The organism is Flavitalea plasmicola, assembly GCF_030546645.1.
GTDB lineage: Bacteria > Bacteroidota > Bacteroidia > Chitinophagales > Chitinophagaceae > Puia.
In genome coordinates this window covers 288,357-346,027 of sequence record NZ_JAUOTO010000009.1, presented here as the reverse complement: position 1 = coordinate 346,027, position 57,671 = coordinate 288,357, and the positions used below count along the sequence as shown (strand labels likewise).

The window sequence follows — 57,671 nt, the reverse complement described above, 5'->3', positions numbered from 1 at the left end:
ATGGGCATTCTTCAGCAGGTTGCTCTTGGTAGCCTCAAAGATCCCTGTGATGGCAAGGAATAAAGCCCAGGTACCCATCTGGGTCACGGTCAAACCACGGGTCAGTATGACAAAATTAACAAACCCGAAAAATGTCAGGGAAAATCGCTGGAAAATGGTGTAAAAGGCGCTACGGATCCAGTAACTGGCGAAATACTTTTTCAAGTTGGGAGATTTGAGGTCGCTCGTAAAGATATATTAAAAAAAACACCGCCGGAAGTCGACGGTGCTTTTTCTGCATATGTAATAAAATTATATACGCGCTATTATATACGCACTGCTTATTTGCATTTGATCACCTGCTGATTCAGCACGTCATCCCCCGCCCGTAGCTTGAGAATATAGCTGCCCGCAGCCAGATTACCGACGGGTACGCTCACTGAATTAACACCCACGCTCAATACCCTGTCCACGCTGACCACCTTCACCCCGCTGAGGCTCCACAGCTCAAAATAAGCCTTGCTGGCGGCCGCAGCCGTTACCCTTAGCTCTACGTTATTGGTTTGCAGCGGATTGCCCAACAATACGATCTTGAAGGGGCTGGCCTTGATACTGGCCGCCACTGTCTTGCTATAGATCGCCTGGCCATCCAGGTCCGTCTCCAGGATCCGGAAATAATGCGTGCCCGGTGTTGCCTGTGAATAAGTAAAGCTATACGATACGACTTGAGGGTTATTGGCCAATTGCCCAATTGTTTCAAAATGAACCCCGTCAGTTGACTGCTCTATTACATATCCGCTGGCCTGCTGGTTATTGGTCACCGTCCACTTCAACACGATGTCGGAGTTGGAAGGAGTCGCCGTAAAGCTCACCCAATTCACCGGCAGCGGCGTGGCGGAACTCCCGAATGTAAAGACAGCTCCATTGCTCAATGTAACACCGGTGTAATTAACGATATTCCCCGAAAAAGAAGCCGGAGTATACCGGGTGATGGTGCCTGCCGTAAAGTCACCCGTGCCGCTGGCATCCACCAGCAGCCTGAAATTATTTGGATTCCCCAGGGTTCCCTGGGTAGTAACCCCGGTATAATCGATGCTGAGGTTAACGGTACCTACATTACCGACATGCTGAGCCTTCCATTTCCGGCCCAGGATGCTCATGGATGCAGGCGCTCCTGTAGTCGACTCTGTCGTCGCGCCATTGTCATTGCCGACCGTAAGGAAATTCAGGTCGGTGGTCAACGCGCTGGGATTGCTCAGCACAACATTCGCCGCCCCGGATTGGCCCCCGCCGCTCCCGTTTCCAGTGGAAGCGCTGTTGGATTGCGTCACCAGCAGCCCGGAAGTGTTATCCCGGCCAATGCCGAATACAGCGTTATTATAGGGATTGACAGCCGAATTCCAGATCGTGGAGCCGTCCGAAGCGATCAGGTCCGTACCCAGGGGTATTCCATATTTAAGGGACAGGTAAGAAAAGATCTTGTTCCTGTTAGCCCCGGCATCCACGGAGTTGTTGTAAACGATCAGCTCCCCTAAGCTTCCTATGAAAGCTTCTGAACTGGGATAAGTCCTGATACCCAGCCTGTTGTAATCTGCCGCCAGCGCTCTGGTGGCGATGGCATTTCCAGGAGAAGTGCTGAGCACCGTAGGCGCGGTCAAATTACCCTGGTCGATGAGTTCCAGGTCATTGTCGTTCTGCGCCAGCAGGTTCATCTGGCTGATATAGGGCGCACCGATGGTATAGTTGCGCCCCATTCCCGTGACAAAGGAGGGACCGATCTCCGCCTGATCACCCCATTGCCCGTTGTAAAGCCAAAGGGAAGTGCCATTGTTGTTCCCGAATGCAAACCCATTCTGTGACCAGATCCGTTGAATGGAGGCACTGCTGTTTGAGGTCCAAACGGCGAAAACAGCATAATCATCCTTCCCGGCAGTGATGGGCGCCCCAGCCAAAGTAGGACCATCCATATACTGGTTACCAAAAAAGGAGACACCGGGTAGAAAATTGAATTGGTTCGGCACCACCAGCGGTCTGCTGACCGTAGCGTTAAAGACCTTTGCATTGTTGGAATACTGCCAGCTGTCAAGACTGTCCGAGGAAGTCAAAGTGCTGGAAGCATCTGCTTTCAGCCACAAGGTAAGACCGGTGCTGACGCCGCCGGGTGATTGGGCAAAGGTTCCGGACAAAAGAAGGGCACAGAAACCTGATAGGTAAATTTTTTTCATGTACAATCCAGTTTAAAAGGTCGCTTTAAATTGTTAATGACTGGATATTGGAGGGACGATGAAAGAGGTCTTATCAGGTATGGATTTCAGGCAGAGGGAGAGGGTAAAGATACAGTTTTATATGATTTTTGCAAGTAAAATCGCCGCTCCCGCCTCATTTTCAGCCATGGCAGCCGCCTGCTGAACTATTCCTTGACATATCAAGATTCTATACCTATTTTAGCCTTTTATAATCAATCTTTCCGCTGATACATATATGATCTGGGCACAATATATCTTCTTCATCAGCTGTTTTATCGTTTTTTATAATTATGGAGGATATGCAGTGCTGGCTTGGCTATTCACCCGCCTGCGAAGCAAAAAAGAGCCGACCAGACTACCGCCGGATTTTATCCCGTCCGTGTCATTCATCGTTGCCGCTTACAACGAAGAGTCGATCATACATGAAAAGCTGGTTAATTCATTGGAGCTGGATTATCCCCACACGGCCATCGAATACCTGTTCGTTACCGATGGGTCCAACGACATGACTCCCTCCATCGTCAGGGAATTTCCTTCCATACGCCTCCTGCACAACCAGGACCGCAGCGGCAAATCCGCCGCCGTCAACAGGGCAGTAAAGGATGCCCGCAACGAAATACTCATTTTCAGCGACGCGAATACGATCCTCAATAAGGATGCTATCCGGAATATCGCCCGCCATTATTACGACCGGAAGGTGGGTGGGGTTGCCGGAGAAAAAAAAGTAATCTCCCTGTCTGCAGGACAGCCCTCTGCCCAATCCGCTGACGCTGAAGGCTTATATTGGAAATACGAGTCCCGGCTGAAGCAAATAGATTCCGACTTCTACTCGGTCGTAGGCGCGGCAGGTGAGCTTTTCTCCCTTCGCAGGGACCTCTATGAAGTGCTTCCGGAAAATACCATTCTCGACGATTTCGTCCTCTCCCTTCGCGTGGCCGCAAAAGGCTACCGCATCATATATGAACCCCATTCCTATGCGATGGAGCTTCCCTCCTCCTCTCTGGGAGAAGAGCGGAAACGCAAGGTCCGCATTGCAGCTGGCGGTTTTCAGTCCATCATCATGCTGGCCACCCTGCTGGTCTTCTGGCGGCGCCCGGCCTTGTCGTTCTTATATATTTCTCACCGGGTATTACGCTGGACGCTCAGCCCGCTATGCCTGATCCTGGCGTTTGTCTCCAACGCTTTTTTGCTCTGGGGGCCCTTCAACGCTCTCTTTGTCGTCGCATTCTGCGCCCAGCTGCTCTTCTATGCCCTGGCCGCCGGGTATCAGCTGCCCCTGCCGGGAAAATGGAAGAAAATTTGTAAAGTGCCTTACTATTTCACCTTCATGAACGTTTCTGTTATATTGGGATTCTTCCGCTTCCTGAAAGGTTCCCAGTCCGCCGTCTGGGAAAAAGCGCAGCGCAGCACGGCTCCCACATCACCCGTAGGAAATAATGCATCATGAACAACTGGTTTGCCAAAGCCTTCAATACCTCGATACTGGAAAAGAACCGGATGGCCTGGGTGGACTACCTGCGCGGTATCGCCATCCTCCTGGTGGTCTATCGGCATGTCCTGCTGGGCCTGGAAAGCAGCCACCTCGCCATCCCCCCCTCCCTGATGACGGCCAACATGATCTTTTTCAGCTTCCGCATGCCCCTTTTCTTCATCATATCCGGTATCTTCATCAATGGCAGCATCAGCCGCAGACCCTTGAACAAGCTGATCTACACGAAATTTGAGAACCTGCTCTACCCTTACCTGGTCTGGTCCTTCATACAGATCACCGTTCAGCTGGCCATGTCCACCTACACCAACACACAGAGAAGCTTTAAAGATTACAGCTATATCCTCTATCAGCCCCGCGCCCTGGACCAGTTCTGGTACCTGCCGGCGCTCTTCAACGCTACCCTGATCTACCTGCTGGTGAAAGTGAAACTAAAAGCTCCTCAATGGTCGCAATTGCTCCTGGGCCTGGGCCTGTATTTTCTCGCGCCATCTGTCAATAGATATAGTATGCTGTCCGACTGGATGGAATTTTATATTTTCTTCGCCCTGGGAGACGCCATTTCCGATCTTTTCTTTCACCAGCGCTCTCAAAGCTTCCTCACCAAACCGCTCACCCTCCTGGCTTCCATCCCCTTCTTCGTCGCGGCCCAGATGTATTATCTCCACTTTCATGGTGACGTGAAGCCCGTTGAATTCCTCCTCATCGCGATCATAGGCTGCTTTACCATGTTCGCCCTTGCCTTCCGTCTTCAAACCTGGAATATCCTCCGTTTTCTTCGGGTCCTGGGCTTCCACTCGCTGTTTATTTACGTCATGCACGTCCTGGTGGCTGCCTTCGTAAGGGCCATCCTCATGCGATATGCAGGCGTTCACGATCCTGTCCTGCTGCTTGCCTGCGGCATTATAACAGGGGTCATTGTGCCCGTAGTCGTATACAATCTGCTGATAAAGGATAATATCCTGTGGTTCCTCTTCTACCTGAAGAGACCGGAGAAGTATAAAAAGACGCCTGCCGTAACCTAGCGGTCATACCGGCGGATCACCTCCAGCGCGGCCTGGTCGATATGCCGGGCCGTATCGCTGAGGGGCTTGCCGTAAAAAATGGTTTCATATTCATTCCTGTATACCCCATTGGCATGCGTGCGCGCCATTACCTCCGGCCTTAATGAGCTGTTGGTAAGATAGACCGCTGACCCCACCCCTAAAAAAAGATACACTACCAGCCAGGCATAGGAAAGTCCGCCCACCAGTCGCTTTGAACGTATGCGCCCAACGGCATCCGCCACCACGGCGGCCACCAACGGCGTCACAGGGACCCAAAATCGTGGATCATAGAATGGCCAGTTGAACATGACAATGGAATACAACAGCAAATAGATCTTCACGATCACGGGGACATCGTTCTTCCGGAAGAACAATAAATAAAGAAAGCCGCCGAATAGACATATGCCGGTTAACAAAAAGATCAGCTTAGCCGTCACAAGCCCTGTAAAAGGCGCCAGCTTCACGATGGATATATTGAAGCATATCTCCGACCACTCCGTAAAATGCCATTTGAATATGGTCAGTACGGTAACCCCTTCCGTGAACTGCTTGGAAAATACTTTTGTGTAATGATTGAGACCCAGCTGCCGCGAAAAAACCGCTACCCCCAGCAATGCCAGCATGATCACCCCCACCAGCACCTTGTTACGGCGTATCAATTGTATCAGCTGCTTGCGGAATTCCCATAACAATCCTACCACCAACGCTCCGGCCAGCGCGACACCCACGGTCCGCGTAATGAAGGCCAGCACCGCAGCAGCAAAAGCGGCAGGCAGGTAGCCCCATCGCTTCGTCAGGGAATATTGCTGAAAGAGATACAAACCCAGCATGGAGAAAAAGAGATATTGCATCTCCGATAAAGGATGCGTGACGAACTTGATCGTCGTCCAGTTCAGCAAGACCAGCACCACGGAGAACCAGGGATTCACGGAAGACCGGAACAGCTTCCTCACCAGGAGAAGACTGCCGCCAAGATACAGGCAATTGATCAGCACCAGCACCGTGGATTTTAAGATCCCCAGCTTGGATAATATCAGCAGCAGGCCCGTATAGCCCCATGGCATATAATCCCGCGCTGCCTCCGAATCCGGAGGACAGCCCAGCTCCACGCAATCCTTAATGGCAAAATAGCGCAGCATGTCGACATGCAGTCGCAGGTGTGTCAGGCAGTTCAGGAGATAAACCGCCACCATCCCATAGACCACAGCCTTAGATATTGAAAGATACTTTTTGCTGTCAGGAAAACCATATGCGTCGGGCATAGGGAAAGGCTATTATTTGAAAAGGTTGTACTTCAATATACAGAAGATCGCCCGGAAACCATCCCGCCATCCGATCTTCTTACCCTCTTCATATGTACGTCCGTAGTAGGAAATACCTACCTCATAGATCCGGATCTTAGGTACCCTGGCTATCTTGGCGGTCACTTCCGGCTCGAAACCAAACCGCTTCTCTTCCAGTTTTATATTTTGAATAATATCGCTACGGAAAAGCTTGTAACAAGTCTCCATATCCGTCAGGTTCAGATTCGTGAACGCATTGCTCAGCATCGTCAGGAACTTGTTGCCCAGGCTATGCCAGTAGAACAGCCGGCGGTGCGGATTGCCCCCCATGAACCGGGACCCGAACACCACGTCGGCGGAACCCCTTATAACAGGCCATATTAACTGGTTGAACTCCTGCGGATCATATTCAAGGTCAGCATCCTGGATGATAAGATATTCACCTGTAGCCTTTTGTATCCCGGTATGGATAGCTGCTCCCTTCCCTTTGTTCACCTCATGCTTGAAATACTGTATCCCGGCGCCCGGATGACTCGCTATATAGGCCAGTAAGACCTCCTCCGTATTGTCCTTGCTACAGTCATTCACCAGAATAAGCTCCTTTTCTATGTTCTCGATGAGCTTTACCTCCAATACGCGGTCGAGGATCATGTGGATGGTTTTCGCTTCATTATAGGCCGGAATGATAATAGAGAGCTTATTGAACTTTTCCATTGATAACTTATAGGGTTGTTATTGGCGATCAAAATACAACATAATGACTTGTTTTGCAATATTCAAGCAATTTTTTGGAAAAAAAATCGAAAATTTAAACTATTATTACCCCCAATATATTCATATATTTTTTGCACCTATGTCTCTTTCCCGTTTAAAAGACCGGGGGACCTTCCCCTCGCTCTACCTCCTCATCTCAACCCTTGGCTTCCTTTTCGCCCTATACTATGCCTGGTTCCACCTTTGGGAGTTTGATGAAGGCTGGACCTATCTCTCCGTCCAGCGCGAATCATTCGGGGACCTGCTGGCCTACAGACATTTTAATATCGCCAACCATCATTTGATCAATTCTTTATGGTTCAAAACCATGCAATTGGCCGGTTGCAGATCCGCTATTGGCTTTAGAGCGCTTAGCCTGCTCTCCTACCTTCCCTATGCCTGGTTCCTCTATGCAGCCGCCACTTATAAGACAGAAGCATGGTCCAACCGCTCTTACGCATGGTTCACCCTTTTCTTCATTCCTCCTTCCATCGTCTATTTTGGCGCCGGGCGTGGTTACGCCCTGGCCATTGCCTTCTTTGTCGGAGCCCTCTACTACCTCAAGGTCTGCCTGGAAGAAAGAAAAGCAGGCGCCTACTGGAAGCTCATTCTCTGCGGGGCCATCAGCAGCCTGGCCATCGTCAGCTTCTTTTACCCCTTTGCAGCCATGCTGGCTTATCTCTTCGTGATGCAGTTCCGCAGCCGCATCCGAAGCATACATACCATCCTCAGCGGCATCCCGCTGCTGGCGCTTACACTTTATATTTATCACATCGGCAAGACTATACTGCTCAACGACGTGATCATCAATGGATCGGACAGCCTCGTCGCAGGTGGCATGTACAGTACTTTCCTGGCGACCCTCACGCTCTATAATATCACGCCCTTCCCCCACCTGTACGACCTGTTGCGGCTGGAAACGGTGTCAAAGGTCACTGTCATGGCAACCTTCCTGCCAGTGGGGTTTATCCTTATCTGGAAATACCTGCGCAAATACAAGGAGCTCCTCATCCTGGTGATAGCCACGTTGCTTTTCCTGGCTTCGCACTTTTTACTGCAAGCCAAATACCCTTCCGACCGTAGCGTTCTCTACCTGCTCTATCTGATCTATATACCCGTTGTCCTCGTCATCATAAAGACCTCCAACATCTTCTTCCGTATACATTATTTCATCGCTATCTTCTGGTCCGCACTCAACCTGGTGGGCTTTATCTATATCATGAACAAGCAGGACATCTATACGGCGCTGGAACAAAAACCTGTTCGCCCGTATACAGTCTATTGCGACTGGCCCAACTTTGCCGACGGTGTATATAGTCAGCTCCGCTTTCAAGGCCGTATCCAATTTCATTATATGGCCAAAAGCTACGAGACAGATATGGACCTGGTCGACCGGAATGTAAAGGCCGCGCTCTCAGATCCCCACGCTGACTTCATCGTCCTGCAAAAGTCAGCCTGGCTGCGGAACAAAGCCCTGTTCGGATCCGGGTACGAGGTGCAACCCGTGCTTTCTTCGGGGGCAAAAGAGCTTTATCTCATACAAAGGACCAATCCATAAATTCGCTTCGGCAGAATATAACGGTTCTTTAATCGCCGACAAGTTCTGCCTCTCCGCTTTGTCGGCGACCCTAACCCTTCTGTCGCTGTACTTTCCATCTCCGATCAATTTCAGTAAACCATTGAACCAAGACTATTGCCAAACATCAACGTATCTCCCTTACCATAGGAAAGTAAGGCTCCGCCAGGGCAGGGTCGACCTCAAGATCCCGGAATGGCAAGCCACACCTTTATCCCTTCGAACTCATCACATTTGTCAAATCCCCACTAGCCCTCTCCGCGGTCAGCCGACCAGCTATAGCCTGAAGGAGCCTTACATTGGGCCATCGCATTCAGCCCCAAATGCTCAACAGTACTTCCTGTACAACAATGAGCAAATGCCCAGTGGTACCCAATGTACAGCGACGGAAGGCCTATAGCTGTCGGGAATAGCAAAAAACAAAACTGCCCACTCCATCCCGAAAGACAAAGTGGGCAGCATATACTTAATCAAACCTCACTCACAGCTCGAACCTCAAAGCTCGCAGCTCAAAGCTCAAAGCTCACAGCTCACAGCTACATCTTCACCAACTTCCTCACCACACTCCAATTCCCTATCTGCACCCTCAGGAAGTAATTCCCCCTTGGCAGATCTCCCGCCGACAAGCTCACCTGCAGATCCTGTTGTTCCTTATCAAAACCAAACATCTTCAGCACTCTTCCCGTCACATCGATGATCTGCACTTTCATAGCCCCCGTATACCCATTGGCGATATCCAGCCGCACAACATCCTGCACAGGGTTCGGATATAGATGGAAGCGCTCGGCATTGTTCACGCTAACAGAATCTCCGCCCAGTCCCAACGCCGCGCTGCTCATAGTCGCAGCCCTCGCCTGCGCAGTCGTCGTTGCACTGACAAACTGCATCCAATTGATATTCCAGATAGCGGCATTGACGCTATAGATCAGGATCGTCTGGGTGCCGGCCGGCAGCGTCACCGTGGCGGAGATCGTTTGCCAGGTCTGATAACTACCCGTATTCGGTAGATTCACGGTCGTCAACACTGTGCCATCCCCTTGCTTCAATTGGAAGGCCGCACCTGTATTCGGAGTAGCCACCCGGATATTCACCGTGTAGGTCCCTGCCGCAGCAACGGTAACGTTATAGCTTGCCCAATCACCCTGGTCGATCCAGCCTACATCCTGTCCGCCCCCGCTATCCATGGTACTTTCGGTCTGCATGCCATAAACATAATCATAGCTTTCGGTCTGTATAGTGCCCGGTATGGCCTTCGCTACCACCGCAGCGGCAGGCGTTGCAGCATATGCCCACTGTATCCAGTTGACATTCACGCCTGCTGTACCCGAGGAATATACCCTCAGCTTTTGACTGCCAGCCGGCAAAGGCGCGACCATCGTCACGGAGGTCCACGACTGCCAGCCGCCTGTATTCGGCACCGCCACAGAACCCAGCACAGTGCCGTCCGATTTCCTCAGTTGCAGCGTACCGCCTGCAGCAGCAGCCGCCACCCGGAAGGTCACGACATAATTGCTCGCTATCGCCGCATTCACTGCATAGTCCATCCAGTCTCCCACACCGATCGAGCCGACATCCTGACCACCACCGGCATCTGTGGTCGTTTCAGCCAGTACGCCACTCATCGCATCATAATTTTCCGCCTGTACGATCCCCGGCACGGGCTTGTCCCCGCTCACCAATGTGTTGGTCAATGGGCCCGTAAAGCTCGCCCAGTTGATATTCCAGTTGATAGAAGCAGTAGAGGCGATCGTCAGCGTCTGAGCACCCGCCGGGAGCGTCACCAAAGCGCTGATGGTCTTCCAGCTTTGGAACCCTCCCGTATTGTCTACATTCACTTTTGTAAGCACCGTACCTCCCTGATTCCTGATCTCGAAGGCTGCGCCCGAATAAGGCGTCGCCACCCGCATGTTCACCGTATAAGTACCGGCAGCAGCCACATTCACATTGTATGACATCCAGTCGCCAGCATCGATCCAGCCGACATTCAGTCCCCCGCCTGCATCACTCACCGTTTGCGTCTGCACACCCGCGTATGAACTGTAGCTCTCCGCTTCGATTACCCCTGGTATAGCATATACAGTACCGCTGGATGGCTGACTTACCAGCGGTCCGGTGAACTGGACCCAGTTTAAATTCCAGTTGGCAGCCTGGTTCGACGCAATCACCAATGTCTGGCTTCCCGCCGCCAGGCTCACCGTAGCCGTCACGGTCTTCCATGTCTGATAGCCGCCCGTATTGTCCACGCTCACCGTAGACAGCACAGTGCCATCCGATTTCCTGATCTGTAAGCTCGCTCCGGTGTTAGGAGTGGCTACCCGAAGGTTCACCGTATAGGTTCCGGCCGTAGCCACATTCACATTATACGACATCCAGTCGCCATTGTCGATCCATCCTACATCCAGGCCGCCTCCCGTATCGCTCGTGGTCTCTGTCTGTATTCCCGACATGCCGTCATAGCTTTCTGCCTCTATGGTTCCGGGTATCGCCGCCGCTGCCTTCGCAGGCGCCGCATTTACCACGACACTCACATCATCCGTAGCCGTCGCTCCCGCATTGTCCGTTACAGTCAGGCGGAAAACATAGGTCCCCGCCACAAGATTGCTGCACGTGGGATTCGCAATGGCGGCATTGTCATAGGTATAGGTCGTAGGACCGCTGACATAGCTCCAGGCATACTTCGCAATAGTGCCGTCCTGGTCCGTACCGCTGCCCGACAACGTCACACTATTAGTAGGCAACGTTATCACCTGGTCAGCACCCGCATTGGCAACAGGCGCCACGTTGATCGGCGCACTTATGGTGATCGTCACTTGGCTGATGGAGATAGCACCCAGCAGGCTGGTGACCTTTAAAGCAAATACATATGTTCCAGCGATCAGTCCGGTGACCGTAGTAGTCGCGGAACCGGGACTCGTTATCTTCGCCGTATTGGGCCCGCTCACCTCCGACCAGGCATAAGATAGGATACTGCCAAGGCTTAACCCGCCGTTAAGCGTAGTGCTGGTCGTGTTGGCAGCCAGCGTCTGATTGGTGCCCGCATTGGATGTTACGTTGTCGGATGTCCCGCCAACCATGGAAGTATCCCCCTGCCGCAGCATCCACTGAAAAATGGAAGAACCGATCTTGTAAGTTCCCCTGGAATTCGTGTCCGCCCCCGTAGCGATGTAGGGCCCCATCGGCGCAAAGGATTGCCAGTTATGCTGGTTGGGATCGTAATCCGTATTCCAGCAACAATGCGTTCCATTCCCTATATTATTATAGGTGAAATAAGCAGATCCCTTCACGCTGTCATTCATGGCCTTCTCCACCAATGGCGGATTGATCACCTGCGCATCCCCATAGCCGACCGTAGCAAATAATTTACCTTTATACTTCTTGGCCCAATGCCCGAAATACGGATACCCCGGACCGGGGAATACGGCCGCAGCGCCCGAAAGCAAGGTGAGGCTCGTGACAGGCTTCATACCATCCTCGGCCCCGGCGCTCGACTCATACGTGATCATCGCGGACCATGTAAAAGCACCCTGCGACAGTCCCGCTAAATGCACCGAATTCCTTTTGATGTGATACGTGTTAAGTAAATAGTTCAACACAGCCAGGTTCCACTCAGGGTACGGCTGCGTATAGCTGCAGATCATCGTGATCAGGATCGGGTAATGCGTGCCATTACCCAGCACGACACTGCCATCCCATCCATTGTTCAGCCACCAGTGTGGCCCATACGTTTGGAGCTTTGACGGATCCGTCCCCATCTCGCCTATCCCGGGCATCGTGATGATCGCAGGCCTGGAAGCCGTGTCAGCATCACCCGCCTTGAACATATTCGCCGGACGGCTGATACGGATCAAATACGTAACACTACCTAACTTGTAAGTAGTATCATACGTAACGAAATTGTGTGTCTCTGTAGTTTGTGATTTGCCGGCGAGAATAATAAATAAGCATAAGCAGGTAAAGATTGGCTTCATAAAAGGTAGATTATTGGATATATAAATAATTTTAGCAATACGGTGCCCATCTGCATAAATTCTGCTGCAGGTAAATTTGAAACTATATATGGTTAAACCAATTGGGGAAAAAAATCCACACTTTCAAACACACAAAAACAAGCTAATGCGATTAGACTGCTCACAGGAAGGCATACCTCAAAAAGAAATAATCATGCCAAAAACTACTTATGTGGATAACCACTAAATGAAGAAACCGCCCTGTGGGCGGCTTCTTCTCATATGTTTAATATTTCCTATCTATCTATCGCTTCACAACTTTCAGCACTTTCCTTTCGTTCCTGTTGGTGTAGATAACAGAGACAAAGTATACGCCCGGCGTTACCGATCCGTCCGTCTGCACCTGTATCAGGTTAGTACCCTCGATCAGACCTTCCGTCATCTTCTTGTATAAGGTCCTTCCGCCCAGGTCTGTCACCATCACCAGCACATTGTCATTAGTATGGGCCGGCACAGTCAGCGTAAAGTTCTGGTTGAACGGATTTGGATAAACACCCAGCGGCTTGCCGTCCAGGTCATCAGCCGTTGCTGCCAGCGGTGCCAGAGCATTAGCCGTCGCAGATACCACACCAGACTGCACCATCGCAGGGGCAGGAGAGATCGTAGCCGTCGACGGAGTATACCCCTTGATGATGGCCACACCTATCAGTGCAAAGGAAGCATTGGAGGAATCGTAAGCATAGGTCGTAATATCCACCCGGCCGTTCTGGTCTGGCTTGATACCGAACATTGTCACCGTTCCGCTCTTATTCACATATGAATTGAGCAGGCTCTGCTTGCCGTTGATATTATACCTCGCTGTGGCATTGTGTGTCGGAGCATCCGTACAGCTCGCAAACAGCGTGAAATCATAGGTTTTCGTTTGGTCCAGTCCCGTAAAGGTCAGACGTGCCGTATCTCCTATGAACAATCCAAAGCTTTGAGCCATGACGGCATCAGGGAATATACCTGAGTTATTGCCGGTGCTCACACCATGGTCGTTCACCGCATCCCAGGGAGTAGCCTGTATCAATCCGACATTTGTCGGGAGGCCGGCCTCATCCTTGAAGTTGTTCCACACATTACCGGTGGTCTGGTTAACCCAACGGGTCTGGTTCCAGGGAGCCGAAGCAATCGGACCGGTCGACCCGTTCATGTTGAGGAACACGGTGCTGGCATACGTATACCCCTTCACAGGATTACTGTAGGCAGAGTACTGCGTTCCATTCTTCGCCCTTACCACATAATCATAGGTCGTATTAGGCGTCAGGTTCGAATTCGTATAAGTCGTAGTGTTCGCAGCCACTGTCGCCAGCAAGCTGTAAGCTCCACCATCAGGTGCACGCCAGATCTCATATCCTGTCTCGTTGCTGGCCCTATCCTGCCACTGTAAGGTGACGGTATTGGTCGCAGAGTAATCCAGGACACGCAGGTCGCCGGGGCTGAACGGTATGGTGCTGCCCGGGTCGAATGACTCGATGACAATGGCGCTGATCAGGGCAAAGCTTGCACTCGCGTCTTTGACACAGTTGATGACCACGCTGCCGCTGCCGTCCGGAGTTACGTTATTGATCTGCACGGTCTTATTGGAATTGTATGAGCCATTCAATCCAACAGTCTGCCCGTTGATAGTGATATTCGTCAGGCAGCTTTCGCTCGTAAAATGGCTGGCGAAGAACTGGAAGTTATACCGCTTCGCTGTGTTCAGGCCCGTCACCGTGATCCGGTGATTATTGGCATCCGTCGCATAGATCGCATTGTTCGAAACAACTTCCGGATAGAGGTCAGAGCCGTTGCGGCGCTGCATACCGGTGTTGGAAACACCCGTCCATGCGTCGGTCAGCGTCAGGGTCATTCCCGTATTCGCGCCCGTCTGATCCAGCAGGTTGTTGATGAAATACCCGGCAGAGGGTATATAATTGATCAGCAGATTGTTCCATGGCGAAGGCGCCTGGTTGGCAAAGCTGGAGAGATTCACATACGTGTAAGACAGGCTCGGATCGACTACGTTGATCGTAAAGCTGGTTGACCCGATGGAATCACTGCCATCCTTGGCGATCACGGTCACACCGGAGAAGCTTCCCTGCAGCCCGGCCGTGGGCGTAATAGTGATCGTACCCGTACCATTGCCATTGTCCACAAAGGTGGCGAAATTCGGCAGGTTGCTGACTGACAGTGTCAGGTGATCGCTGGGATCATCCACAGCAGTGACATTCACCTGCACGCTCTGATTGTTGTTGACGGTCACATTTGCTATCGCATTCACTGTAGGCAGACGATCCGCAGTGGTAAACGACGCCAGATCGCTGTAGACACCCACACCATAAGCATTTGTCCCCACTACTTTATAGTAGTACTTCGTCGTACCGGAGATCGTGGTATCCGTGAAGGAAGTGCTTCCGGCAGGCACCGTTCCGATCAGGCTGAAGGACGCGCTGTCACCAGTGCTGCGATATACTTTATAATTGTCCTCGTTGTATGCCACATCCTGCCAGGTGAGCCCTACGCCCTTCGGTGCCGCCTGCGCCTGCAGGTTCAGCGGTTTGGCAGGAGCCGTACTGTCGTCGAAATGATTGGCGATCACCAAAGAGTTCAGATAGCCCGGCGTATTGTCCAGCGTACCCATGAGCACCGAGATCGTACCATCCGATGCAGGCGTCAGCGAAGACAGCGTCACCGTATTCTGGGTGTTGCTCTGCACTGCAAGCGCTACCGTCTGGCTGCCCACCGTCCAAGTAGTACGGCCATTGTTGGCAAAATTCGAGAAGGTGCTGCTTCCAAGGAAGGTAAGATCGTATTTCTTGGCAGGATCCAATCCGGTGACAACGACACTCGGGTTGCTGGGTCCGCCGAAATAATTGAAGTAATAATATTCCTGCAACACGACATCCGGATAGACGCCGCTGTTATTGTTCGTGCTCGTTCCGCCATAGCCATAAGGCATCCACCAGGAAGAAGGCTGGAAGGACAGACCCACCGACGTGGTGCCGCCATTTTCATCCTTAAGGCCCGTAGTGGTCGGTCCCGTCACATTGTTCCAGGGCAGCGGCGCCGCATTGTTAGCCTGCACCCTCGTAAAGATCCTGGTCACAGGGTTCTTATCCGCCACCGTCAGCGTAAACGTACGGCTGGTGGAATAACCATTGTTGTCATTCACCGTCACCGTCACTGTATAGGTCCCGGCAGCGGCAAAGTTCGGACGTATCACCAGGGATGCAGTCCCATTGCTGCCTTGCGTCAGCGTATAAGCGCTGGGCAAACCACTGACAGCCAGGGTCAGGCTGTCGGCTGGGTTCACATTATGCGCGGTCAGCGACACGTTCAGGCTGTCGCCCTCGCTAATGGAGTAGTTTCCTACGCTATCCAGCGTCGGCGGATAATTATTATTGACAGACAAGCTGAAGGTAGTCGTGTCGGCGCCACCGAATGCGTCCGAAGCGATCACGCTCAGGTTGGGATAATCGCCCGCATTGGCTGCGGAAGGCGTCGCCGTCAGCTTGCCCGTACCGTCGCCATTATCCGTCAACGTTACAAAGGCAGGCAGGTTCCTGCCGCTCAGTGTCAACGTTGCATTGGCTGCGGAGGTAGCGCTGATCGGTATCACCGTGGTAGTGCCGTAACGCGCCTGCTGGTTGGCCAGCTTCACAATGACGGGCTTGATGTCAAGCGTCCGCGCATTGCCTTCATTGGAATAGCCTGAAGCACCACCGACATTCGAAGCCTGTACCTTATAGTAATATACAGAATTTGCAAACAGTCCTGAATCGACGAATGAAGTGGAATTGGCAGGTAACGTTGCCACAGGCACATAGTTCTGGTTATTGCTGGCGCTGCGGAACAAGGTTATCTTGTCCTCATTGTTGGCATTTTCCGTCCAGCTGATCGAAATGGTTGTCGGGCCGGTAGCCGTCGCCGTCAGACCACTGGGAGCTGCGGGCGCAGCAGGTAATGCCTGGGTGGTCGCAAACTGATTAGTGTTGACGAATACACTGTCCGGGATGACAACCTTCGTAGTGCCGGTGCCCGGAAGCTTCCAGCTGGTGGTCAGCACAGCGCCGCCGCTGATCTGGAAGTACTGTACATAATAAGGATACTTGACCCCTGCAGTCAGTGTCACCGTACCGGATTTCTCCGTCGTGCCCTGCACCTTATCATTGGCCACTACCAGGTGGGCGCTGTCAAAGCCGCCTATATACAGGTTGCTGCCGTCATCGGAAGACGTATAGAAGGTATAGGTCCCGGTGACAGGAGCAGTAATGTAACCCGCGAACTTGAATGAGTAGTTCGTAGTGGATTGGGCAGGCGCCAGCGTTGCGTTCGGCACCGCACCAGTTGCCGTCGGCGTCAGCGTCGACTGCTGCGACATGTTGGTCCAGGTGCCCGGTATCGAATAATAGCTATAGCTGAGCCCCGTCAGGGAGGCCAGGTCAAATCCCGACGAACCATTGGCATTGACGGCCTGTACCTTATAATAATAGGTAGTGGAAGCCTGGCAGGAACTGTCCGTAAAGCTGTTCGCATTCGCAGGCCTTGTACCTACGATAGTATAAGTGCCGTTGAGCGCACTCGCCCGGAAGATCTCAAACCCGGTTTCGTTGTTGCTGTTGTCCGTCCAGGTCACATTGATCGTATTGTAGGTCTGCGTCGTTGCCTTCACATTAATAGGGGTGGCAGGTACGGCGCCAGGCGTATTGGCCTCCTGGAATGCGCTGTTGGGAATAGCGACATAGCTGAGGGAAAGAGGTGTCTTCCATTGTACAGTCATGGTCGCACCGCCCGTAGCATTCATGTAAGCATACGTAACGGGATAGATCCCGGCCGACAGGGTCCTGGTGGAGGAAGTGACGGTCGTTGGACCCTGCAGCTTATCATTGTTGATCAGGGGCGTGCCCGAATAAGTGTAGGGGTCAGCCGTCGAGTTCAGCGAACCCAGCCACATCCTGCTGGCATCATCCGAGGTCGTCTGGAAAGTATACGTCCCACTGGTTGGGATCACGAGGAAGCCCCTGTATACATAGCCATACCACTGAACATCCGGAGCCGGGGAAATAAACCCGACATTCGGCATAAACCCGGTAGACACAGGCGTCAGCGTGCCAAAATCCGGCAGCTTGGTCAGCGTGGGGTCCAGGTTATTATAATAGGAGTAGGACAGCCCGTTGATGAGCGCCTTCGCGTTCACCTGGTTGCTGGCGATACTGCTGTTGCCCGCCAGGTCCTTTGCCTTCACGGTAAAGATATAGTTCGTCCCGTGTTGCAGGCTATATACGATAAAGCTCGTCTGCGTGGGCGGTACACTGTACGCCTTCGACCCGTTGACGTAAATATCATATCCGGTGACGCCGACATTATCCGTGCTGGCGCCCCAGGAGAGACCAACGGAAGTGTAACCCGTCCCCGTCACTGTCAGCGCAGAAGGAGCGCTGGGCGCCTGCGTATCATTGGTCGTGGTGCCGCTGGCCTCATTGGTGATGGCGGCAGCGCCTGTGCCATTCACAGGACGCACGACATAGTAATAGGTCTTACCCGCATCCAACCCCTTGATCGTATCCTTCGATATATCCGCGCCGGTTATGTCCACCAGCTTATAAGGTCCGCCGGCCTTGGTAGCCTGGTAAACCTCGAAATTAGTCTCATTCACCGTAGGTGCAGGATTCTGATTCCAGTTCAGCAATAAAGTAGTCTGTGACAATGTCTGCACGCTCAGGCCCGTAGCCACATCGGGCTTCGGACTACCGCCAGCGCTGACCACCGTGAAAGGAGCCGAGAAGCTGCTGCTGCAGCCATACTGCTCCATCACCTGGACTCTATATTGTCCGGGATCGGTCACCTGCAGGACACTGTCTGTCCCGATGGTCGTGCTGCTGCCGACTTTCTGCCACGTATAGGTCGCATAGCCGGAAGGCACTTTCAGGTTCACATAATTATAGTCAACAGCCGGTATCACTTTGCTCATCAGGCCGCTGATAGTGATCGGCGGCGTTACCGTAGGTTGCTTGATCGTGATATGCACAGGCGTACGAGACCAGTCCGACCATGTCGTCCCTCTCAGCACCCGGCAATCATACACACCCGTATCCGTCGCATTGATGGTATTGGTAGTAGACGCTAATGCCACCCCATTCCTCCGCCACTGGTACCCATTATAATTAGGGGCTACGCCAATCGTGACATTAATGGCCACGCCCGGGCAAAAGGCCGTCTGTCCAAATAAGGTCCAGGGATTGGACGCATAGGTACGAAGGATAAAAGGCCAGAAATCCGGCTCCGCCCAAACGGTATTCCAGGTTCCATGACCCAAGGTCGGATACAATGTATATTTATAGTTGGCCCCGGCCGCCATCTCCTGGTCGTACACCTGCTGGCCTGTGGTGGGGTCCGGAGCACCGTCCTTACCACCCTGGAAATTCCATATCGGAGTAAACTTGGTCAGCGGAAGGTTCTGGGGAGCGCTGTTACCCAGGTTATTGGCTGACATCGGCAGATCCGCAGTCACAACATTGGGATAACGCAGGATCATCGCCCAGGTGGCTTGTCCACCCGCAGAAAGACCATTGACCCCAATCTTGAAAGGGTCGAGCTTATTGTTCACAGCCATGTAGTCTACAATGTTCTTAGCCAGGTCCAGGTAGGTCCCATCCCAATACGTAAACGGAGACTGTTGTATGAGAATATACCCGTCGAAGTACCCGTTGTCCACACTGCCATTAAAGAATTGCCCCCCATTGGCCAGGGAGGTCTCATTATCAGTGCTGGGCCCCTTCTCGCCGGCGCCATGGAAGAAGATCAGCATGGGATACTTCTTGCCGTCGTTGGCCGTGGGGTCGTAAGTTTTAGGGAATTTTAGCCGGAACGGGATCCCGTTCAGCATATAGCACTTCCACCCATTCGTATTCCACGTAAGCTTTTTCGTGCGGACCCATTTGGCAATAGTGCCATTGGTATAAGTGGGATTTTGAACGCTTCCTTTCGGTTTGGTCGAATCATAATTGTACACCGAATCCGTTGGATTCAATATACTTTGCCCCACCACCCTTCCAGCATGGGAAAGCGTGAGGATGAACAAACAAACGAGAAGCTTCTGTGTAAAACTTTTCATGATAATTAACTTAAAATAGAGATTAGGGCGATGGTTAAAATTCTATATGTATGATCCAATCAACATTACTTCTCGTTGTTACATCCGCCAGCATCTCACACAGTTCAGGTTCTCAGTCACGGATGTTCATGGTTCGACATATGCCGCTATACACAAAAATCTTGGCAAGAGGATAATTGTACTTTAAAGACGACGATGTTCTGATGGAGGAAATTGGAAGGATTTCACCAGTCATTCATGGAAGATGGAAGTGTCATCAAACCTGGGAGGAGAAAGGATTGTAGACGATCAACAGGCTAGTTCAAGGGATCTTGGAGATGATCAGAGTGGTATTAGGAGAGGGCTTAATTAGAGTGCTAAGGTAATATTTTTTTCCAGGTTTGTAAGCTTTTTAACAAAAAATCCTAAGGAATTACCCACATCCGGCCCCTTCGTTGTATTTTACAGCGTACAAGCCCCCAATGAAGAAACTACCCATTTCCAGGGATGCCTGGCTCATCATCATCGTATTTTTAGTTTCCCGCGCCATCATTTTCGGCTTCGGCACTCGGATGGACTTTGAAGCGCTTTTCCGGAACTGGCAGTACCTGGACGCCAACACCTTGAAGGACCATCTTTTGGAAGGGCTCTGGTACGATCATACCCAACCACCCGCATTCAATCTGTTCCTGGGTCTCGTCGTTAAGATCGCCGGCACCCACGCCCGTACGGCCTTCATTCTCATTCTCAAAATCATTTCACTTGCCAATGCCCTGCTGCTGCTGACTATCCTCAGCCGTACCCTGCCTCCTCCCGGCACCCCGCCTGCCCGCCCCAGCCGGCTCCCCCTGGGCTTCACCCTCCTCTATCTCCTGAGCCCCGCCTCCATCATTTTCGAACACGAACTATTCTACACCATTTTCATATCTTTCCTGTTACTGGTCAGCAGCCTCTCCCTCATCTCCTTCCGCACAGGCATTCGCTGGTCCAATACCTGCGGCTTTCTGCTCCCCCTGCTGACCGTCACGATGACCCGCAGCCTTTACCACCTCGCCTGGCTCTTCGTGATCACTGCCGCGCTCATCATATATCACCGTAAAAAGCCCGCCGTCAAACGCCTGGCCGCCGGCAGCCTCCTTACCCTGTTACTGGCCGGATCCTGGTATTTCCATAATTACAAGCTCTTTGGCGTCTTTTCCTCCTCCACCTGGATGGGCATGAACCTCGCCAGGAATGTCTTCCACGACACCACGATCTCCGACTCCTCCGACATCGCAGCCATAGAGCCCTTTTCCCGCATCTCGGCCTATCACCCCTTCCTCTCGGCAGCCGATACCACCCGGTATGGCAGCCTGCCGCTGGCCGACCTGCATGAAGAAATGAAAAATGACAGCTTTATCAACGAGAAACACATTGGCTATATCGCGGTCTCAAACTTATACATGGCCGCCTGCCGCCGGCAGATCAGCCGGCACCCGGCAGGCTATCTGAAAAATGTGCTCCAATCAGGCATCATTTTCTTCGCACCGGCTACCCGCTATTCCGTGATGGAACCGGAAGTCCGGAAGATCAAATATTATGACTTGCTCTATTCCTTCAATCTCTCCCATTTTGCCAAAGGCAAACAGGCCAGAAGGATCGCCCTCACCCTCTCGGCAATCCCCAAGTTCATCATCTATTTCATCGTTTTTGCCTGGTGGATAAACCGCATCGTAACAACGCGCCGGATAGACGACCTTACCCTGTTCCTCTTTGCCGTCATTGGCTATGTATTTTGCGTAAGCTCCCTGTTCGAACATTATGAGAATATGCGTTTTCGCTATGAAGTGGAGCCCTTGTTCCTTATCCTGGCGGCAACTACCCTTTATAACGTGCAACATCGCCTTTCAGCACGTCGTCATAGATCGTCTCTATCGCACGCGTCATCGTGATGACATTGAATTTTTCATTGATCGTCTCCACCACTCTTTCCTGGAACTTTTTCCTGCTCTCCGGGTCCTGGGCAAGTCGAACCAATGCCGCTGTCAGCTCCTCCACAAGATTGGCCGTCCGGATCAATACCCCGTTGACGCCATTCTTCAACACCTCTCCCGTCCCATCCACATCCGACGCAATAATGGCCTTTCCCATGGCCATAGCCTCCAGCAGCCCTATCGGCAGCCCTTCCCACAAACTGGGCAGGACAAAAATATCGGCTGCAGCCAGGACATCCGGCACATCCTGCCGGAAAGTGACAAAAGTAATGTCCTTCTCCAACCCCAGCTCTCTGCTCAATTGTATAGCCTCTCCCTTCAGCTCCCCATCCCCCACCATCAGCAAATGCATCCCCGGCACCCGCTGCAACGCTTCCCGGAACCCCCTGATCATAGCCAGTGGCTGCTTTTGCAACGTGAAACGCGCAATAAACAACACCAGCAGCTTTTCCCGCCCGATCCCTAGCTCCGCCCTCACATCCTTCGTTACTGCCGAGGGTGAAAAGCGCTTCTGATCGATACCATAATTCACCAGCGTACTGTGAAATGAAGGAATGTTCTCCTTCCCGGAAGCTTTGTTGGCCTCGGACACCGAGATATTTACAGCCGTCCGCCCGGTAATATACCTTTCACCCGCGATTCGCAGCTTCCGCAATAATGGCTGCTGGTCAGGATGGAACGACCACCCATGAATGGTGTATACCACAGGGATGCCCAGTGATCGCGCCGCCCATAGGACATTCGAGCTGGCCCTGGTTCCATGCGCATGGATCAGCTGTACCTGTTTTTCCTTCAGATATCTTTTAACAGCCCCCCATTTGCGGACATCAAAAGGCGTCTCCGTATAGATCACGTCAGCATCCACCTCCATCTGCTTCAGCCGGTCGATCATTGGCCCGTCCGTGAAAGAAAGGACCACAGGATCAAACCTGTTCCGGTCAAGGTTCTCTACCAGGTTCAGCAAATGCGATTCCCCACCCCCGATCTTTCCCTGGCGGATACTCTCCAGCACTTTTATTTTCTTTGTCGTAGGTCTCACTTAAAAGAGATTTTGGAATTGAACTGCCATAAGACCCCCTTCCAGAAAGACTTCAGATGGGCCGACTGCCCCCTGACAAGATAGCTCAGGGTGTTCTTTGGCATCGTGAAAAATAAGAAATAAGTGGTAAATACCAGGAAGGCAGGCCAGGCAACATTCCTGCGCATAAAAAGTATCCTGTTGCGCGTAAGATAAAATGTCTTCAGGGGACTGGACCTGCCGGTCGTCATGGATTCCTTATGATAGATGAGCGAGGCGGGTTGGTAATAGATGGAATAGCCCTTTCGCTTGATCTGCTCGCTCCAGTCCAGCTCCTCGTAATACAGGAAGAATATCTCAGGCATAAGCCCTACTTCATCCACCACCCGCCGGGGTACCATCATACCACCCCCATGTACATAATGAGTGGGACGCACCTCATCATATTGCCCTTCGTCCTTTTCCCGGCAACCGACCATACCGTTCCGACCCGTCAGGATGTTCACCTGTTCGTAACCAGCATATTCAATGGTCCCTTTCTCAAAAAAGTAATGGAATTTCGGGCTGGCCATGCCCGCGTCCGGATAGGTACGGAATATCTTCAGCAAACCCTCCAGCAGGCCGGGCGTGAATTCCGTATCATTGTTGACGATAAAAAGATATTCACCTTTAGCTGCCCGTATACCCGCATTATTTCCGGCCGAAAAACCCAGGTTGGCTTCGTTCCGGACAACAATGGCATCGGGATAAGCCGTCAGAAAAGCGGCAGTGGGATCTTCACTGGACGCATTGTCCACCACAATCACCTCGATTCGGGGATAGTTATTCTGCTCCCGGATGGAACGAAGAAACTCACAGGTCACATCCGTAGTGTTCCAGTTCAGCGTAATAATGGAAATCAGGGGATATGTATCCGCCTCCGGCATCGTCATTTTAAACATTCTCCTTCTGCAACAACGCGGAAGGGGTGTTGGCTATTATCCAAAGATCCGTGGCAAAATTACACTTGGTAGCATAATCGATGTCCATATTGATCCTTTCCTGTATAGACATATCTTTATTACCCCTCTTCTTCACCTGCCACAGACCGGTAATACCAGCCGGAGCCATAAACCGGGCCGCATAATCGTCCGTGGTCAGCGCGGCAGCCTCATATAAAGGCAAAGGGCGGTTACCCACCAGGGACATATGCCCCAGAAAGACATTGAACAGCTGCGGCAGCTCATCCAGGCTCGTATTACGTAAAAAGCTGCCCACTTTAGTGATACGGGGATCATTATTGATCTTGAAGAATACAGGACCGGAATTCTCGTCATCATATTGATTCAAATGCTTCAGTTCACCAATCTGCTTGTCGGCATCCTGATGCATGGTCCGGAACTTGTAAAAGTTGAAAATGCGATAGCCCCTGCCAGCCCTTTGTGCAATGTAAAAGATAGAACCACGGGATTCCAGCCGTATGGCAATGGCTATCAAGAGGAACAAAGGACTCAACAACAACAGGGCAAAGGAAGATATCAGCACGTCGAAAGTCCTTTTTGACAAGGGCCCGGGATGAAATCTCCGTACTACGGTGTTCTCTTCGATCCGGGGCGCAGGCGCATGCGCTACAACGGCTTTCACCTTACGAAGGAACTGGATCTTTAATTTCAGGCTCTTATCATCGAAATTTTGCAAAAATATGATCTCGTCAGGACGTGTGTTAAGTTTATATTGCTCCAGCTGCTGCTCGTTCAGCCCGGACGCATCCAGAATGAAAGGAATGCAGGACAGTACAGGATGATTCCGTAAGAAATGGCTGAATTTGCGGATAGAAACGTAGTCAAACCGGGCTTCGCAGAGTATGACTTCCGGGATCAGATTCCTTTCCTGCTGAAGGCTTCTCAGTAATTCGGCCTTCACATTGTCTAAACCCTCTGAAGCATAGCCCCTTTTGTAAACGCTTACCAGTTTCTCGATATGGGCAGTAGTCTTACCAATGTAATAGAAGCCGCCATACTGGACACCAGTAGTTTCGGCAGAAACATAAGAACGGTAAGTCATGCGCTGAAAGAAGCTAGGGCCTTTCTCTACAGTCTTGGGTAGAAATAATAAATCCATACAAAAGGTTTACGGTTTCATAAATACGGTGGTTCAGAAATAGCGGTTTTGCCCTAATAGGAAATAGCTCTACAAAAAGGACTACACTTTAGCACAAAGCATTTCATACGGTGAGCAATACCAATCTATAACTTCCTCTTAACTTGCCATGGCGGATAGGTCTTTGTCCAGCTGCCGGCTCTTTACCAGGTCGCTGATGGCTGACATCAGATCGACAGGATTAAAGGGCTTCACAAAATGCTTGACAATACCATACTCCAGGCATTTCAACTCTGTTTCCTTCTTTTCCAGTCCGGATAATACGATTAGGGGTATATCTCCGTACATCCCGCTGGAAGAAAGCTGTTGTATCAGTTCCCAGTTCTCCATATCCGGAAGCTGGGGGTCTGCAATTATTAGATCAGGCATCTGTCGGTGGGAAAGATAATACATCGCAGAAAATCCATCAGGCACGGTAATCACACTGTATTCTTTTCCCAAAACAGTCTGTAACAAAAAACGAATGGCCTTGCTGTCATCGATCGCCAATATTTGCTTTTTCATCACCAATTTCTTTTTAAGCGGTTAAGTAGAAACTTAATCTTTCTAGGATGGCAATGGAAATGGCTTACAAGAGGTATTGGCATCAAACAATGATACTTCTCAGATCGCGAAGCAGGCTTTACCGAATAGTGATGTGGATTATCAAACTATTAATTCAAATCGTTACAAAAGACACAAGGAATTTCAAGGATTTGTGGGACTGTCAAAAGAAATACATCGAAAGATATTCGCCGACTATTCAGAGGACTTGAATATGGCATGCATTAATAGTGACATAAAACTAATGATTGTTTTTCTATTATTCAAATTTATTGTTCTATTATTTTTGTATCCGGGTGCAATTTGGGAATTTTTCCCGGAATAAAAAATACCCATAAGATGGTATTTTCCACATAATCCCCATATTAATTATCAGGTCGCATATATATTAATATATATAAATGAAAACATGCCCCCCTTTCTCCTGCAATCCCCGTAAACATTGACGGGTAGCCGCCCACGAAGTTTCCGTCCCTCCTCCGATCGCCGTGGCACATCCACTGCACCTGGCAGTACCGCTTACCTGGTTCATGTGCACATTCCGGAAACTACGGTGGAAACTGCAGGATTTACTATTACAAAACTCAACGCTGTTTGCCTTGCACTTCACATTTCCCGGAATGGGAATCGACACCGGCAGCCCTTCTTACTGTCTCTTTTACGCCGCGGTCTGAAAGGCAACGGCCGGCTTATACACCAGCAATCCATGTGCCACCCCCCCAATCACTCCCGCCGCTGCCGGTTTGATACCCAACTTGATTGCAAGGATCACATTTTCACACTTGTCGTAGAATATCTTCCCCGGAGTTCGCAGGCGCCTGGCTTCCGGTCATTCATAGCACGAGGGGATTTAGTTCAGAGGCTGCCAGCCGGCCCGGTGGTAACCCCATCAGCCAGGTGTTCAGGTCATTGGTCTGCGCGGGGCTGTTCGGCCGGGTGATCCGCGCACCGTCAGCCATGTAGATTATTGTCATCACCTCCCGCATTTTATCAGAGTCATTGCCGGGGGCGCTATGCACGGTATTCCCGTAATGCCAGGTGGCATCGCCCGCCAGCATACCCGCAGCCCGGGTCACTGCATACTGATTTTCTTTTATATACTTCCTGTAGCTGTTATCCGACTCATCAGAGATCTCCTCGTCCAGCACAGTTCCCCGCTTGTGGCTGCCGGAAGCAAATGTCAACATGCCCATGTCCACCGTAATATCCGTCATCGGCATCCACATCGTGACAGTATTGGGCGTGTCGATAGGCCAGTAATACTGGTCCTGATGCCAGGGAGTAGGCCCGCCGCCAGGCTCTTTAAATAAGGCCTGATCATGGTAGATCCGCACATTGCCCACGCCCAGCAGATCTGCCGCCATCTTGCCCAGTCGCCTGGACAGTACCAGGCGTCGCACCCCCTCATCCACCCTCCAAAGGTTCATTATCTGCAGAAATGCCTTCCCATAAGTATCTCTTTCCGAAAGCCGGCGCTTCTCCGTCCGCAGGCGCTTTACGGCATCGGCTACCACAGGCCGGTAGACTGCCACTTCATCAGGGCTCAATACTCCCCTGACGAGGATATGCCCGTTCTCCCGGAACTCCTCCCGCTGCGCAGAAGTGACAGTGCGCACATCATCCAGCGGCATTAAATTTTTTTGAGCTGTCATATGTCCGCTAAGTACGCCATTCATCCGGAAAAAAGGCACGGGCAAATTGACCAAATACTGGGGAATATTACCCCAATCAAGATAAATTCATAAATTTATTGACAAAAAATGCAATGCTGAAAGCCGCTTATGAAGTACTGCAGCCTACCACCGGCCATTCCTTTCTCGTCACGACATTCGACGAATCAGGCTTTAGAGCTCCTTTTCATTTTCACCCGGAATACGAGCTGACCCTCATCACAGCCGGCAGCGGCAAACGCTACGTAGGCAGCCATCTGGCCGGCTTTCAGCCTGGTGACCTGGTCTTATTGGGCCCTAATCTTCCCCATTGCTGGAAACTGGAACCCGCCGGCGCCGCATCTTCCATTGTCATCCAGTTCGCTGCCGACTGCCTGGGACAAGGCTTTTTCTCCTCTGCCGAGCTCTGTGCCATTCAACGCCTCCTGCACAGCAGCCTCTGCGGCATCCGGTTCCCCAACAGCTCCGTCCAGCCCCGTATCCATGCGCTGGCCGCCGAAAAAAACGATTTCCGCAGGCTCATCAGGTTCCTGGAGCTCCTCCAGGAACTGGCCCTGGAGCAGGACCTGGCCCCCCTGGATACCAACGGCATCACAGCCGGCCTGACGCCCGCCGAACGCGAAAGGATCCACCCCATATTCGCCTGGCTGGTAGAAAATTTCCGGGAACCCATATCCCTCGAAAAAGCCGCTGCCATCGCAGGCATGTCCCCCAATGCCTTCTGCCGCTACTTCAGGAAGATCACGCGCAAAACCTTTATGGAAACAGTCATCCAATACAGACTGGACCACGCCGTCCGCCAGCTCGTGCAAACCAATGAACCCATATCTGCCATCTGCTTCGACTGCGGCTTCGGTGACCTCTCACACTTTTACAAAACATTTCGCGCCCGCATGCATACCAGCCCGCTCAATTATCGCAGGAAATTTATGCAAGGCGCCACCGCGTAAATACGCTTCCGCAGATAGTAGTTTTTACAGGAAAATAACGGTCATTTTAAAACGCACCCTCGATCGGACAAAGAACGACCACTGCATCCATGAAAACCCTTATGACAGGCATTTACATCAATGAAAATTCACCGCCATTGCCGTTTTACAATATTTTGTCCCACGGGTCGTTTTAATAGATCGATTTTCTATTGAAACCACTATCCTATTCTAAATCCAATTTCTATGTGTAAAAATTTTACAACAGCGCTTTGCATGTTGCTGATGCTAGTGTTTGGCTCCTTATCCCTTTCAGCGCAGACTAACAGAGGTCTTAGCTTCGATAGCTTATCTTCGGATTACGCCTCCGCCGGCGCTAATACCTACATCGTGCCGAGTATCGGCTTTAATGCTACTGTCGAATTTTGGGTGTACGTTCCCGTTGCCCAGGCAGGTCTGCACTATTTTGTTTCACAAGGCCCCACTGGTAATGCTTTCTACATTGGCTATGATGGTGACCATAGCAACCACCTCTTAATGGGAGATACCTGGCTGGACTCTGACGTCCAGCTTCCCATCGGTCAATGGAACCACATCGCCCTGGCCATTGATGGCAATGCATTCCAGGGATACCTTTATCTCAATGGGCGAATGGTCGACTCCACGGATTTCAACTATTTCAATGGATCAAGCGGCACCCCGACGCAGTTGGGCACCTCTACGGACAATACCACTTATTTCACAGGTAAGCTGGACCAACTGCGCATCTGGGATACCATACGTACGACCGCGGAGATCAAGGCGGGCATGTATGGCACCGTATTGCCTTCCACACCGCACTTGTTCGCTTACTATAAAATGGATGAAACCTCCGGTGCCATCGCAGCCAACAGCACTGCGACCACCGGCGTTGACCTCACCCTGAACGGTTCGCCCACACATCCGGTCATTCCCATACAGACCTCAAACAACGCCCTCACTTTCGACGTGACGAATAATACCCAGGTGGACATGATCTCCGATTCCGCTAACCTGACGACAGGTACGGTCGAAGCATGGCTCAAACCCGGCAGCCTGTCCAATGAGTCCGCTTTCCTGGCCAATCGTGGGCCTGGAGGATCTCACTTCACCATGACCCTGGACAACAGTTTTGGCAATAACCGCATCGGTATTCATAACACTGCTGATGGCGTACACTACATCGACTATCCCGCCGGCTTCACCGCCAACAAATGGTACCATGTAGCCTTGGTCACCGCCCCGGCAGCATCAGGAGATACCACGGCCCTGTATGTCAACGGCAATTATATTACCAATACGCCCTATGGTTACGACAACGCTGTCCTCAACCAGCCTTTGCACATCGGTGGCAACGGCGTCGACTTTTCACAGCAATGGAATGGTAGCATCGACGAAGTACGCATCTGGAAAGTACCCCTCACGGGCCCCCAGATAGCAACCAACATCGGCAATTCACTTACCGGTAATGAAACTAATCTCTTATCCGTGTGGAGCTTCGACCAAGGTATCCCGGACGGGGACAACACAGGCCTGAAAGTAGCCGTCGACAATGCCCCCCTTACCAATAATGGCACCCTGAGCAACTTTTCGCTGTTATCCGCCTCGGCCTCTAACTTCTCATTGCATAACATCGTTCTGCCTGTTACCATTACCCGGTTCACAGTGGCTAAACAAGGCAACAGCGCATTGCTTCAATGGCAGACCGCCCAGGAAGAGAATACCAAGGATTTCATCATCCAGAGAAGTGCCAACGGCATCGACTACACAGACATCGGCAGCACCCCCGCGGCTGGCAACAGCCACGGCCTCCTGACCTATGCCTTTTTGGATAACGATCCCGTCGAAGGCAGGAACTACTATCGCCTGAAGGAAAGGGACCTTGACCTTACGCCCACCTACAGCGAGGTAAAAGTGCTGTCCTTCACCCGTACAGGCCATTTGATCTGGTACTCCACAGGCGCCAGGTCCGTAGAGGTACTCCTGCAAAAAGGCAGCACGGAACTGTATTCGATCTCTAACGCCGCCGGTAACGTGATCCAGGCAGGTCGTCTTTCCGCAGGGAAGACCACCCTCTCCCAACTCCCGGCTGGCATCTATTTCGTGAAGGTGATCAATACCATCGGCGACGAGCTGTCGACAAAAATATTAATCCCCTAAATTAAAAAAGCCCGCCAATCTGATATGCCCCCAAAATGTTAGACACATTTTGGGGGCTTTTTTTCTCATTTCATTTGCAGCACAGCATCCCAATCCTTCCACACAGGTTCATAGCCCTGTCCCCGGATCATCGCAGCTATTGCCGCCGGACTCCGGTCATCATGTATCTCAAATTGCTCTAACGACCCCGGATCAACAGCATACCCTCCCGGATTCGTCCTCGAGCCCGCACTGATCGCTGTAATGCCCAGCCGGATCGCATGGTCCCGGAATAATGGACTTTCCCGCGTGGATAACGACAGCTCCACCTCTTCATCCAACAATCGGTAAGCGCAGATCAGCTGGATCAGCTCCCGGTCCGTCATCTCCACCTTCGGCTGAATAGCCCCGCTTGCAGCTTGCAGCTCGCCACTCACAGCTCCTACTTCATCACTTGCAGCTTGCAGCTTGTAGCTTGCAGCTTGAAAAGGCCGCAGCCTGGGAAAAGAAATGGAATACTTCGTCCGCCAATACACTTTCTCCAGGTATCGCAGATGCATCGCCGTAAAAAAACTATCCGTCCGCCAATCCTCCAGCCCGATCAATACCCCCAACCCCATCTTATGGATCCCGGCTCTACCCAGCCGGTCAGGTGTCTCCAGCCTGTACCCGAAATTCGATTTCTTTCCCTTCGGATGATGCAGCTTGTAATCCTCCCGGTGGTAGGTCTCCTGGTACACCAGCACGGTATGCAGCCCCTCCTGTATCAATCGCTCATAATCTTCCTGGTCCAGCGGCTGCACCTCCATGGAAATATTCGCAAAATGCGGCCGCACCACCTGCAGCGCTTTAATAAAATAATCCACCCCTACAGTCTGATTGGCCTCCCCGCTTACCAGCAGGACATGCTCATATCCCATCTGCCTGATGACGTCCGCCTCTTTCAGTAATTCTCCCGCGCTCAGCGTCCTGCGCCGGATCTTATTGTCATAGCTGAAGCCGCAATAAGTACAGATGTTCTGGCATTCGTTGGATAGATATAATGGGATATACAGTTGCATCACCTTCCCAAAGCGCTTGATGGTAAGCCGGTGGCTCATCTGTGCCATCGTCTCCAGGTAAGGCGCCGCCGCGGGAGAAATAAGCGCCTTGAAATCCTCCAGGTCACGACTGTCACGCGCCAAAGCCCGCTCCACATCCGCCGCGGTCTTACTATAAATACTGCTTTTAACAAGGCCCCACTCCTCCCGCTGAAATATCTTTGAGAACATAGATAAAGATTTATACATCTAAAAAAGCCGTCAAAGGACTGCTGGCTACAGCCTCCGCCGATGCCGGCGCCAGCTTCGCCTCATAAGCCATCCTGCCACCTTCCACAGCCAGCCTGAAAGCCCTCGCCATTTGTACAGGATGGGCGCTGGCGGCTATCGCCGTATTCACCAACACCGCATCAGCACCCATCTCGAGTGCGCCGGCAGCATCGGAAGGCGCGCCGATGCCTGCATCCACCACCACTGGCACCCGGCTCTGCGCAATGATGATCTCCAGGAAATCCCGCGTCCGCAATCCCTTATTGCTCCCAATAGGCGAACCCAAAGGCATTACGGCAGCCACACCCACATCCTCCAGCCTCCTGCATAACACCGGGTCCGCATGAATATAAGGCAGTACCACAAATCCTTTCTTTACCAATATTTCCGCCGCCAGCAAGGTCTCAACAGGATCAGGCAGCAGCCACCTCGGATCAGGATGTATCTCCAGCTTCAGCCAATGCGTCCCCAACGCCTCACGGGCAAGCTCAGCCGCAAATACGGCCTCCTTCGCAGTCCGGACCCCGGACGTATTCGGCAATAGATGAATATGGGGGTGACGCAAATGCAGCAGCAGGTCGTCGGCATCCGATCGACGCACATCCACCCGTTTCAACGCCACTGTTACCAGCTCGGACCCACTGGCCACCAAAGCGCTTTCCATCAACGACGGGGACCCGAACTTTCCGGTGCCCGTAAACAACCTGGACCTGAATGTCCTGCCCGCAATGGTCAGCGCACTACCCCCTCCCCGCACTGCCGCTTCCAGCGTGCGCACCGTGCCAGCCCAATCATCGGCATGCGCCAGCACTCCCGAAAAAGCGATCCCATAGACCCCCGCATCCATCAATGCCCCTATATCCTCTGGCGCTATCCCGCCAATGGCTACCACCGGTAGTTCGATCCCTTCCTCCCTCATCTGTGCCATGATCCGCTGATACCCCTCCAATCCCAATAAAGGACTGAGGTTTTTCTTCGTGCTGGTCCACCGGAATGGCCCCAGTCCTATATAATCAGCCCCTTGCCGGTGATGCTCCCGGATATCTTCGATTGTATTGGCCGTTCCTCCAATGATAAACCCCCTGCCCAGCAGCCGCCGTGCCTCTCCCACCGACATATCCTCCTTACCCACATGCACCCCATGCGCACCTACTTCCGCCGCTAATCCCACCCGGTCATTGAGGATCAATGTACAACCCCAGGCGTCGCAGATCTTGCCGGCCGCCAATGCCGTTTCACGGAATGTAGCTTCATCCGCCTGCTTCATCCGCAGTTGTATCCACCGGATCCCGGCGCGACAGGCCGCCTCCACCTGCTCCAGGTGCGTCAGAAGTGCCTCATCCCTGGTAATAAAATTCAATCCGCTTATTTTTCCGGTAGTCGATGCCATCCTAATGCAGTTTTATTACTGGTTAAAAATTGTTCGATATATCTTTTTGATCGCACGGCGGCCTCCGGCAAAGCATATCCCAGCGCCAGGTTCGCGGCCAGCGAAGAAGACAGTACACAGCCCGACCCATGCTTGGGATAAATAGCCCCCGCTTCCACCGACGGCTCCAGCACACGCAGCTCCCCTTTGCTCCATAGATAATCCCTGCCCCGCAGCTGCGGATGATGCCCTCCTTTCAGATATAAGTTGCAAAGCCCCGACAGCCGGCGGCTGACTTCCGGAATGTCCTCATTGGGATAAAGCCATGCGATCTCCTCCCAATTGGGCGTCACCAGCCAGCATTGCCGGGCCAGGAGATCAAAACCCTCCAGGTCCGTACCCTCCCAGAAATCCTTACCGCTGCTGGCCCTGATCACAGGATCCAGCACGATCCTCACTTCCGGATTATGCTGCTTCAAATGTCCGATGATGGATGCCAGCACAGCAATACTCCTGCCCACGCCTATCTTCACCCACTCGAAACTTCCCTGCTCAAAACAAAGATCTATCTGTTCAAAAATATCCGACTCCGAATACCAGTGCACACGCGTGATAGTCCGCTCGTTCTGAAAGGTCAGCCCCGTACATACGGCATAACCATACACCCCATGCGCCTCCAGCGTCTTGACATCCGACAGGACCCCCGCTCCGCCACTCTGGTCGAATCCCGCAACCACCAATACTCTTGGACGACTATCTTTCATATCCCTCAACCATCCCTTTTAAGTGTAAAAAACGCTCCACGGCTTCCGAAGGCTTCTCCCAGATAGCTCCCAGCACGGCCGCCCCATCCCACCCGTGTTCTATCACCTGCCCGATCGTATCCTTATCGATCCCTCCCAAGCCTATCAAACCACACGGAGCAACACCCTCCGGTCGCCTGAGCAATCCCTCCCCCGCCCTATAACCGGGCTTGGAGATGCTGTCGAACAGGGGGCTTAAAAAGACATATTCCAACCGCCCGGGAACCACCGCCCTCACCTCCTCCCAGGAATGAAGGCTCGCCGAAAGCAAGATCCTCCTGCCGCCCGGTCCTGCATCATTCCCCCCCATTCCCTCCCAGGGCTTATGCCAATGCCCATGCACCTGTGGAACTCCATACGCCCGCGCCAGCTCCACCGCTTCCATTCCCCCATGCAGCACCAGCCGCGAACCCCATCGCAAAGCCAGCCGCTTCAACAACGCCTCCGCCCCTTCTCTCTTCCGTATATGCAGCTTCTCCACACCGGCCTCCAGCATCGCGCACAGACAATCCTCCTCTCCCGCCCAGGTCGCCTCGGCTGTGATCACTGCTAATAAGAACTTCTTCGATATCATAAATAGACCTCCGATCCTGCCTGTTTGAACGCCTCCGACCTTTCCTTCATGCCGGCTTCCACTGCCACCTCCTCGCTGATGCCTTTCTCCTCTGCAAAGCGCCGCACTTCCTGCGTGATCTTCATACTACAGAAATGAGGTCCGCACATGCTGCAGAAGTGAGCGATCTTCGCCCCTTCGGCAGGGAGCGTTTCATCATGGAATGCCCGGGCCGTATCCGGATCCAGGGAAAGATTGAACTGGTCCTGCCAGCGGAACTCAAAACGCGCCTTGCTGAGTGCATTGTCCCGGTGCTGCGCCCCGGGATGCCCCTTCGCCAGGTCCGCCGCATGCGCCGCGATCTTATAAGCGATCACCCCGTCCTTCACATCCTTCTTATTGGGAAGTCCCAGATGCTCCTTGGGAGTGACATAACACAGCATGGCGGTGCCATACCAACCGATCATAGCGGCCCCGATGGCAGAAGTGATATGATCATAGCCGGGCGCTATGTCCGTCGTCAAAGGACCCAGCGTGTAAAAAGGCGCTTCATGGCATTCCTTCAGCTGCTTGTCCATATTCTCCTTTATCAGGTGCATCGGGATATGACCAGGTCCCTCGATGATCACCTGGCAATCATGCTTCCAGGCAACTTTCGTCAGCTCGCCCAACGTCTCCAGCTCGGCGAATTGCGCGGCATCATTGGCATCCGCAATGGAGCCCGGACGAAGTCCGTCCCCAAGGGAAAACGAGACGTCATAAGCTTTCATGATCTCGCATATCTCTTCAAAATGTGTATAAAGGAAGCTCTCCCGGTGATGCGCAAGGCACCACTTTGCCATGATGGACCCGCCACGCGACACAATACCCGTGACACGCCTGGCCGTAAGAGGAATATAACGTAGCAGTACACCCGCATGAATGGTGAAATAATCCACCCCCTGCTCTGCCTGCTCTATCAGCGTGTCCCGGTATATTTCCCAGGTAAGATCTTCTGCCTTACCGCCGGTCTTTTCCAATGCCTGGTAAATAGGTACGGTGCCCACAGGGACGGGCGTATTGCGCAGGATCCATTCCCGCGTCTCATGGATATTCTTTCCGGTGGACAGGTCCATGATCGTATCGGCTCCCCACCGGCAGGCCCATACAGCCTTCTCCACCTCTTCCTCGATGCCGGAGCTGACAGCAGAATTACCAATATTGGCATTGATCTTTACAAGGAAATTCCTCCCGATGATCATAGGCTCGGCCTCCGGATGGTTAATATTCGCGGGAATGACGGCCCTGCCCCTCGCCACTTCCTGCCGGACAAACTCGGGAGTTATCGCCCCTCCGGTCCCCTGGTTCTCCCTGATAGCGATATACTCCATCTCCGGCGTTATGATCCCCTTCCGCGCATAATGCAGCTGCGTCACATTGGGCTGCCCCCTTCTCCCCTTCACCCATTCTTCCCGGAGACGAGGCAATCCGCGAACAAGATCGATGGCAACCCCGGGATCAGTATACGGACCACTGGTGTCATACACCGTCACAGGAGGGTTGGACGTCTCCGTGTCGCTGTGCCTGTCTACCGTATTGCCTACGGTGATCTCGCGCATGGCGACATGAATATCATGCAGCTCGCCTTTCACATAGACCTTTCTGCTTGCGGGAAAAGGCTCCCTGCTGATGACATGGTCACCAGGAGTGATATCTTTCTTCATATATATGGTATTTGTTTGCTTACCCTCCCTGCGTAGCCCGGATAACAAAGACCTTATCCGCAGGCTGCAGCTTATAACTATTCCATTCCCCCCTGGGGATCACGTTGTCATTAACGGCAATGGCTATCCCATCCGGCCGGCTGATATCCAGCAAAGGCAGTACGTCGGCCAATGTACCCGGATCAGGCAGTGAAAAAATTTCCCTGTTGATGGTCACCTGCACCATACATCGATCTCAATAAAAGAATTATAAGTATAAGAGGTGCTGCTGCGCGCAGAAAGAGAGAGTCCGTCTTTTCCCTTCGCCGGTATTAACCGGATCAGGTTCTGAGGGTATTATCTCAGCCCGTGTGAACGAGCACCCCTAAAGTCCGCAGTAAAGGTAGGGAATAAAATTAAATAGCAATTATTTTCAGTAAAATTGCTCCGTGTGCATGAATAGTCGCAGAATATTTCTTTTTAAATACGCCCACATCCGCCTGCTTCCACAGGTCTCTCACCTTCACTTTCTTCATACCCAGCAAAGCAAGATCCAATGCAACCTCCTTCTCCGCATCACTGATATTGAACAACGCAACATACTTTGCGCCGCCGCCCGCCTCCGACACCCACACCATGCTTCCATCCTGCTTATACAATTGCCGGGGAGCAGCGCCCTCCTGGTTCACACGCAGGACTTCCTCATTCGAGAATAATTTGTTCTCCAATTCCCTGTTATCCGGCAGGTTTCCCCCCAGCATCAAAGGACTGCGATAGATACACCAAAAGGTCATATGGGTCACCAGTTCGTCCTCCGTAAACCTGCTGTACCGCTCAGGCCCCACTGGCCCCCGCTTCGAGATCTTCCCTATCTGGATCATATCACAATCAGGCCAATGTCCGGGACCTCCAACGCCTTCCCAGCTTTTTGCATAATCAAACATCTTCAGCATCTCCTTCCAGCTATCCCAGAAATCATCCGCCATCCGCCACATATTGGCATGCTGCACCACGTGCGTGGAATCTTTCAGCGGCGTTTCTCCCGGAGAAAGGCTCAACACAATAGGCCTGCCGCACCCATCGATCGCTTTCTTATAGCCTTCGATCTCCGCAGCGCTGTATGGCCGCGCAATATCATCCACTTTTATAAAGTCCACTCCCCACTCCGCGTACAGCTTCAACAGCGAGTTCAAATACTCCTGCGCGCCCCGCTTACGCATATCGAGACCATACATATGGTTCATCCAGGGACAGATGGACGTAGTGTCCGCGATCCGGTCCGCGGTGATACCATCGGCGCCCAACACAGGACTATGCGCCCAGACGGCCTGCCGCGGTATGCCCCTCATCACATGGATGCCGAATTTCAAACCCAGAGAATGCACATAGTCGGACAAAGGCCTGAAGCCTCCGCCGCCAAAGGCGGAAGGGAACTTATTCGTGTTAGGCACTAGCCTGCCCCAGGCATCCATGGCCAGCCAGGGAATATAGGCCCCATCCTGCAACTGCTTTTGAAAAGGATTGCCGATCAGGCTGCCGGGAGGGTTATCATACGCCCAGAGAAAATCCACGACGACATATTGCCAGCCGTAACGAAGGTTCTTCGCCATATAATCAGCATTGGCCTTCACTTCATCCTCATGCACGGCCGAACCATAACAATTATAGCTATTCCAACCCATAGGAGGCTTGGAAGCGACGCCCGGCTGCTGTGCAAGAACACGCACGCTCATCAGCAAAGCCACAACAAAATAACCCCTTCGCATAATGTTATATTATTTCAGTTCCAGCATGACAATAGATTCGGCCGGCATTTCCACCACCAGGTCACCCCCATCCTTCTTTGCTCCGGAAAAAGAGGTCAGATGAACTTTGTCCGGCTGGCTAAAAGTATTGACGTCGGTGAATTTCCCGGAAGTCAGCACCTGCCCCTGGATATTTTTCGAAGGCAGCCCCTGCAAGCCGATCCGCACCGTCACCTTCTTCGAAGGATCGATGTTCACCAGCGAAATATGGACGGCCCCCAGCGAATCGCGTGACGCAGACGCGTTGACGGCGGGTATTTTATCTCCTCCATAGGCATAGTCCGGGCTGTTCAGCTTCAATACCAGGGAATGAGCGTCCTGGTGAACTTTATATAAGTCAAAAACATGATACGTTGGCGTCAGCAGCATCTTATCCTTCTCCGTAAGGATCAATGCCTGCAGCACATTTACAGTCTGCGCCAGGGCCGCCATTTTCACCCGGTCCGTATGATTGTTGAAGATATTGAGCGTAGTGCCCGCGATCAGGGCGTCCCGAAGGCTGTTCTGCTGATACAGGAACCCAGGATTGGAGCCCGGCTCCGCATCCGTCCAGATCCCCCATTCGTCCACCACCAGCCCGACCTTTTTCTTAGGGTCATACTTGTCCATGATCGCAGCGTGCTTATTCACGATCTCCTCCATTTTCAGGCAGGATTTCATGGCCTTGAAATAAAGGTCCTCACCGAATTGAGTAGCGGAACCTTTATGCTCCCAGGGACCCGCCAAGGTATAGTAATGTACAGAGACGCCCCATGTATTCCACAAGGTGATATTCTTCATCAACGCCTCCGTCCAGTTGTAATCGTCACTGTTGGCCCCGCTGGCTATCAGCTTCAAAGGAGCGCCCGGATAGCTCTTGCAGAACTCCGCATACCGCCGGTACTGCATGGCATAGAATTCCGGCGTCATGCTGCCGCCGCAACCCCAGCTCTCATTCCCCACCCCCCAGAAAGACACCTTCCAGGGCTTGTCCCGGCCATTCTGCCTGCGTAGGTTCGCCAGCGTGCTCTTCCCGTCATAGTTAAGATACTCCAGCCAGTTGGACATCTCCTCGGGCGTTCCCGTGCCTACATTGCCGGCAATATAAGGCTCGCAGCCCAACAGCCCGCAAAGCTCCAGGAACTCATGCGTGCCGAAACTATTGTCCTCCGTCACCATCCCCCACGTCGTATTCACCGTCGCCTTACGCTGATCCCTGGGCCCAATGGCATCCCTCCAGTGATATTGGTCCGCATAACACCCTCCTGGCCAACGCAATACAGGCACCTTTATCTTCTTCAGCGCCTCCACTATATCCATCCGTATATGATCCCCCGTCCAAAATCCGTCATAGATACACCGGCCCAGGTCCTCAGAGAAATGTCCATAGATATTACGGCTGATCTGTGGCCCCGAAGTATCCGAGATCGAGATACTTACAGGTTGCTGGGCATGGAGAAAACTACAGGTTGCAAGCAGGGCAGCTAAAAGAAGGAATCCCTTAATCCGTTTAAAATATCTATTCAATGGTCGGATCGAATCTCGCTTCATTCCATTGGGGGTGCTCGATTTCATATGTATTCATCGTTTTGTGAATATCAAAATAAACGTTTTTTTGACAATTAAAAAAATTGTTACCCCTCCGAAGGCCCTCGTATATCCACCGGTTTTCTTATAAAACATTAGGAAGGTCAGGGGATTTTATATATTTTAGCGAGGAACAATATATTCTAACGTTTCATAATTTCTACAAATCAGTCCTCCATGCGTTTAACTGGCAGAACCAGCCTACCCTGCTTTGTATTTTTTTCCTTGCTGTTTGCCCTGCTTGTTTACTGGATAGGATACGAACGACCCGCGTATGGCATCGACGACGCCAACATCTATATGGTCTATATGCGTCATTTCGCTCAGGGCCACGGGTTTGTCTGGAACCTGGGCGGTGAAAAAGTGGAAGGCTTCACCTCCCTGCTATGGACCCTCATCGGCGCCTTGTTCTACAAAGTGTCCGGAGAACACTATGTCTGGCTGTTGCTGGCGCTAAGCTTCCTCCTCACCTTTATTACGGTCTACCGCCTGCTGTCCTTCGTCAGGAAATGCAACGGTACGCAGGAACAGCTGATCACCACCAGCGATGTCCTGATCATGGCGTTGCTGCTGCTTCCCCTGGGCTTTATAGAATGGAATATCCTGGGATTGATGGAGACAGGCCTATGGTTCTTCCTCGTCGTCAATACTACCCTCTATCTGTGCAATTACTACCTTGCCGGCGCCAGGCCCCTTCCACTCGCCTTCAGCGCCATGCTGGCCATCATGATCCTCACCCGACCGGAAAGTATGGCCTTCGGCCTGCTGTTCATCACCATCCTTTTTGTCCAACGTTCCATCACCGAAGGTCTTAAAAGGGGCATTTACGCCATCCTCCTTCCCATGCTTACCTACGGAGCCACCCTCATCTCGTTGATGCTGTGGCGTATCTCCTATTTCGGCTACCCCTTCCCCAACACCTATTATGCAAAGGTCTCGGGAAGCCTGAAAGACAACATATCGCATGGCCTTGCTTATTTACATAAGCTTTTTTACGAATATCCGCAGGTGGCCTTTGCCTTCGCGGCAGCCCTCCTCGCCGCAATACTTATTTTCATCAAATGGCGGAAAAAAGCCCCCTTATCCTCAGGCGACAAGATCCAGTTGGTCCTTCTCTCCGTCATCCTGCCAGCCATTTGCCTGCCCGTTCTGACGGGCGGCGATCATTTCAAATACGCCCGCTTTTACCAGTGCATCATTCCTCTTATCTATGCAGCCGCTTTCCATTTCTCATTCTGGAAAGCCCACCTGGGTAATTTCAGCATCTCAAACCGCATTCACCGCATCCTGCTTACAGCGGCAGCCTGCTTTGGCATATTCTTTATCGCTAAATCTACCCTGTATGACTTCACCGCCACTGACAGGATCGCCGCAGTGCGCATATCACCCGAATTCTACCATGCCAGGATGGGAAGGACCATCGCAACCGCAGAGGACGCAACTTTCTCCGGGGCGCCCCATTATCCCAGCGTCGGCATACTGGCGGCCGGCGGCTTCGCCTATGCCTACAATGGGACCACCATCGACCTGATGGGTCTCAATGACACCGCAATGGCACACGCCACCCGCATCAAACAGGGCTTTCGCAACCACGCATCCTTTGATATTAAAACTTTCTGGAAACTCCGGCCCGATATGGTGGGCACGTTCTACGGAGGCGAGGTCATCAAAGACACCAGCATGTTCAATCTTTCGGAAAATACGGAATACTTTCGCAATGGGCTCTTCGTCTACGTGGCCTATAAGGGCATCTTCGACAACGAGGACTTCATCGCATCCTACCTCCCGGCCCTGGTCCGCCTGAAAACAAATGATTTCTGGATCTTTGCCTACTATAATAAGGACTTCCTGGCCTCTCTTGATAAAGGTAAATTCGACATTTTCTTCCCCGTCCGCAGATACAAACCTGGTGCACCACATATACCCGTCAACCTTCCCCCGCCGCAAATGGGTCTATAATGTGTGGAAAAAAATTCTCACTATACTCCATAACGTCAAAAAAGTGTCGTACAAAGAAAATTGTGTAGAAAAAATTCCATTTGGCACAGAAATAGCTACGTTGGGACGATTAATGGTCGTTAAGACGATTAATCGTTAGGCTCTGATAAAATCTGTCGCGGAAAACTTATGTAAGAAAACTTTACTCTGATTATTACTATCCCCGTATTTTTCTTCGATTCGCTTTCCTCAGATATCATGAGCACCGACAGGCCCGTTTGCTGATCCATGTCTGGCCCATTGCAGCCACAACGCCTTACCCTATGTCCCCCCTACTCAATTTACCGTAGCTGCCCGGCTCAGCCGGAACATGTATTATTCATTGGTGCTTGACTGCTAAATGCTAAAATCTGAAATTGATGAAAAATCTCTTTGCGTTGTGCATGGCCCTCTTGGCCATTACTACTTCCCGTGCCCAATTAACCGTGAAAAAGGTGATATGCACGGAATATCATGCCTTCTACCTGGCCAGTGACGGCCAGGTATATGCCTACATGGGTGGCGCTTCAAAGCCGGTCCCCTTTCCCATTGCCGCAGGAAGAACGATCGTCGACGCCTCCGGCGCCTTCAACGAATGGAAAGGCATCGATGACCAGGGCTATGTGTGGTCCAACAGAATAGACCTCACCACAAAGACAGATCGGTACAACACCGATTCCACCGGCGCCGCCTTCGACAAGAACGCTTCCATCTACGCCTACAAGAACACCATCGTCACCATTCGCACGGACGGCAGCATCTGGTACTTCGGCGCCGATGATTACCATCTGTTCTCCTCCGCGGGAGTCACCAACATGCGCCCCATGAAACTTTCTCCGGCAGGCATGACCTATAAAAAGGTGTCCCTGGGCAACACCCGTATCGTGGCCCTCACCACCTCCGGTGACGTCTACGAATGGATCGTCGGCGGCAGCAGAACCCCCGCTAAAAAGACAACCCCCGCGCCCGCCATTGACATCTGGACCAGCCACTTCGATTATGCAGGCTGTATCATCCAGTCCGCCGCAGGCGCCAACAACGGATATCCGTATGTGTGGGGCGTCAACTGGGGCAGCTGGGGCGCCAAGGGAGGACCTACCTATAGCCAGCCGACCAATGTCTCCTCTCTCTGGGGGCTGAAATATCCCATAACGGAGATCAACGTGGACTGGAACACCACCCACTACATTGATACCCAGGGCGACATGTACGGCTTCGGCTTCAACGCGCAAGGCGAGGTTGGCAACGGTGAAGAGACGGTCAATAAATACAACTATCCCACCTTTCCCGGCTATGGATGGACTTTCAACGACGGCGAAAATCCCGTCACCGCTCCCGCCATACAGATCGGCAAGGGGGTGAAATGGTCCCATTTATACTCCAACAACTGGTTCGTATTCTATAAATATGCTATGGATGTCAATGGAAATATTTATGCATGGGGCCGTAACAAGGCCGTCGTTTGCGGCAACGGTTTCTACCTCAACCAGCAGGCAGACCATCCCAATTCCATGGATGTATTGGTCCCGACTAAAGTGACGCCGCTTACGACAGCCTCCCAGGCCTATGACTGGACACCCCCCAAGATCAGCGCGGGTGCCAACCAGACCATCACCTCTTCCACCGTCACCCTCACCGGCTCGGCCACTGGCCCTCAGCTGATCAAAAGCACCACCACAGCCGCCAACGGTATTAATAAGGTAGGTTTTGATATCGTCTCCTATCAATGGACCAAGGTCAGCGGCACCGGCGGCACCATCACATCCCCCAACGCTGCCACGACCACAGTGACAGGTCTGTCCACGGGAACCTATGTCTTCAATCTGTTGACCACCGACAATAATACAGGCACCCAAAGCGCCAACGTAACCATCACGGTCTCCGGCGTATCAGGGCCATCTTCCTCGGTCTCCGTCTCCGCAGGCTCATCAACCTCGCTCACCCTGCCGATCAATAGCACCATCCTGACTGGCACCGCAACGACCACCTCAGGTACCACGATTCAGAGCTACGCCTGGTCGCAGACCTCCGGTCCGTCGACAGCCACCATCGGAACCCCTGCCGCCAGCACCACCACCGTCTCTTCGCTGATAGCAGGTACCTATACCTTTAAGCTCACTGCTACCAATAACAGCGGTGTGACAGGCAGCAGTACGGTCACCGTCACGGTCAACGCAAGTACGTCTAGTGTGACCTACACAGCCGTCCCTGCCACGATCCAGGGCGAAGCATATTATAAGATGAGCGGCGTTGTCACCGAAACATGCGGAGACACCGGCGGCGGCACAGACGTAGGACAGATCGACCCGGGCGACTGGATGAGCTATAATATCAACGTCCCTGCAGCAGGAACCTATAACATCAGCTTCAGATACGCCAGCAATGTCACCGGAGTCGCCTTCTCGGTGAAGAATGACGCCGGAGCAGGACTGGCAGCCATTAAAACCAACAACACAGGTGGCTGGCAGACCTATACCACGGTCTCCGTCCCCATCACCCTGCCGGCCGGCAACCAGACCATCACGATCTACTCCTCCGGAAATAACTGGAATCTCAACTGGTTCCAGATCTCGGCCCAGAGCTCCTCATCCGTGGGCAGTGGTCTGACGATCCCCGGTACCATCCAGGCGGAAAGCTACAGCAGCATGAACGGCGTGCAAACCCAGGCTACTACGGACGCAGGTGGCGGCACCAACGTTGACTATATTACCAACGGATCCTGGATGAAATACGACGTCAACGTGACAACCGCCGGCACCTACACAGTTGGTTTCCGGTATGCCACGATCAACGCTGGCGCAAAGTTCCAGCTGAAGAACGCCAGCGGCGCTACGCTGGCTGATATGGCCCCGGCAGCAACGGGCGGCTGGCAGACCTGGCAAACGGTCACCGCTACCATCACCCTCCCCGCAGGTCAACAGACATTACAGCTCTATTGCAATGCGGTCCCATACTGGAACCTCAACTGGATTAGCTTTACCCAGGGCGCGACAGCCGCCGTCGAACCAGGCGCTTCGCTTACACAAGGTCAGTCCACAAGCCTCAGTTCTACGACTGTCGCCGATGCCACCACCGATGCAACAGGCGCCGCTTCATTGACGCTGTTCCCCAACCCGGTGAAAGATCAGTTCACGATCGCGCTGAAAAATGCACCGACAGGCTCAGCCAGCATCCGGATCTTCAGCCAATCAGGCCTGGAAGTCAAAACATACATGGTGAATGTATCACTGCAGGACTATCGTATCGACCTGTCCACCGGCAACATAGCCGCAGGAGTATACTTTGTCCGCATCCAGATAGGTAATTGGACCCGTACGATCAAAATGGTTAAAATATAAAGACCCAAATGAAAAGGGGCGTTGCAGATGATGCAACGCCCCTTTTTTATTTATATAACAGTCCCGGCTTACAGCCGTATCTGCCCATTCCCCCGGATCATCCACTTCTCCGTCACCAGCTTCTCCAACGCAAAAGGCCCCCTTGCATGCAGCTTCTGCGTGGAAATACCGATCTCTGCACCTAAACCCAGCTCCTCTCCATCCGTAAATCGGGTAGAAGCATTGGTATAAACAGCCGCAGCATCCACCTCCGCAAGAAACCGCTCGCATTGCCGCTTATTCCTGGATACAATAGCCTCCGAATGACGCGTCGAATATTCCCGGATATGCGCCAGCGCCTCGTCGATATCATCCACCACCTTGACAGCACACTTCAAACTCAGGAACTCCCGCGCAAAATCATCCTTACGGGCCCGCCTTAAATAAGGATACCCCTTCAGCAGCCCGTAAGCCACAGGTTCTGCAAATACCTCCACGCCGTATTCTTCCAAAGGACGCCGTAGCTTCCTGAAAAAGACCGCTGCCACCTTGCGATCCACCAGCAAACTATCCATCGAATTACAGACCGAAGGTCGCGACACCTTGGCATTTACCACGATGTCCACCGCCTTATCCAGGTCTGCCTCCTTCTCTACATAAACATGGCATACCCCGGCGCCCGTCTCGATCACAGGTACACGGCTGTTCTCCCGGACGTGACGGATCAGTGCATCCGAACCCCGGGGGATCAGCACATCCACCCACCGGGTGGCGGTAAAAAGCTCCTGCACCGTTTCCCGCTCCGATGGCAGCAATGTGGCACAATCCGGATCGATCCCATTCGCCTTCAAAGCTTTCTTGATAAGCCCGATGGCCACTTTATTGCTCTGACTGGCATCCTGACTGCCCTTCAGCAGACAGGCATTGCGACTGCGGAGACACAGCGCAGCTATATCGAAAGTAACATTGGGCCTGGACTCATAGATCGCCCCTACCACCCCCAGCGGCACTGAGACCTTTCTCACCAGCAGCCCATTGGAAAGCTTTCGCTTATCCAGCAGCCGCCCCGTAGGATCCGGCAGTCGGCTCACTTTCCTTATACTGGTTGCAATAGCACGGATCCGCTGCTCATTCAGCATCAGCCGGTCATTACGAGGGTCGCCAGGGTCCTGCCTGGACAGGTCCTGCGCATTGGCTTTCAGTAAGGCAGGAGCCTGCTCCACCAGGTCGTCCGCAAGCGTCCGCAACGCACGCTGTATCTGCCGCTCGCCGGCGCCACGCAGGGAAACACCCGCCTCATAAGTTTTCTTTATCAGCGTTTCGATCTTGCTCATTCTTATTCAATTGTCCCCTAAAAAATTACAATATCATCCGCATGCGCGGCCACGACATTCTTCCTGCTGAGGTTGGCAGCCACCTCTTCAGCCCCCATCTTCGCCTTCGCTACCCCAATGATATTCTCTTCCTCATCTATCAATTGCACCACCTCTCCCGGTGTGAACTTGCCCTGCACCTTACGAATACCCACACTTAGCAGGCTCTTGCGGAGCGACAAAGCCCTGGCCGCCCCCTTGTCCACGAAAATACTGCCCAGGGTGATCGAACCGCTGGCCAGCCATTTCTGCCTCGCTTTCAGATTCGAAGCCTGTGGCCGGAAGGATGTACCCGTCCTGCCTGCCAGGGCATCCGTAAAAGGAGCCTTGCCGCCAAGCCCGCAGATCACTACCTTAATACCCAATGAATTGGCCAGCCTGGTAAACGTCAGCTTGGACAACATTCCCCCCAACCCCAGACTGCTCTTGTCCGTCCGGACATAGCCGAGGATCCTGCCATCCACCTTATCCACCCTGGGAATGATCTGTTGGTCCGCATCCATAAAGCCTCCCACGGAAGTGCAGATGATCAGCGCCCCGGCATCAAAGCCGATGGCCGTCAACGTAGCCAGCTCATCATTGTCGGAAAATTTCAGCTCCACATTGCTCACCAGGTCATTCTCATTCATGATAGGTAAGACGCCATTCTTCCAGAACTCTTCAAAGGTCTCCTTCAGCTGAAGGAAACGGGGTCGGCTGGAGAAATGATGCCGCTCGCATAAGGCCTGCGCCACCGGTATGCCATACGCGGAAAAGTGTTTCTGGTAATGACGAATGAGGATAGGATTGCCCACGGCCGCGGCAGCCTTTCGTTCCGTCAACGTTCCTTTATAATGCTGAAAAAAGCTACGTCCACTGCCTACGGCGCCGCTGGACACCAGCACGATCCGGTATTGACCCGATAAGGACGCCACCTCTGCCGCCACCTTCTTTATGATGGATTGTACGATGATCCCTTTCTCATCCGTGATCACCGCGGTACCCAATTTAATGACTAACACCGGCTTTTGCATCCGCAAATTTACCGGATTACCCATTGAATATTATCTAATTCTTCCCCTGTTTTTGCATTACCATCACCCCATTCATGATAAATGTAGTCCCTCCCGCAGCCACTATATTATACACCCGCTGCATCCCCCCGGCGCTTTCCTCCTTATTCCAGACAGTGAAGATCCCATCAGGCGACAACACCTTGTCCCCCATCTCCAGCTCCCCCATCTTCTTCTCACCCCGCGGGGTCAGCAAAGGATGATTCGGCGTGGCCTGCAATATCCTGGATGAAAGTCTCACCATCCGCCCGTCCTCGCGGGCCGACACCAGCAATAGCCGCGTAATGGCATAATTCTTCACTTCATGCACGGTCAATTCCTTTACAGTGACCGCAGTTGCCTGCCCCGTTGCCGGGTCGACAGTGACTACAGCATCCCCAGCCTTCACATCCCTGACCGTCCGCTTGCTGCCATCAGCCATGGACACCAGCATATCACCCGGAAAACAAATATCATTGCCATAAGTGCCCGCTTCCCTTTCCCTCCCCTGTCCTCCGCCGGCGTCTGCCGCCCTGTACAGCTGAAAACCCAGCTCACGCGAAAGCACATAGGATAGCTTCAGGACAAAATTCTTCTCCTCCTTGTCGATGGCGTGAATGTCCTCGAAATACTTTTCCCAGACTTTGCCGTCGGCCTTAAACCCGGGCAAACACGCCATATAACGCTTCCCACTCTCCGTCGTATAAAAGATCACCGTACCCAATTCCGCCCGCCCCTCTTTGCGGATCAGCTTATACAGATCGATCCGCTTCTTCAATCCATCATCCCCCGTAATAAAATACGGCTTACCAAAATCATTGCGGTCCAGGATATAGGTGTTCTCGAATTTAACATAGCTGTCCTTGTCCAGGTCACCGGGTGAGAACGTTTTTGCTTTGTCATATTCAGCCATGGTCAACGCCTTCCCCGCCGTTGAATCCTGGGCCGTAAGTAGAAATGTATTTCCGGTCATCAGCAGGATGACCATACATAAATGCTTCATGTAAAAGTTTTAAGATAATTCCTTAAATGCGGCGGCAAAAGCTTCCATCTCATCCATTCGGCCGATGCTGACTCGACACCAGTTGTTGCTGTTGTTCAGTTTCCAGGACCGCACACCCACTCCCCGCTTCATCATCTCCGATACAAAATGTTCTCCGTCCATTTTGATAGGGAAGAGCACAAAATTAGTATGGGACGGGATATACGTATATCCTTCTTTCTTCAGGACCTCATATAGATAGTCCCTTGACGCCAGGGTCTTTTTCAACGCCTCCTGTAAAAACTCCTTGTCGCCGTAGCTGACAATGGCAGCCTGCAGCGAAGTGGCGGAAATAGACATGGGGCCCTCCGTATAATTCTCCAGCTTTTTCACCATCTCCGGCTGCGCCATGATATAACCTACCCGCAGTCCGGCAAAACCATGCAGCTTACTAAAGGTCCTGGCCACGATGATATTTTGACCCGCCTTCACACCTCCCACCATCGTCATACCTGCAGGGTCCTCCATATAGTCGATATACGCCTCATCCACAAATACCGTCACCCTTTTCGAAACACGTTCGCAAAAAGCACGGAGCTTTTCCGCATCCACCACCGTACCCGTTGGATTGTTCGGATTACAGATATACACCAGTCCCGTATTGCCGTCAATTGCTTTCTCCATGGCATCCAGGTCCAGTGTATACTCGTTTGTCAATGGGACCTTGATCCATTTCTCATTAAACCGGGCGGCTTTGGAAGGCAGGTCCTCGTATGATGGATCGCCCGAAATGATATTTCCTCCGGGTTTGCTGAAATAAATGGCCGATGCCATCAGCAAAGGACTGCTCCCCGCACCCATGAGGATATTCTCCGGCTTGATACCTTCATGATCCGCTATCTGCTGATATATGTTCTGAAGGAACATAAAAGGATATTGATAGCTTTTCGGCATCGCGTCCATAATGGCTTTCTTCGCCTTGTCGGAAGGTCCGAAAGGATTCTCATTGGCAAACAATCGGGCCTTTAGTTCCGGGGGAGCATTCAAGGCAATTTCACGCTCCGTCCAAACCTTCGATCCCGCAACAGTCATCCCGCTTTCCGGAAAGACCTCTCCACCTTCGGAATGATAAAGAGGGCTCGCCTGCGCCTTTCCCAAAAGACCGCTGGCAATCGGCAGGCCGCCTGCTAAAAGGGCGCCCGTTCTGAGTAATTGACGACGACTGATCTTGTTGCCCATAAGAGTATATTTTGGTAGTAGTTAAATGATCATTGCTTCGGGTAGCTCATCGTCTGCCCCGTAACCCGGGCATGCAGGTCGGTCACCACACTACGGGCCGACGCCAACGCTCCCGCCATCCACGCGTTCAGATACGTGAGGTGCTCCCCCGCAAAATACACCTGCTTATCAGGGACCAGCAACGCCTTATAAAGCGATTGCCTTTCCTCCGCTGAATACAAAGCCCAGCCCCCCAGGCTATATTTCGTCTTGTGCCAGCTGACAGAGAAAGAGGTTTCGAATTCCTGCCTGTATTGAGGATGGATAAGGCTGCCCTTTTCAAGTGCCAGCTGCTCCCGCTGCGCATAGGTCAGCTCCCCGGTAGCCCGCGCCTTCTCATTAAAGTTATAATATCCTATCAGGATTCCCTTACCGCTCAAGTAATCATAGGAAGGATAAAAGATCTGGGTAAGCTGATTATTGGTATGCGTGATCCCTCCGTAGATATGTTCGTCCTCCTCCCAGAACCGGCGCTTGAACTGCAGCCCGATCTTGCCCGTATTCATATAGACAATGGAATCGATGGCGCGGCTGGCATCGGAAGAAAAATTGTGATCGATGTTGCTAAGCACAGGCAGCGGGATCGTACAGATGCAGAAGTCGGCCTCCAGGCTCCTCCCGGCCCCACGCTCCGCGTATACCACCCTGACCCCCTGCTCCGTATTATGGATGGACCTCACCTCGGCATTGAACCTTATCTGCCCGGCCAGCCTTTTTTCAAAGGCCGCTGCAATCCGGTCCATGCCTCCCACCGCCTGGAACAGCGTCATCTGCAGCTCGTAAGTATACTCCGCGACATTGTAAAAATCAGGGTCCATCAACCCCGACGCAAGCAGGTCCGACAATGCATGCGGGTCAGCGATCCTTCCCGCCTTCTCTCCTGCACCCGGCGGCTCTATATAACCACGGCGGGCGGAAGCCTTGTACAGCTTGTCGATATCCAGCCCCCCTTCGGCCCTTAAATATTCTATGATCTTTTGCGCATCTTCCTTGCCCATCTGCGCATCTATCCTGCCCCCGTCCATCCCCTTGGCCAGCAGCTCACATAACCAGCCCCGCACATCATTGTGCACTTCCCGCATCCGTATCTTCTTATTGGATAAAGGTCCCTTCCCCTCACTAAAATAGTAAGCAGCCTCATTTACATTATTGTACACCTGCACAGGAATACCCAGTTCTTTACAATAGTGAAGCGTAAGAGCATGATGATGAGGGATGCGTGAAGGTCCGGCGTTGAAATATTGTCCTTCATCGAAGTTCGCCGTCTGAAGGGGTTGGCCGGTCTCGGTATTGGCAGATCCTCTGCGGATGCTCCAGCAACGCCCGCCGGCCCTTTCCCTGGCTTCCAGGATAGTGCAGCGATATCCCAGCTTGCCCAGCTCATAAGCTGCAGCCATGCCCGCCAGCCCGGCTCCCAGGATCACCACCTGCTTCCCCTGTCCGTCTCCTTCCAATGAAAAAGGATGAGCCGGTGCGCCGGGTAAGAACCCCATAGCCATCATGGCCGGATAAGCAGCGCCCGCCAACGACCCTGATCGGGCCAGGAATTCTCTCCGCGTTAGTTTTCTCAAATGGTTAAACCTTATAATGTATCAAATACATCTAAATTTAACGCTTAAATCTCGAATTCAGACCGGGGAAATCAATCTTTTTATGACATTAGCCACCAATACCAGCTCGCATGTAAGGGCCGTCCCGGTGGAAGAATACATTTTACTTTCCGTACCTTTCCCTGAGAAATATATCCCATGCTGCTGCGTATTGCCGCCATCCTCACCCTCCTGGTCTCCGGGACCCCGGCCGCCCACGCCCAAAAAGGGGGGCCTGACCGCCCCTGGTGGAAAAGCGCCATTGTCTACCAGATCTACCCCCGCAGCTTCAAAGACAGTGACGGCGATGGCATCGGCGACCTGAAAGGCATCATCTCCAGGCTTGACTATATAAAAAGCCTCGGCGTCACCGCTGTCTGGCTTAATCCCATCTATAGTTCCCCCAACGACGACAACGGCTATGACGTCAGCGACTACCGCAACATCATGAAAGACTTTGGCTCGATGGAGGATTTCGACGCGCTGTTGAAGGGCCTCCACACCAGAGGCATCAAATTGGTCATGGACCTCGTCGTCAATCACAGCAGCGACGAGCACGTATGGTTCAGGCAAAGCCGCAGTGCAAGGAACAACCCCTATCGGAATTATTATCATTGGTGGAACGCGGAGAACGGCCGGCCCCCTTACAGGTACAGTCTCTTCGACATCAACCACGACGCCTGGATGTATGATTCCCTGACTAACGCTTATTACCTGCATTATTTTTCCCGCAAACAACCCGACCTCAACTGGGAGAACCCGCAGCTCCGCAAAGAAGTGTACGACATCATGCGTTTCTGGGCAGACAAAGGCATCGATGGGTTCAGACTGGACGCCTTCCAGTTCGCAGCAAAAGACACCACCTTCCCCGCTTTCCCCAAAGGCTTTGAAAAGAATTTCACCTTATTTTATGCCATGCAGGGCAACCTTCACGGCTATCTGCAGGAAATGAACAGGGATGTGCTGCGTAAATACGACGTCATGAGCGTGGCCGAAGGCGCAGGCAACTCTTTTGAAGACGCCCACAACCTGGTTGATGCAGATAGAATGGAGCTGAACATGGCCTATCCTTTTGACGGCGTGGACATCCCTAAGCTGAATGGATACAGCCTGCTGCATTTTAAAGAAGTGTTCAGCCGGTGGGACAGCGCCTTCGAAGAAAATGGCTGGCTATCCGTCTTTCTCGCCAATCACGATCAGGCCCGCATGGTGAGCAGGTTTGGCAATGACCATCCCGCCTTCAGGCAACTGTCCTCCAAAATGCTTTCCACCTTTATCATGACCATGCGCGGCACACCCTATTACTACTACGGCGACGAACTGGGTATGACCAACGCAGGCCTTGACAAGATCGAAGATTACAAAGATGTAGCCACCCTCAACGAGTACCGACACCTACATAACTCCGGCAAAGACGTAAAAGAATTTATGAAGAGCGCACGCTTTGGTGCAAGGGACAATGGCCGTACGCCATTTCAATGGGACGCCACCCCTCAGGCAGGCTTCACCTCCGGCACACCCTGGATCAAGGTCAATCCAAACTATATAACCATCAATGCCGCAGCCCAGGAAAATGACCCCAACAGCTGCCTGAATTATTTCAGACGGCTGGTCAGCCTGCGAAAAGACAATCCAATCCTGGTCTTCGGTAAATACACCCTGCTCGACAGGCGCAATCCTAACGCGTATGCCTACACCAGAACATTGGACAACAAGAAAATATTGGTCCTCTTGAATTTCACCAACAAGCCCGCGATCCCAAATACAGGCATTCACCTGAATAAAGCAAAACTGCTGCTGTGTAACTACCCCACATCTATTCATACTTCGACACTGCGTCCTTATGAAGCAGCCATCTATGAACTTCCATAACGAATCCGCCGGTCCATCGATCTACCCCAACCCCTTTAGCCCCTCCAGCAGCTTCCCCCCGTCCGGCACGCCCCATCCCGTCACCGCGTCATAACCCTTCCCCGCCGTATACCCGCCGATGGAGGCCGTAATATTGTTCCCGCTTGTAATATCCCTGCACCCACTCGCGCCCAATCCTCCCTGCTGATAAAGCAACGGCGTCAAATACCCCACTTGCTTACTCCCACCCAGGTTCTCATTGATCCTCGCCACCAGCGCCGCCCACAAAGGCGCCGAAGCGCTCGTCCCTCCGCTGGCCCCTCCCTGCCCATCCACCACTGTCCAATACCCCGTGTTTGCGCTGGCATCAGCCGCCACATCCGGGATCACCCGCCCATCGATAGCTCCCGGATTCACTGAGTTGATTTCCACATTTTGCCAGTCAGGCCTGGCAAAATGAACGCTCACCCCTCCTCCCGTACTCCCCCCATTATCCTGCCTTAGACCATCCCCATCTTTCCATGCCACCTCATTCACCTCGCCGTTTTTGCTTTTCCTAAGCGTGGTCCCGCCTACTGCCAGCACATAAGGACTGGATGAGGGAAAATCGACATGCGCATGTCCATCCCCCACCTGGTCATCCGACCCATCATCCCCGGCCGCCACACATACGGTGACGCCCAGCAACGCCGCCGCCTTCAACGTATCATTGATGGCATCGATAGCCCCCTCCGACCACGCGCCCTGCGCATCCTCCGCATATCCCCAGCTGATCGAGATCACCGACAGAGGATGCTCTCCATGGACCGCCGTATCCAACGCACTGATCCATCCATTCTCGTCAAAAGTGGAAAAATATACTACGATAGTAGCCGCGGGACAAATACCCCCTACCACCTCCACATCCAGCATGACCTCTCCTTCCGCCCCATCCCGCTGGTCGATCGGCGTCCCATTGACACTGACGGTCCTGACAACAGGCAACGACGGAATATTGGCATTCTTACAAAAAGTAACAAGGTCCTCCTCGAAATAGCCGCCCCCGAATTCCAATAACCCCACTGTCTGCCCCTTCCCGTCACCGGCCGGAAAACTGTAAATGGTCGCCAGCTCTGCCGGAAAAAACCAGCTCCGTGCAGCTGCCCTCCTCCCCGCAAGCTCTAACGACCGGGGCCGCTTCCGGCGAGGCCTCTTCTTCACCATCCGGCGGGTATCCAGTCCAAAAACGCCCACGACAATACTATCCAGCTCCGCCGGGACATGCAGGTTCCCGCGACGGCCACGGTAACGCTCCCCCTCAGACATATAATGCAACAACTTCAGTCCAAACACCTCCTCCACAACGTCGGCAGGCCCGCCCGCCTTGACACTGGCGCTTGCAAGATCCTCGCTCAGGATGGTAAGCCCCTGTCCGGCAAGAACAGTCCTCACTTTTTCCACATCTTCCGCGGATGCCCCATATTCCGCCTCCAGCTCCGCCCGGGAAAAGACCTTCCCAGGTCGACCGGAAGGCTCCGGTAATGCCTTCTTACGCCGCAGCTTTAAAGTGATCTCGATCCATTCTTCCGGCCCTGCCGATCCAAGGACCTTGGCCCCCGGCCTCACCTGACGGGCGCTGCCTGGCAACACCACATGGGATAGCTTTTTCATGTAATAATTTTTTATAAGATGACAACGGCCAGGGAGGATACTCAATTTACGAGTTTATAGCCTATAAAATTTATAGACTAACATTTTGCGTACATATACGACTTTACAAAAAGTCACCACCCATTATGGCTCAACCCTCCAACACAACCTCCGCAACCCTCCCTGAAAAACTTGCGCCGGGAATTACTTTCAAAACACTGCTCAGCGAAGATTGGGTCGCCTTCATCATAGGAGGAGCCGTCATCCTCGCCATATTGATGGTAGCCGGTCTTAATCCTGGTCTCAAATTCCAGGCGCCTGTCTATCAGTGGGCCAATAGCAGCGACCTTTTCTCCAAAGTGCTGGCCCCCTCCAATCTGCTTCTCCTGGCAGCCATCGGGCTAATACTTTTCCTCCTTGCCATTGCTGCAGTTTTCTTCCTGGGCGGCACACCCCGCCGCTTTGTCGCGGGATTCATCGTCATTTACTGCTTCGGCATCCTCTCCCTGATCATCGCGGGCAACAGCACCATCAGCTATATCGGTCTGGAATATGTCATATTTGGTCTCGTCATCGGCCTGCTCATCAGTAACCTGTCCGTTCTGCCGGAATGGCTGCGGGAAGCGGCCCGCTCGGAATTTTATATCAAAACAGGCCTGGTGATCCTCGGCTCCAGCGTACTATTCACAGATATTATCAAGGCGGGATTGCCCGGCCTTCTCCAATCCGTCATCGTCGTCAGCGTTGTCTGGTTCGCCGCCCTGTGGATCGCCCGTAAATTAAAAGTAGATGATGAATTTGGCGTGATCCTCGCCTCTGCCGTTTCCATTTGCGGCGTGTCCGCCGCCATCGCAGCCAGCGGAGCCATCAAGGGCGACAAACAAAAGCTCTCCTATGTCACCACACTGGTATTGATCGTTGCCTTGCCAATGCTGGTATTGCAGCCCTGGATCATCCGGTTCTTCCATATCCCCGAGATCGTAGGCGGAGCCTGGCTGGGAGGCACCCTGGATACAACAGCTTCCGTGACGGCCGCCGCTCAGCTCGTGGGGCCCGCAGCGCTAAAGGCGGGCGTCATCGTAAAATTCTCCCAGAATGTGCTCATCGGCGTGGCAGCCCTCATGTTGGCCATTTGGTGGACTTTTAAAAAGAAGGCCGCAAATATTGCCGGCGACGCCACAGAAGTCGAACGCCCCAGCGGCAAGGTCATCTGGGAACGCTTCCCCAAGTTCGTCCTGGGTTTTATCGTAGTCTCTATCTTATTCTCATTCTTCATTCCAGCCCCGGCAACAAAACAGGTAGGGGGCATCCTGAATGCGCTGCGCACCATCTGGTTCTCCCTTGCCTTCGTTTCCATCGGCCTGGAAGCCCGTTTTACCGATCTCGTTAAATTGAATGGTGGGCGGCCGGCACTGGCATTCATAGGAGCCCAGCTGTTCAACATTGTCTGGACCCTCCTTTGGGCCTATATCTTATTCGACGGCAGGTTCCTGCCTATTCCTGACCTGAAGTAAAATATTTCACCGTCACTCCCGCCGGCAACGCAGGCTGATAAGCCTGGAGCGATCTCTTCAACCCCGGCGCCCCACCTTTGTCGATCGAATAGAATGACACCACGCTGTCGCCGCAAATAATATTATCAGGGATAGACCACGTGGCTACTTTATTCCATTTGGACAACAGCTCGTTGGAGAACCAGCTGTCGTAAATCACGGCGACCTGTGCATGCTCCCCTTTACAAAGGCTGTCCAGGAACTGCGGTGTATAATAGTTGTTCCGCTTGCTCCGGGTCACCTGGATATTGGCCAGCCCATACAGGTCCACATTCTTTTCCTTCTTGAAATATGACACGGCGCCGATGTCATTGGCCACCGCCACCGCATTATTGTAATATTTACCGAGAAATTGCGCCATTTGATATTGCTGCTCATAAATATTGTGACAGGCCCGGGGTGCCGTATAGAACGCCTCGCCGCTTCGCAGGAAGAAAGGGATCAGCAAGACGAAAATGACCACCCACAGCGACAAAGGGTATTCCTTCAGCCGCAGCCTGATCTCCGCCATATATTTATACAGCAGCACGGACAATAACACCAGCGAACATAAAATGAGATAGGCTTCATACCGGTAAAACCAGCCCACCGCCGCCAGGCACACCTGTAAAAAAAGAGCGGTCGTAATGATCAGCAGCAGGTAGCCATAATTCATCGATTGCCTGATCTGCCGGCTCAACAGCAGCCACGTCAATGGTAATATTAGCAGCAGATGGTGCACCGCCACATTCGTCATCGTGCCGGCAAGGCTTAGCTTTTTGAAAAGGATCCGGCCAAAAAAACGGGCAACGCCGGAAAGGGACATTTGTATTCCATCCGACTTCATGAGCACCGAATTGGGGAGAAAATAGCTTCCCTTCGAAAGGGAATAAAGACCAAATAGGAGCAAAGGCAAAAAGGACACGGCGCCCAGTAAAAAAGCCGGCCCGATCCTTCGTTTATATAATAGGATAAGACACACCATCGCCACAAGGAATAGCCCCTCATACCGGATAGCACAGGCTAAAAATCCCCATAGATAGGTCTGCCAGGGCACTTTTCCTCCTGCACCGCCGCCCGGTCCGGCCATCCAATCCGCAAATCCAAAAATAAAAAGAAAGGAAAAAAGACATTGCAGCGTATGCTCCATGCCGCTGATGATCAGGACGGGCAAAGGCACCAGGATAATGACTCCCAGCAAGGTCAGCAGCTGTGCCCCGGCCCCTACGCCCTGCTTCAGCAGCCAGCGCTGGACCACCACCACCAGGACCGTCCCGGCAACGATATTAACGATCAGCGGGATAAATATATTGACGGAGAACACCTTGAATAATGCCGCCAGGATCAGTGTATACAGCACCGAAGAAGACGCCGATTCAAACTCATGGGGCGAAATGCCCCAGGTCCCCTGAAAAGCCAGCATTTTGGCGACGATCATATGAATGAACGGATCATCCAGGGGATACATAAAGGAGCCGCCTGTGCGGCGGCTGACCATGTAAACAATATAGGCAGTAAGTACGAACAGGACGGCCAGGGCTAAGGGTAAAACTAGGAATGGCCGTCGGGTCAGTAACGGTGCGCTTAACTTCATATTACAAAATAAAGCTTTAAACGTATATTACTACCAAACAATTACATGAGAGACCATATTTACATCGCCCCCCTGTTCTGTCTGCTTATAACCTGCGCCCTTGCCCATGCCCAGCCAGGCCTGTCCTCCATCCGGGAACAGGACGTCCGGAAAGACCTGTTCAATATGGCGGATGACCATTTCAGAGGAAGGGAAGCCGGAACCCTGGACGAGCTGAAAGTATCCATGTGGCTGGCAGACCAGGCAAAGGCCGCCGGACTGAAGCCGGCCGGGGATGACGGCACTTATTTCCAGTTCTTTTCGATGGCAAGAAATCGTATTTCGCCTGCCAGCCGCATCACCATCGGAGATCACGCGCTGTCCATAGGCCAGGATGTATTGCTGCCAGTCACCGCCCCTGCTTCCCTGGATGCCCCGCTCCTTTTCCTCCGGAAAGAAGACACCGCCCGGGCGGATGTCAGTGGAAAAGCAGTGGTCCTGGCAGCATCCCCGCAAGGCCTCGATCTCAATGTTTCCTTATCCATACGGAGATATCCTGCATTGATGGCCCGCCGTTATGCCACCT

General features: G+C 52.6%; 37 protein-coding genes and 1 riboswitch (2 of these 38 cut by a window edge). Of the genes, 11 read left to right on the top strand and 26 right to left on the bottom strand.

Annotation, left to right across the window (positions count from 1 at the left end; all coding sequences use genetic code 11):
* Together Q4E93_RS30845 and Q4E93_RS30840 are read right to left on the bottom strand one after the other, a co-directional pair.
* On the bottom strand, positions 1–204 hold the start of the coding sequence (locus Q4E93_RS30845; protein WP_303591797.1) for a flippase. The gene continues 1,155 nt to the left of window position 1, outside the view; 204 of the gene's 1,359 nt are visible here — the first part of the coding sequence; it begins with the start codon at positions 202–204; its stop codon lies off the left edge, out of view.
* A gap of 116 nt (positions 205–320) precedes the next feature.
* Positions 321–2,204 (bottom strand): T9SS type A sorting domain-containing protein, encoded by a 1,884-nt coding sequence (locus Q4E93_RS30840; protein WP_303591796.1) that lies wholly within the window; start codon positions 2,202–2,204, stop codon positions 321–323.
* A 256-nt stretch (positions 2,205–2,460) separates the two neighbouring features.
* On the opposite strand from Q4E93_RS30840, the gene Q4E93_RS30835 reads away from it, so the two are divergent.
* Both Q4E93_RS30835 and Q4E93_RS30830 read left to right on the top strand, forming a co-directional pair.
* Positions 2,461–3,672 (top strand): glycosyltransferase family 2 protein, encoded by a 1,212-nt coding sequence (locus Q4E93_RS30835; RefSeq protein ID WP_303591795.1) that lies wholly within the window; start codon positions 2,461–2,463, stop codon positions 3,670–3,672.
* On the top strand, positions 3,669–4,739 hold the full coding sequence (locus Q4E93_RS30830) for an acyltransferase family protein (protein WP_303591794.1): 1,071 nt from the start codon (positions 3,669–3,671) through the stop codon (positions 4,737–4,739). The genes Q4E93_RS30835 and Q4E93_RS30830 overlap by 4 nt, the downstream gene beginning before the upstream one ends.
* On the opposite strand, the gene Q4E93_RS30825 is transcribed toward Q4E93_RS30830, so the two are convergent.
* A complete protein-coding gene (locus Q4E93_RS30825) occupies positions 4,736–6,022 on the bottom strand; it encodes a hypothetical protein (RefSeq protein WP_303591793.1) in 1,287 nt (428 codons plus the stop codon). The genes Q4E93_RS30830 and Q4E93_RS30825 overlap by 4 nt on opposite strands.
* A gap of 12 nt (positions 6,023–6,034) precedes the next feature.
* The gene (locus Q4E93_RS30820) at positions 6,035–6,757 is read right to left on the bottom strand and encodes a glycosyltransferase family 2 protein (protein WP_303591792.1); all 723 of its coding nucleotides are present in this window, start codon (positions 6,755–6,757) and stop codon (positions 6,035–6,037) included.
* Positions 6,758–6,896: 139 nt separating this feature from the next.
* On the opposite strand from Q4E93_RS30820, the gene Q4E93_RS30815 reads away from it, so the two are divergent.
* Positions 6,897–8,354: a hypothetical protein gene (locus Q4E93_RS30815; RefSeq protein ID WP_303591791.1), complete on the top strand. Its 1,458-nt coding sequence runs from the start codon at positions 6,897–6,899 to the stop codon at positions 8,352–8,354.
* Between the two features lie 554 nt (positions 8,355–8,908).
* Here Q4E93_RS30815 and Q4E93_RS30810 read toward each other — a convergent pair.
* Complete coding sequence (locus tag Q4E93_RS30810; protein ID WP_303591790.1) at positions 8,909–12,340, bottom strand: carbohydrate-binding protein; 3,432 nt, start codon at positions 12,338–12,340, stop codon at positions 8,909–8,911.
* 283 nt (positions 12,341–12,623) lie between these two features.
* Positions 12,624–19,457 carry a fibronectin type III domain-containing protein gene (locus Q4E93_RS30805; protein WP_303591789.1) on the bottom strand — a complete coding sequence of 2,278 codons (6,834 nt, stop codon included), beginning with the start codon at positions 19,455–19,457 and terminating at the stop codon, positions 12,624–12,626.
* A gap of 461 nt (positions 19,458–19,918) precedes the next feature.
* Between Q4E93_RS30805 and Q4E93_RS30800 the strand changes: the two genes are divergently transcribed.
* On the top strand, positions 19,919–21,367 hold the full coding sequence (locus Q4E93_RS30800; protein WP_303591788.1) for a hypothetical protein: 1,449 nt from the start codon (positions 19,919–19,921) through the stop codon (positions 21,365–21,367).
* On the opposite strand, the gene Q4E93_RS30795 is transcribed toward Q4E93_RS30800, so the two are convergent.
* From Q4E93_RS30795 to Q4E93_RS30775, 5 genes are all read right to left on the bottom strand, one after another.
* Complete coding sequence (locus tag Q4E93_RS30795) at positions 21,294–22,448, bottom strand: glycosyltransferase (RefSeq protein ID WP_303591787.1); 1,155 nt, start codon at positions 22,446–22,448, stop codon at positions 21,294–21,296. The genes Q4E93_RS30800 and Q4E93_RS30795 overlap by 74 nt on opposite strands.
* Complete coding sequence (locus Q4E93_RS30790; RefSeq protein WP_303591786.1) at positions 22,445–23,359, bottom strand: glycosyltransferase family 2 protein; 915 nt, start codon at positions 23,357–23,359, stop codon at positions 22,445–22,447. The genes Q4E93_RS30795 and Q4E93_RS30790 overlap by 4 nt, the downstream gene beginning before the upstream one ends.
* A 1-nt stretch (position 23,360) precedes the next feature.
* The gene (locus Q4E93_RS30785; protein WP_303591785.1) at positions 23,361–24,527 is read right to left on the bottom strand and encodes a sugar transferase; all 1,167 of its coding nucleotides are present in this window, start codon (positions 24,525–24,527) and stop codon (positions 23,361–23,363) included.
* 138 nt (positions 24,528–24,665) lie between these two features.
* On the bottom strand, positions 24,666–25,070 hold the full coding sequence (locus Q4E93_RS30780) for a response regulator (RefSeq protein WP_303591784.1): 405 nt from the start codon (positions 25,068–25,070) through the stop codon (positions 24,666–24,668).
* Between the two features lie 872 nt (positions 25,071–25,942).
* Positions 25,943–26,761, bottom strand: coding sequence for a phytanoyl-CoA dioxygenase family protein (locus tag Q4E93_RS30775; protein ID WP_303591783.1), 819 nt, complete (start codon positions 26,759–26,761; stop codon positions 25,943–25,945).
* 98 nt (positions 26,762–26,859) lie between these two features.
* On the opposite strand from Q4E93_RS30775, the gene Q4E93_RS30770 reads away from it, so the two are divergent.
* Complete coding sequence (locus tag Q4E93_RS30770) at positions 26,860–27,729, top strand: helix-turn-helix domain-containing protein (protein WP_303591782.1); 870 nt, start codon at positions 26,860–26,862, stop codon at positions 27,727–27,729.
* A 225-nt stretch (positions 27,730–27,954) separates the two neighbouring features.
* Positions 27,955–29,886, top strand: a complete 1,932-nt coding sequence (locus tag Q4E93_RS30765; protein ID WP_303591781.1) for a LamG-like jellyroll fold domain-containing protein — start codon at positions 27,955–27,957, stop codon at positions 29,884–29,886.
* A 65-nt stretch (positions 29,887–29,951) separates the two neighbouring features.
* Here the strand turns inward: Q4E93_RS30765 and thiH are convergent, their stop codons facing one another.
* The 8 genes from thiH to Q4E93_RS30725 form a co-directional block, all read right to left on the bottom strand.
* Positions 29,952–31,136, bottom strand: a complete 1,185-nt coding sequence (thiH, locus tag Q4E93_RS30760; protein WP_303591780.1) for a 2-iminoacetate synthase ThiH — start codon at positions 31,134–31,136, stop codon at positions 29,952–29,954.
* 10 nt (positions 31,137–31,146) lie between these two features.
* Positions 31,147–32,565: a thiamine phosphate synthase gene (locus Q4E93_RS30755; protein ID WP_303591779.1), complete on the bottom strand. Its 1,419-nt coding sequence runs from the start codon at positions 32,563–32,565 to the stop codon at positions 31,147–31,149.
* Positions 32,541–33,308: a hydroxymethylpyrimidine/phosphomethylpyrimidine kinase gene (locus Q4E93_RS30750; protein WP_303591778.1), complete on the bottom strand. Its 768-nt coding sequence runs from the start codon at positions 33,306–33,308 to the stop codon at positions 32,541–32,543. The genes Q4E93_RS30755 and Q4E93_RS30750 overlap by 25 nt, the downstream gene beginning before the upstream one ends.
* On the bottom strand, positions 33,298–33,921 hold the full coding sequence (locus Q4E93_RS30745; RefSeq protein WP_303591777.1) for a thiamine phosphate synthase: 624 nt from the start codon (positions 33,919–33,921) through the stop codon (positions 33,298–33,300). Before Q4E93_RS30745 ends, Q4E93_RS30750 begins: the two co-directional genes overlap by 11 nt.
* The gene (thiC, locus tag Q4E93_RS30740) at positions 33,918–35,603 is read right to left on the bottom strand and encodes a phosphomethylpyrimidine synthase ThiC (RefSeq protein ID WP_303591776.1); all 1,686 of its coding nucleotides are present in this window, start codon (positions 35,601–35,603) and stop codon (positions 33,918–33,920) included. The genes Q4E93_RS30745 and thiC overlap by 4 nt, the downstream gene beginning before the upstream one ends.
* Positions 35,604–35,622: 19 nt before the next feature.
* Positions 35,623–35,829 (bottom strand): sulfur carrier protein ThiS, encoded by a 207-nt coding sequence (thiS, locus tag Q4E93_RS30735; RefSeq protein ID WP_303591775.1) that lies wholly within the window; start codon positions 35,827–35,829, stop codon positions 35,623–35,625.
* Positions 35,830–35,883: 54 nt separating this feature from the next.
* Positions 35,884–35,979, bottom strand: a riboswitch (TPP riboswitch).
* Positions 35,980–35,998: 19 nt separating this feature from the next.
* Positions 35,999–37,348 (bottom strand): glycoside hydrolase family 27 protein, encoded by a 1,350-nt coding sequence (locus Q4E93_RS30730; protein ID WP_303591774.1) that lies wholly within the window; start codon positions 37,346–37,348, stop codon positions 35,999–36,001.
* 9 nt (positions 37,349–37,357) lie between these two features.
* Positions 37,358–38,941: an alpha-N-arabinofuranosidase gene (locus Q4E93_RS30725; protein ID WP_303591773.1), complete on the bottom strand. Its 1,584-nt coding sequence runs from the start codon at positions 38,939–38,941 to the stop codon at positions 37,358–37,360.
* Between the two features lie 189 nt (positions 38,942–39,130).
* On the opposite strand from Q4E93_RS30725, the gene Q4E93_RS30720 reads away from it, so the two are divergent.
* Positions 39,131–40,912, top strand: coding sequence for a hypothetical protein (locus Q4E93_RS30720; protein ID WP_303591772.1), 1,782 nt, complete (start codon positions 39,131–39,133; stop codon positions 40,910–40,912).
* Positions 40,913–41,310: 398 nt separating this feature from the next.
* Positions 41,311–44,268, top strand: coding sequence for a carbohydrate-binding protein (locus tag Q4E93_RS30715; protein ID WP_303591771.1), 2,958 nt, complete (start codon positions 41,311–41,313; stop codon positions 44,266–44,268).
* Between the two features lie 68 nt (positions 44,269–44,336).
* On the opposite strand, the gene Q4E93_RS30710 is transcribed toward Q4E93_RS30715, so the two are convergent.
* Genes Q4E93_RS30710 through Q4E93_RS30690 form a run of 5 tightly spaced genes read right to left on the bottom strand, consistent with a single transcriptional unit; the run spans position 44,337 to position 50,482 of the window.
* Entirely contained in the window at positions 44,337–45,581 is a 1,245-nt protein-coding gene (locus Q4E93_RS30710; protein ID WP_303591770.1) for a glutamate-5-semialdehyde dehydrogenase, read from the bottom strand.
* Between the two features lie 17 nt (positions 45,582–45,598).
* On the bottom strand, positions 45,599–46,633 hold the full coding sequence (gene proB / locus Q4E93_RS30705) for a glutamate 5-kinase (RefSeq protein ID WP_303591769.1): 1,035 nt from the start codon (positions 46,631–46,633) through the stop codon (positions 45,599–45,601).
* Positions 46,634–46,667: 34 nt separating this feature from the next.
* Entirely contained in the window at positions 46,668–47,654 is a 987-nt protein-coding gene (locus tag Q4E93_RS30700) for a Hint domain-containing protein (RefSeq protein ID WP_303591768.1), read from the bottom strand.
* A gap of 9 nt (positions 47,655–47,663) precedes the next feature.
* Positions 47,664–48,872, bottom strand: coding sequence for a pyridoxal phosphate-dependent aminotransferase (locus tag Q4E93_RS30695; protein ID WP_303591767.1), 1,209 nt, complete (start codon positions 48,870–48,872; stop codon positions 47,664–47,666).
* A gap of 29 nt (positions 48,873–48,901) precedes the next feature.
* The gene (locus Q4E93_RS30690) at positions 48,902–50,482 is read right to left on the bottom strand and encodes a flavin monoamine oxidase family protein (protein ID WP_303591766.1); all 1,581 of its coding nucleotides are present in this window, start codon (positions 50,480–50,482) and stop codon (positions 48,902–48,904) included.
* Between the two features lie 177 nt (positions 50,483–50,659).
* On the opposite strand from Q4E93_RS30690, the gene Q4E93_RS30685 reads away from it, so the two are divergent.
* Complete coding sequence (locus tag Q4E93_RS30685; protein WP_303591765.1) at positions 50,660–52,372, top strand: glycoside hydrolase family 13 protein; 1,713 nt, start codon at positions 50,660–50,662, stop codon at positions 52,370–52,372.
* 21 nt (positions 52,373–52,393) lie between these two features.
* Here the strand turns inward: Q4E93_RS30685 and Q4E93_RS30680 are convergent, their stop codons facing one another.
* Positions 52,394–54,001: a S53 family peptidase gene (locus tag Q4E93_RS30680; RefSeq protein ID WP_303591764.1), complete on the bottom strand. Its 1,608-nt coding sequence runs from the start codon at positions 53,999–54,001 to the stop codon at positions 52,394–52,396.
* 125 nt (positions 54,002–54,126) lie between these two features.
* Here Q4E93_RS30680 and Q4E93_RS30675 point away from each other — a divergent pair, with 125 nt between their 5' ends.
* Positions 54,127–55,494: a YeiH family protein gene (locus Q4E93_RS30675; protein ID WP_303591763.1), complete on the top strand. Its 1,368-nt coding sequence runs from the start codon at positions 54,127–54,129 to the stop codon at positions 55,492–55,494.
* Here Q4E93_RS30675 and Q4E93_RS30670 read toward each other — a convergent pair.
* Positions 55,475–57,106, bottom strand: a complete 1,632-nt coding sequence (locus tag Q4E93_RS30670) for a DUF8728 domain-containing protein (protein WP_303591762.1) — start codon at positions 57,104–57,106, stop codon at positions 55,475–55,477. The two genes, Q4E93_RS30675 and Q4E93_RS30670, sit on opposite strands and share 20 nt — an antisense overlap.
* Positions 57,107–57,151: 45 nt before the next feature.
* Here Q4E93_RS30670 and Q4E93_RS30665 point away from each other — a divergent pair, with 45 nt between their 5' ends.
* Positions 57,152–57,671: the beginning of a M28 family metallopeptidase gene (locus tag Q4E93_RS30665; protein ID WP_303591761.1), read on the top strand. 941 nt of this gene lie beyond the right edge of the window; only the first 520 of its 1,461 coding nucleotides appear in the window; its start codon is at positions 57,152–57,154; its stop codon lies off the right edge, out of view.

Excerpts from the sequence above, each read along its gene's own strand:
- Q4E93_RS30720 (WP_303591772.1), top strand. The coding sequence starts at position 39,131 with ATGCGTTTAACTGGCAGAACCAGCCTACCCTGCTTTGTATTTTTTTCC.
- Q4E93_RS30830 (WP_303591794.1), top strand. The coding sequence starts at position 3,669 with ATGAACAACTGGTTTGCCAAAGCCTTCAATACCTCGATACTGGAAAAG.
- Q4E93_RS30780 (WP_303591784.1), bottom strand. The coding sequence starts at position 25,070 with ATGAAAAAGCAAATATTGGCGATCGATGACAGCAAGGCCATTCGTTTT.
- Q4E93_RS30820 (WP_303591792.1), bottom strand. The coding sequence starts at position 6,757 with ATGGAAAAGTTCAATAAGCTCTCTATTATCATTCCGGCCTATAATGAA.
- Q4E93_RS30785 (WP_303591785.1), bottom strand. The coding sequence starts at position 24,527 with ATGGATTTATTATTTCTACCCAAGACTGTAGAGAAAGGCCCTAGCTTC.
- Q4E93_RS30700 (WP_303591768.1), bottom strand. The coding sequence starts at position 47,654 with ATGAAGCATTTATGTATGGTCATCCTGCTGATGACCGGAAATACATTT.
- Q4E93_RS30810 (WP_303591790.1), bottom strand. The coding sequence starts at position 12,340 with ATGAAGCCAATCTTTACCTGCTTATGCTTATTTATTATTCTCGCCGGC.
- Q4E93_RS30680 (WP_303591764.1), bottom strand. The coding sequence starts at position 54,001 with ATGAAAAAGCTATCCCATGTGGTGTTGCCAGGCAGCGCCCGTCAGGTG.
- Q4E93_RS30710 (WP_303591770.1), bottom strand. The coding sequence starts at position 45,581 with ATGAGCAAGATCGAAACGCTGATAAAGAAAACTTATGAGGCGGGTGTT.
- Q4E93_RS30790 (WP_303591786.1), bottom strand. The coding sequence starts at position 23,359 with ATGACGATGCCGGAGGCGGATACATATCCCCTGATTTCCATTATTACG.
- Q4E93_RS30815 (WP_303591791.1), top strand. The coding sequence starts at position 6,897 with ATGTCTCTTTCCCGTTTAAAAGACCGGGGGACCTTCCCCTCGCTCTAC.
- thiS (WP_303591775.1), bottom strand. The coding sequence starts at position 35,829 with ATGGTGCAGGTGACCATCAACAGGGAAATTTTTTCACTGCCTGATCCG.
- Q4E93_RS30765 (WP_303591781.1), top strand. The coding sequence starts at position 27,955 with ATGTGTAAAAATTTTACAACAGCGCTTTGCATGTTGCTGATGCTAGTG.
- proB (WP_303591769.1), bottom strand. The coding sequence starts at position 46,633 with ATGCAAAAGCCGGTGTTAGTCATTAAATTGGGTACCGCGGTGATCACG.
- Q4E93_RS30685 (WP_303591765.1), top strand. The coding sequence starts at position 50,660 with ATGCTGCTGCGTATTGCCGCCATCCTCACCCTCCTGGTCTCCGGGACC.
- Q4E93_RS30675 (WP_303591763.1), top strand. The coding sequence starts at position 54,127 with ATGGCTCAACCCTCCAACACAACCTCCGCAACCCTCCCTGAAAAACTT.
- Q4E93_RS30840 (WP_303591796.1), bottom strand. The coding sequence starts at position 2,204 with ATGAAAAAAATTTACCTATCAGGTTTCTGTGCCCTTCTTTTGTCCGGA.
- Q4E93_RS30750 (WP_303591778.1), bottom strand. The coding sequence starts at position 33,308 with ATGAAAGATAGTCGTCCAAGAGTATTGGTGGTTGCGGGATTCGACCAG.
- Q4E93_RS30805 (WP_303591789.1), bottom strand. The coding sequence starts at position 19,457 with ATGAAAAGTTTTACACAGAAGCTTCTCGTTTGTTTGTTCATCCTCACG.
- Q4E93_RS30670 (WP_303591762.1), bottom strand. The coding sequence starts at position 57,106 with ATGAAGTTAAGCGCACCGTTACTGACCCGACGGCCATTCCTAGTTTTA.
- Q4E93_RS30730 (WP_303591774.1), bottom strand. The coding sequence starts at position 37,348 with ATGCGAAGGGGTTATTTTGTTGTGGCTTTGCTGATGAGCGTGCGTGTT.
- Q4E93_RS30715 (WP_303591771.1), top strand. The coding sequence starts at position 41,311 with ATGAAAAATCTCTTTGCGTTGTGCATGGCCCTCTTGGCCATTACTACT.
- Q4E93_RS30835 (WP_303591795.1), top strand. The coding sequence starts at position 2,461 with ATGATCTGGGCACAATATATCTTCTTCATCAGCTGTTTTATCGTTTTT.
- thiC (WP_303591776.1), bottom strand. The coding sequence starts at position 35,603 with ATGAAGAAAGATATCACTCCTGGTGACCATGTCATCAGCAGGGAGCCT.
- Q4E93_RS30800 (WP_303591788.1), top strand. The coding sequence starts at position 19,919 with ATGAAGAAACTACCCATTTCCAGGGATGCCTGGCTCATCATCATCGTA.
- thiH (WP_303591780.1), bottom strand. The coding sequence starts at position 31,136 with ATGTTCTCAAAGATATTTCAGCGGGAGGAGTGGGGCCTTGTTAAAAGC.
- Q4E93_RS30725 (WP_303591773.1), bottom strand. The coding sequence starts at position 38,941 with ATGAAATCGAGCACCCCCAATGGAATGAAGCGAGATTCGATCCGACCA.
- Q4E93_RS30825 (WP_303591793.1), bottom strand. The coding sequence starts at position 6,022 with ATGCCCGACGCATATGGTTTTCCTGACAGCAAAAAGTATCTTTCAATA.
- Q4E93_RS30745 (WP_303591777.1), bottom strand. The coding sequence starts at position 33,921 with ATGATATCGAAGAAGTTCTTATTAGCAGTGATCACAGCCGAGGCGACC.
- Q4E93_RS30755 (WP_303591779.1), bottom strand. The coding sequence starts at position 32,565 with ATGGCATCGACTACCGGAAAAATAAGCGGATTGAATTTTATTACCAGG.
- Q4E93_RS30695 (WP_303591767.1), bottom strand. The coding sequence starts at position 48,872 with ATGGGCAACAAGATCAGTCGTCGTCAATTACTCAGAACGGGCGCCCTT.
- Q4E93_RS30775 (WP_303591783.1), bottom strand. The coding sequence starts at position 26,761 with ATGACAGCTCAAAAAAATTTAATGCCGCTGGATGATGTGCGCACTGTC.